Here is a 57,671-nt window from a genome sequence, read left to right as displayed (position 1 = left end):
ACCACAATTGCATTAGGTCAAGGACGTTCACCTCTCTCTTTCTCGTTAAAAGATCGTGTAGCTGACGTAATCCCCACAAAAACACTTCCTCCAATACCTCAAAAAGCACCTACGGCTATGCAAGCCGAAAGCAAATCGCCACGCTACTTAAAGCGGCTGGAATTTGGATCGGCGCTGGCAACCAGCATCAGCATAAACAAGGAAGCTAGAGCTGATACCGTAGGGGCTACGGTCATCCACCGCATAATGGTAAGGTCGGAAGGGGCAAAATGCCTAACGCTTAAGCTCGCCATCGAAAATGGAAAGAACTTCGATAGCCAAAACATATTCGTGTACAACCCAAGCCGCACCTACGTTGCCTACACGCTCTCCAAGCTCTCCGATCAAGGCACGCTTGTTCTTCCCCTTATTCCTGGCGACTGTGCGGTTGTTGAAATCGAAAAGCCGATAGCCAATAAGGCCAGCGTTTCCATCAGCCAGGTGGTGCACGGCGATAGGCTTCCCCTTAAGGAGTACAGCTCGGCTGCCGAGCTGTCGCAAAGCTGCAACGTAGACCTAGCCTGCCCCGCCGGAAAAGATTGGCAGGTAGAGAAGAACAGCATTGTGAAAATTATTACGAATACCTCTTCGGGGGTACGCCTATGCTCGGGAGTACTCGTAAACAACACCGCCAACAACAAGCGCCCCTACCTGCTAACAGCCCATCACTGTATACTATCCAAGGAGGATGCACAGAACTCGGTATTCTACTTTGGCTACGAGAAGATGGAGTGCGGAGCCAACTCCGTTATCCAAGGAAAATCGATTTCGGGAGCCACCCTTTTGGCAAACGGGTACAACGGGAAAATCGACTTCTCGCTGCTGGAGCTTTCGGAGGCACCACCTGCCGAATTTCTGCCCTACTATGCCGGATGGGACATCCGCAAGAATCCGTTTACCCAGCCTAGCGCAACCTGCCTGCATCATCCCAATGGCGATGCCAAGAAAATAACCGTCGATTACGACACCCCTACGCAGGGCGACTACTCGGAGGTAGACCCCTTTGCCGGATTTGAGCCCAACACCCACTGGCGCATCGAGCGCTGGGAGGTTGGCGCAACCGAGGCCGGATCGTCGGGTTCGGCGCTCTTCAACAGTAACCATCGGGTGGTGGGCAACCTCTCGGGGGGTATTGCCTCGTGCGACGACCCGGTGGACGACTTCTTTTCGGCCATTAGGGCAGGATGGGATGCCAACCCCGATCCAAAGTACCAGCTCAAGCACTGGCTCGACCCAATTATGATGGGCGACTCCACCATCGCGGGCCTGAGCAGCCACGTGACCTACGTGGAGGGCATCGACCCAAAATCGGTTAGCGTTTACCCCAACCCGGTTGGCGATGGCCTTATCCACATCCGCATTCTACCCGAATCGGACGGCTTTAAGGTTCTGGACGGCACCCTAGTGGTGAGCCTCTTCGACATCAGCGGGCGTAAAATCGGCACGAACACCTACGTTAAGCCCGCCGAAACCTTCGACTACTCCCTGCCTACCAACCATGCTGGTGTTTACCTGCTCGAAATCGTGGCTAGCGGTAGGCGCGTCGTAAAGAAGGTGGTGGTGGCGGGAATGTAGCGACAGCACGCCCCAGTAATCCTTTTTGGAGTCTTAGCGACACTTCTTACCTTACCTTACCTTACCTTGCTAAGCGTTGGCTTTTATCATTACGGCCTCCAGCCTATGTTGCATCAGGCTTGTGGCCTTGGATACTCGAGCAGAGCAAGGACGTTCCGCTCAGCGGGTTAATATGCATTGGGCTACGACAGGCTGACTCCTTTACGCCTATCTCTTTTGTGGATAATGTTTTTTAAAAAGCGAAATCCCTGCCGCTACACATTTACAACAGCACTTCTGCCAACCCATTTGTACCGTTGTACAATTACAACAGCACTTCCGCCTACCCGTTTGCACCGTTGTACAATTACAATAGCACTTCCGCATATCCGTTTGTACCGTTGTACAATTACAATAGTACTTCCGCATACCCGTTTGCATCGTTGTACAATTACAATAGCACTTCCGCATACATGCTTTTACCGTTGTAAGCAAGTATCTAGAATTATTCTAAATTTGCACCATCGAGCGGCAAACAATACATTTGCGCAAGTAAACCAAAACGGGTTGTAGGTGTTTCTACACCAGTTATAGTAAAAGAGAAGAGATGAACATCGATAATCAAGTTGTAGAAAAGGTACTATCGCAGGTAATACACCCCGACAGCGGTCAGAGCATCGTTGCCCTAGGCATGGTGGAGAACATCCGAATCGAAGACCACGACATCAAGTTTACGCTAGCCTTTAAGAAAGCCCGCGATCCTTTTGCGGCCTCCATAAAACGAGCCTGCGAAACCGCCATTGAGCAAGCGTTCCCCAGCTTTACGATAAAAGGCAACATTCTTGAGCTCGTAAAGGAGACCGAGCCTAAGAAAAAGGCCGAGAAGAAGGTGCTGGATACCCTAAGCGGCATTAAGCACCGTATAGCCATAGCCTCGGGCAAAGGGGGCGTGGGCAAGTCAACCGTTACCTCGAACCTAGCCGTAACCCTAGCCAAGATGGGCTACAAGGTGGGGCTTATTGATGCCGACATCTACGGCCCTTCTATGCCCAAGATGTTTGGCCTCGAGGGGGCCATGCCCATTATGGTAGAGGTAGATGGACAGGAGCTCATCGAGCCGGTAGAAAAGTTTGGCGTAAAGGTAATCTCGGTAGGCTTCTTCGTTAAGCTCGAGGATGCGCTCGTATGGCGAGGCCCAATGGCCACCAACGCGCTCCGCCAGATCATCCAGCAGGTAAACTGGGGCGAACTCGACTTTCTGCTCTTCGACCTACCCCCCGGAACCGGCGACGTGCACATCACCCTCTCCACCGAATTCCGCCCCGACGGCGTTATCGTGGTGGGCACCCCTCAGGAGGTTGCCCTTGCCGATGTGGTTAAGGGGATCAAGATGTTCACCGGAGCAAACCTCAACATACCGATCCTCGGGATCGTGGAGAACATGGCCTGGTTTACCCCTGCCGAGCTGCCCGAAAATAAGTACTACATCTTTGGCAAGGATGGCTGCAAGAACCTCGCCCAAAAGTACGACCTTCCCCTTTTAGGACAGATTCCAATCGTACAAAGCGTTTGCGAAGGCGGCGACAGCGGTACCCCATCATCGCTCTCGAATCCGATCGTCTCCGATACCTTCGAGCAAATTGCGCATGGAGTAGTCGCCGAGCTAAGCAAGATTTCTTCGTAAAACAACTTAGACACCCAACAATATGGAAGCCAACGATAGCTTGGTAGAAAGAATTGAAAAAGCGCTGGATACCATCCGCCCATTCCTGAAAAACGATGGCGGCGATGTACAGCTTGCCGAAATTACCCCCGATATGGTAGTTAAGGTAGTGCTGCTAGGCGCTTGCGGCAGCTGCCCCTTCAGCCTAATGACCCTCAAGAATGGTATTGAGCTAGCTATAAAACGAGATGTACCAGAAGTAAAAGAGGTCATATCCATACAAGACAACGAGGTAATCATATAACCTGCGTACAGCACAACTAAATGCCCCACTTGGTACGAATTTCGTTCAACCAATTGGGGCATCTTTCGTTTTTAAGCATCTTTTTTGCTATAATTGTCACTCCAAAAAGGCTTTGCTTGTAAGCTTTAAGGTAATTACAACTAGGTAACAATTGAAAAAGGCATTACTTATCCTGCTCTCCGGACTTCTTCTGGGATGTTCAACGCAAAAGAACACCCTAGTATCGCGCACCTACCACAACGTTACCGCAAGGTATAACTACCTCTTTAACGCCAAGGAGAGCTACAACGAAAGCATCAGCAAGTACAGCAAAGAGTACCCATTCGCCTATACATCGCTGCTTCCAGTTTTCCTTTTTTCCGATAAGCAAGCTCCATCCAAAACGGCAGAGGGAATGGATAGGGCAATCCTCAAAAGCGGTATGCTCATAAAGTACCACTCCATTACGGCAAAGCCCCGAAATGCAAAGCAAAACACGCCCGCACAGCGAGCGTTCTACAACCAGCGCGAGTTCTGCAAGTACGTTGACGACGCCTACCTCTACATCGCAAAGGCAAATGCGTTCCAGCACGAATACGGCAAAGCACAACAAGCTATCGACCAAATTCTGCTCAACTATCCAAATACCGAAACTAAAGCCGATGCCCAAATCTGGCAGGGTATCATTGCCGGAGCCGAAGGTGATTTAATCCAGTATGGCAGCGCACTAGGTACGGCCAGCCAGCTCAAAGGGCTCAGCAAGAAGCAAGCTGCCCTACTAAGGGCCGCCTGGGCCGACTACCACATTAAGAAAAACGACTACTCCAAAGCCATCGAAAATCTGGAGCAAGCCGTTTTCTTCGAAACCAGCAAAGTTGACCGAAACCGTTATCGATACATCTTGGGGCAGCTATACCTGCAAACCAACAAAAAGCAGCAAGCAGCTGCAACATTCCACAAGGTAGCCCGAAGCACCTCCTCGTACGAAATGGCCTTCAACGCTCAGCTCGACGAAGCAAGGTCGTACACCACAGGTAGTACCTCCGACCTAAAGAATATTTTGCTAAAGATGGCCAAAAGCGAACGAAACGCGCCCTACCGCGATCAGATCTACTATACCATTGGTAAAATATACCAGCAAGATAAGAACGAAAAGGAAGCACGAAACTTCTACGCCAAATCGATCAGCAGTTCTGCGCCAACCAGCAGCCAACGAGGGGTTACCTACGTAGCGCTTGCCGATATGGCCTACGATAAGAAGGACTTTGTCCAAGCCCAATCGTACTACGATAGTGCAACCCTAAATCTTGACAGTGGCCATCCAATGTACAACGAGGCTCAGCTCCGATCCAATAAGCTAGGACGACTAGCCGAAAACATGCGCGAGTATCAGCGATTAGACAGCCTTTTAAAGATGTCTGAATTAAGCGAAACAGACCTCAACAAGGTTATCGATAGTAAAATTGCTTTTCTGACCGAGCAGCAAAACAAGGCTCAAGAAGAAGCAAATACCCAGCGCCAGTACCTGATGAATCAGAATAGTCTTTCGCTAAACACCAACCAATCGGGTAGCTGGTACTTCTACAACCAATCAACCCTAGCATTTGGAGCCGCCGAGTTTAAAATGCGATGGGGACAGCGCAAACTCGAGGATAACTGGCGACGAAGAAATAAAGGAACCCTAGAACAGCTAGCCGAAGAGCAAAAAGAGGAGGAAAAGATGAAGGAGGATAATCTATCCCCTCTTTCCAGAGAATTCTATCTAAAGGATATTCCGAAATCTGCAGCAGAACGACAAAAGTATGTCGACCAAAAACAAACCGCACTCATCAATGTTGCCGAGGCTTACCGCGCAGATGCCGAAGAGCCCCACCAAGCCATTGAAACCCTCAATGGGCTAATGTCCGAAAAAATATCAGATGCAAACGAGCTCAAAGCGTACTCTACATACTACCAATCGTACCTTGCAGTTAACAACTTAAGCGAGGCTCAACGCTACAAGGAGCTCATATTGAATAAACACCCTAAAAGCGGGTTGGCGCAGTCATTTAGCAATAGCCAGCATAGCACAGATAGCCAATCGCCAGTAGTTAGCGAAGCGCTGGCAAAATGTGTTGAGCTGCTTAACGCATCGAAGTATAATGAATGTCTTTCTCTTGCCAACCAACATTCAACAACTGCAGGTGCACTCGCGCCTCAATTTGCACTTGTTAGGGCAATGGCTACAGGAGGTTTGCTCGGTAAGGATGCCTACCGTAAAGAACTCTCAGCCATAATAAGCCAATATCCTAATAGCGAGGCTGCAAAAACGGCATTAGAATACCTCAACCAACTCGACAAGCAAACGCTTAAGCTGATAAATAGCACTGATTCTGCTGAAAAGTCCAACCAAACGCCAACAAAGTCAGCAAGCATTACCAGCTACAGGGTATCGGAAGCGTGCCATATTACCATTCTTGTCATTCCAAACACAGCCAACTTCAACCAGCTTAAGTTTAATCTGGTATCGCTAAACCTTGAACTATCTCCAGAACAAGAGTTGAACATCAGCAAGCAGCAGTTCGACAGTGAAAATGATATACTAGTAATAAGCCCCTTTAACAGCAAGAAAAAAGCAATGGACTACTACTATAATCTCATTCAAAAGCAGAGCATTATCACTCAAGCAGGAATAGACAAGTTTGCCACATTTGCCATCTCCTGCGAAAACTTAGAAATCTTGCTTAAGGAAAAAAACTTGGAAGGATATGCTGGCTTCTTCTTTAATAGCTACCTTAAGTAGTACAAAAATGTCCGAGAAATACTATAACATATGCAAAAAGACTACGTATAAAAATGGTAGAATTTTAATGCTATGTACGAATAAATAGACTCCAAACATCAATTTCAGATTTATACACGTCACTTTTTTAAGCTTATAATGATCATTACGGTAAACAAGCTAGCCGACCTTGATGCAGCTGCAGAGCAAGTTATAAAGGCTATTGGAGATAGAAAGATTGTTGCCATTTATGGGCAAATGGGCGCCGGTAAAACCACGCTAATTAAGCATGTTTGCAAAGCTTTAGGGGTGCATGACGTCGTAAACAGCCCCAGCTTTTCGCTGGTAAATGAATATCAAAACCCCAACGGCGAGCCCATTTACCATTTCGACTTTTACCGTATTAACAAAATTGAGGAGGCTTACGACTTTGGTTACGAGGAATACTTCTTTAGCAACAACCTGTGCCTTGTAGAATGGCCCGAGGTAATAGAAGATTTAATTCCCAATGATGCAGCAAAGCTAACCATTCAGGTATTAGCCGATGGAAGAAGAGCAATACAAATAGTTTAACTATCTGCTTTATGGTGGAGGAAAATAGCAAAATAAGGACAAGTTTCCCTTTTGCATGGGGGTTTAACCCTCAAGAAGAGATGTTGGAGGTGAGCAGGAAAACCAAAAAGCTCACCATAGGTATTCCCAAGGAAACCACTTGTGGCGAAACTCGAATGCCGCTTACTCCCGAAGCGGTTAAAATCCTCACCCAAAGAGGACATGATGTCATTATCGAAGCAGATGCTGGCTTAAACGCCAACTTCTCTAACCTCTACTATTCGGAGAATGGTGCAACCATAGTTCAAACCCCACAGGAGGTATTTACCTCAGACATCGTTATTAAGGTTTCTCCATTTAGCCTCGATGAAGTAGCCCTAATGAATGTCAACCAAACCATCATTTCCTCGCTCCACCTCAACAAGTACACCTCCGACTTTATACGGGCAATAATGCAAAAGAAGGTCACAGCAATAGCCTCCGATGCCATAAAAGATGCAGACGGATGCTATCCAATTGTCCGTTCAATGAGCTCCATTGCTGGCTCTACTGCAATTCTTGTTGCAGCCGAACTCATGAGCACTACCAACAAAGGGAAAGGAGTCCTTTTAGGAAGCATACCTGGTATTACCCCCACCGAGGTTGTTATTCTTGGCGCAAGCACAGCTGGCGAGTACGCCGCACGAGCAGCAATTGGGCTAGGAGCCGAAGTAAAAATCGTTGACCACTCCATAAAGCGGCTAACCGAAATTCAGCAGCTATTGGGACAACGCGTTTTTACCAGCAACTATCATCCACAAATCATCGAGAAAATTCTACGAACTGCCGATGTTGTAATTGCAACAATCATCCCTGAAGATTCTCAAAACAGAATTCAGATAGATGATGATCTTGTTAAAGGGATGAAGAGTGGTGCTGTCATCATCGATCTTACCGTAGACAAAGGCGGTTCTTTTGCGTCATCGGAGTACAAAACCAACAACGATCCTCCATTTATAAAGCATAACGTTATCCACTACTGCATTCCCAATATAACCTCACGCGTAGCGCGTACAGCTTCTATCGCGCTTAGCAACGTATACATGCCGCTACTCGAAAGCATCGCAGATTCTCCTAGCATTAAAGCCTATCTAAAAGAAAATATGGGTATTCGTAATGGAGTTTACGTTTTTAACGGAATGCTAACGAACAGCTATCTAGGCGAGGTATACAATATTGCATCGAGAGATATTGACCTGCTAATGGCTGCCTTTTAGCTACTGAGCTACAAAACGATAGATAATAGAACCTTTTTGTGTGGCAGATGCCTTTTCGTCCATGGTAAAGCGCGATCGCTTTGCAGCTTTTAGCGCTTCAGCAAATAGGCATTCGCTTGCGGTGGTTCGTGCTGATATTGAGGCATCAATCACAGCCCCCCTCTGATTGACCACAATATTAACAACCACATCTCCGCCCCCCTCGCAAAGATATGCAGGCACAGGTAGGTAAACTCCTTGACGACCTTCAACAGAGTACGATAGTACCGAAGCTCCCTTATATGCTTTCTCGGAACTCGAACGTGCACTTCCACTTCCAGCCCCTTGCTGAGAAGATGGCGTTTTATCGACCTCTAAAGACTTCTTGTAGAGCTGCTGGTTAGCCCTCATACGCTCTGCCAGTTGCCGAGCCTCCTCGTAAACAGGATTCGATTTACCAAACTTATCATCGACTAACTTATCGGTTAACTTGTCGAGATTATTGTTTACAGCAACATTTCTAACAGTAGTTGCCCGATTCTCTTTTCCTTGAATTGCTAACTTTGGATCAGCGTTTTTTAAAAGTTCCTGCGCCAACTTTGCAGGATCTTCTTCTAGAGTAGCAGGGGGCTCTTGAAATTCTAAATAAACCGTATTACCTTCTTCTTTTACGGGGCTAAGCTTTAAAACTAGTACGATAACCAATATCACCAAGTGAAAAACGATTGTGCCCAACAACCCTACTTGATGCTCAACTATCCACTGTTTAAAGCCTTTCGCTTTATTCTCGTTGAAAATATCCTCCATCTAACCTGTAAAAGTTTAGACAAAAGTAATCATTAGAACAAAACGCCCACTAATCTTTATGACTTGCTAACGAAAATAGGTGTATTTGCTTTAAACAGAGCGACAAAACCCTGTCCTGATAAGAGTGTTATCGGGATCTACCTGTAGAAAGCGATCTACAGCAACGTACTAGCTCAGAAAGAACTCCTTATCGTCTACTATTATACGTTTAATAGAACTGTACTTTAATATTTTAAATTCGCCTCCATTGCTCTGATCGTTTGCCAAAAAATGCCTAGAAGAGGCTGTCAGATTGTAGTTTAATGGCAAAGAATAAGAGCCTTTCTCGTCAAAAACTAAAAAACGGTAGGTTGCTTCAATTAATAGTTTTTTGAGCACATCCTCGTCAAAAATAAAAACTCGCATAGCTCCCTTAATTTATGTTTATACTCAGACCAATAAAATCAATGAACTACGACGAACTGTCGTTATTTAGCTGTTTGTTAAAAAAAGGAATATTTATACAGATTTCAAAGAAACAAGAGTGAAAGTTTTAAACTTTATCAAAATAGTTATCAACAGGTCAACATTTATTTTGATAATTATTCTTTAGCGGTTGCTATCTTTGCTGCAAAATTGAGAAATGCACAAACAATACCTTCAATCAAACGCTTTTCGGTGGACTCTAGAACTAGCCGGATCCCCCAAAAGGTTGCTCGTAAACATTGTCATCTTTATTCTAATGGGTATTGGAAGTATTTCGAGCAACAACAATACCACCTTTTTTATCCTTTCCTTTACAGGAATCGTATCTTGTATACTAAATTATTGCTTGTATAGTTTAGCACGTGTTTCTATTGATAAAGCCTCGGAAAAAGGATTGGCTCCCGTTTTAAGAGCACAACGCATAAAGCTATTTTTTTGGATTGATACCGTTCTCATACTTACCTTATCGGCACTTATAGTAACAAACGTTCTTACTTCTTCAGTATTTAAAGCTGTAGCCTGCCCGCTGCTACCAACTATTCAGCTACTAGGCATACGAGGATTACTTATATTCTACTTAACTTAAGTAAAGAGGCTATCTCGAAGATAATTTAGAAGAAAGAGATACACAAATTGTGTAAAATTCATTTTTTTTTTGTTTGTTTATATTGACTATTAGGACGTAGAAAACTGGCAAACTAATTAAAGTTTTCGAGAGGACTTTTTTTAATAATTTTGTAAATAAAATTTCCTGTGAATATAAGCCACTACATCCAAGAACTTCTCTTCACCAAACAAAAGGTGGTGTTGCCCTACATTGGCTCCTTTGAAATGGTGAGCAAGCCTGCGCACATAGATGGGGCAACGGGAACAATTACACCTCCATCTAAAACCATAAAGTTTAGCCATAACGAAGGGACCGATTATTCGACACTTGTAAACCACGTTGCAAAAAGAAACGGCATTTCTCCTGCAAAAGCCCTCAAGCAGATCTGCATTTTTGCTGAAGAGTTGAACAACCGTATGCATAATGGAGAAGAAGCAGAAATAGAAGGAGTTGGAATACTTAGAATAATTGGGAGTGGTACAGTCATTTTTCTGCCATTCTCAAGCTACAGCAATTTAGGGGAGTCTTTTGGACTACCAACTATAAGCATCGCAAAAAAGGGTAAAATAGAGCAAGTAGAGGATTCTGATGCCATAGAAGAGCAAGCCTTAGAAAATCAACCAGAACAAGAAAAGATCTCTGAAACGTTGGAAAGGCTTGAAAGCAAAAAAGAAGTTTTAGAAGAAGAACCCTTTGAACTTATTGATGATTTTGTAGAGGAATCCTCTACAGATCAAACAATTTCTCAACCAGCGACAGCCACAGAACAGAAGCAAGAAACCAAGGAAGCAGAAGAGGTAAAAGTTGAAAAACAGGAACCTGCGACTCCAGAAGTAAAAGAACAACCAATTCTGGAAGAGAAGAAAGAAGAGCCAATTGCAGCAGCAATCCCAATAAAGGAGGAACAACTAGCAGAAAAGACACACCCCGAAGACATAAAAGCGGAACAACACCCCCTTTTTCTTAAGAAAGAAAGCCTACAAGAAAAAGTAAATTTATCGAGTATAGAGAATAACGAAACAAAAAAGGAAGTTCCTTTACGTAGAAACAGTGCCGGTTGGATATGGCCAACTCTTGTTATTGTCTGCATACTAGCAATAGGACTTGTAGCCCTGTACCACTATAATCCAAAATTATTTGGATTTATACTACCAGACAGCAATAACGAAATGGTTATTGAGCCAACAGTTCCTTCTGATGTTGATTCTTCGTACTACAAAACACTCACTAGTGCGGCTGCCGATACGTCTTCGGCCATTGACGATAGTACTAGAATTGATAGTGCAAGAGCAAACTTGCAAAAGATAGATAGCACATTGAAAAAGCCATCTGCAACTAAAACTACAGCAAAAGCACCTAATCTTTCGGCAAAAAAGCCAATGACGAAAGAAGAGATGGAAAACCTAATCAACGAAAAGTTGAAATTAGGTAGTGCCGCGGCTAAAACTAACGATACCCAACAAAGGGTTATAGCCAACAAGCAAATACCAGAAGCCAAGACTCAGGTTAAACCAACAACAGGAGCCTACCATGTAATTGCAGCAAGCGTTGCAAACATGGAAGAGGCTAAAAAGGTTTCTGAATCACTAAAATCAAAAGGTTACGCTCCCCTTATTATGGAGAACGGGAAAGGACGAATTCGAATAAGTATTGGAAGCTATCCTACATCTAGGCAAGCCGTAAATGCAGCCAATGCTGCAAAAAGAAAGGTTGGCATAAATGCATGGATACTTAATCCTTAACAATCCCAAACAATAAGATATAAAGTAGCCCCATTGAGCAATTGGAATGGGGCTACTTTCTTTTATTAAAACTACAAAGTACCATCTTCGTTACTCAGAAAGAGGTTGGGTACCGAAAGGTAGCGTTCGCCAGTATCGTAGTTAAATGTTAGTATTCTTGCTCCCTTGGGGATTTCATAAAGCTTTTGGTTTATTGCAGAAAGAGATGCTCCACTAGAAATGCCTACAAATAGCCCTTCTTGCGATGCTGCCCTACGTACAAAGTCGAAGGCATCATTACCATCAACCTTAATAACGCCATCTAGCAAAGAGGTATCCAAATTCTTTGGAATGAAGCCAGCACCTATTCCCTGCAGAGGATGAGGGGATGGCTGTCCTCCACTTATCACTGGAGAATTAACGGGCTCAACAGCGAGCACCTTCAGGGCTGGCCACTTCTTCTTCAGCACCCTAGCTACACCCGTAATGTGCCCTCCTGTTCCTACTCCTGTAATTATGTAATCGATACCCTCAGGAAAATCAGCAATAATTTCAAGAGCAGTAGCCTCCTCGTGTGCACGAATATTCGCAGGATTATCAAACTGCATTGGAATCCATACCTTGGAATTTTGAGCAGCCATCTCGTTAGCTCGCTCTATAGCTCCCTTCATGCCCTTTTCGCGAGGAGTAAGAACAAATTCGGCACCGTAAGCGCTCATTATCGCCCGACGCTCAACCGACATCGATTCGGGCATAACCAGCACCACCTTATACCCAAGTGCAGCGCCAACCAACGCTAATCCTATGCCGGTATTCCCCGATGTTGGCTCAACAATTATAGAATCCTTGGTGAGAATTCCTTCCGCTTCGGCATCTCGAATCATTGACAGCGCAACGCGATCCTTAATGCTACCACCTGGGTTCTGTTTTTCCAACTTAATCCAAATTTCATAGTCATTGCCAAAAAGTCGGTTAATTCGTATGTGAGGCGTGTTGCCAATCACATCAACAATAGAGTTTGCTCTCATTTGCAGATATTTTTACAGTAAACAATTTTTGATTCCATGTTATTGAAGATCTTAGTTCGCGGAGGTACACTCTCGGTAAGCCAAACGTTACCTCCAACAATGCTCTCGCGCCCCACAACCGTATCGCCACCAAGAATGGTAGCCCCTGCATAAATAGTAACATCATCTTCAATTGTTGGATGACGCTTAACCTCGGCATCAGCCTTATGAACAGAAAGAGCACCAAGGGTTACCCCTTGATAAATCTTCACGTTATTCCCAATAATGGTGGTTTCTCCAATCACAATTCCAGTTCCATGATCAATAAAGAAACCTTGGCCTATATGTGCCCCTGGATTAATGTCGATTCCAGTTTTGCTATGAGCCAGCTCCGAAAATATTCGAGGAATAAGAGGAACGCCTGCAACGTAAAGCAAATGGGCAATCCGGTAGGTGGCAATGGCAAAAAAGCCTGGGTACACCATGGCTACCTCCTCGGCCGATGAGGCTGCAGGATCATTTTCTGCAATAAACCGCGCATCTTCCATAAGCAGCTCGCGCACTTTTCCTAAGTGCCCAAAAAACTGATCAACCGTGTAGGTTATGCTGGAATGATTCTCGTCGAGCAGCAGTAGAATCTTCTTTAGCTCCACCTTAAGCTCCTCTTCCGAATAAACTTTCTCCGGATAGCACAACGTTTCGCAAAGCACATGAGGATGCACAAACGATATTAGTCCACTATGATAGTTTTTTGCACGTACCACCACTTCTAGCTGGCGGATTTTTTGGTCTAATTCTGCTTGATTACCTTCTTTCATCTTAGTAATAAAAAAAGCCCCCTACCACTAAGGTAGAGGGCCTACATATCTTACAATATAGCATATAATCTACCCGTGCTGGTGCAAAACGCAACAACAGCAACAGGTAAACATATATGACATTCCTTTGTTCATCCTTTTACATTACAATAGCTTGACGCACGTAAAGCACTGTTAACGCTATTTTTTCAAACTGCTCTTTTGTGATATTCTCGCCAACAACAGGTTCGTACGCCTTCTTTATTGGTAGGAGCATTCTTAACGTTTCCTCCACATTTTTGCTCTCCTTGTTCTGCTCCAGCAACTCCAACACCTTATCGAGTGTTTGCTTTTGGTTTGCCACAACTCTCAGAAAAACCTCGTTTTTAGGTGTCGACTTGGCAATCTCTATAGTAGTGTAGAGGCCTTCTACCCAGCTTCCCGTCATAACAAGAATCGAAAGATAGTCTTTTCCGTTATTCTGCAAAAACGCATAGGTATCCAAGTACGAGTCGGAGATAATCCGAGTCAATGAGTCTTTATTGTCAACATTTTGCTCAACTCGCTCTGCAAAAGAGGCATTAAACTCGGTCGAAATCTGAAGCTCGTCGATTAGCTTTTTGCAAACCTTCAAATAGTTTAAGGTTTCCTGCTTCATCCCGTAGGTGCTGGAATAGCTCATATTGGCACCGTAAACGCCTAGATTTAGAGCCTTATCCTTATCGGTAATGTACTTATCTACCTTTTCCACTGGATTGCATAGCGAAAAGATGTAGGTAGCCTTTGCATCGTTAAGCGCCTTTGTAATCTTATCGGGAGTTGGAATGGGGTACTTCATAACCTCGCGAACCACCTGTTCCTTGTTTAGCGTCAGGTCGTTGTTTTCCTTTTTTGATTGGCTACACGATACGGCTAAAACAGCAACAACCAGAATAGCGACCTTAAAAAAATACCTAATCATAATCTCAACCAACAAAGTTTCCGTAATGTTAGCAATAAAGTTGTTAAAACCTATTTCGATAAGCTTTTTGAAGCTGTTATATGGAGGGTATTTTGCTCAATTTTGATAATGAGTAACCCTAAGGTCGATTTCGTTAGCAGAGCACCGGCCTATCAAGTTGCTTGGAAATCTCGGTTCGAACCATATTAAGCGCCGTTATGCGCCGCGTCATCTCTTCGAAGTTTTCCTCTGTGATATTCTTCAGCTCCTCCATCAGGTTTTTAATGGCCAGCGCAATAACCTTAGCCTTGTAGCTGGTTATCGCTTTGGGTACTGCTTCAGAAAGAAACTCAATTCCCTCACTCTCCGATTGCCCGAACTTCTTCCAGATGTTGCTCAGCACGTACTCTTCCGATTGGAGGTTAATTACCAGCTCGCTTATCTTTAGGTTCTCGTGATGGATAAAGTGCGTAATGTTGGGTTCTTGGTTGTTGGCTATAAGCTCGGCAAAGTCGTCGAATATTTGGCGGTACTCCAGGTTTAGGAACTCGAGCTCGTCGTTGGCAATTTCGGAGATGATGTACTGTCCAACGTTTATCTCGTGCTCATAGCCATCGTCGTCGGTATAGGTAAAGAGCTTTACGTTGGCATACTTTAGGAGGAAGTAGATGATCTCCTTCTCCTGCTCTTCGCAAAAGACGTTGTTAACGAACGACGGAATGGCTGGGGTATGCAGCTCGGGTTTGGACTGCTGCAGAATGGTGGTGTTCTGCGTAACGGCAGCCCCAATCTTCTTGCTGCGCAGCGACGACATCTCCTGGATGAGCGTCTCCTCGGCCACCTCGAACATCTTGGAGCACTCGCGGATGTACACCGAGCGGATGATGGTATCGGGGATAACCGAGATGGAGTGCATCACATCGGTAATTAGCCCGGCGCGCTTTATGGGGTCGTTATCGGCATCCTTTAAAAGGAGCTTGGTCTTGAAGCTGATGAAGTCGGCCTCGTTGTCGGCAATGTACTGCTTAAGCTCGGTTACGGAGTGCGACTTGGCAAACGAATCGGGGTCTTCGCCATCGGGCAGCAGCACCACCTTTACGTTGAGCCCCTCCTCCAGAATCATATCGATACCGCGTAGCGAAGCCTTGATGCCGGCCGCATCGCCGTCGTAGAGCACGGTGACGTTGGTGGTGAAGCGCTTGATGAGCCTAATCTGCTCGGTGGTGAGCGAGGTACCCGACGAGGCCACCACGTTCTCTATGCCCGCCTGGTGCATCGAGAGCACATCGGTGTACCCCTCCACAAGGTAGCAGCGGTTCTCCTGGGTGATGCTCTTCTTGGCAAAGAAGATGCCGTACAGGGTAAAGCTCTTGTGGTAGATCTCCGACTCGGGCGAGTTCAGGTACTTGGCCACCTTCTTATCGGTCTTCAGCGTACGGCCTCCGAAGCCAATTACACGTCCGCTGATGGAGTGGATGGGAAACATCACGCGCCCATGGAAGCGGTCGAACAGCGCCTCGTTATGCTCTACCGAGAGCCCCGTCTTTATCAGAAAATCCTTCTTGTACCCCTGCTTGCCCGCATACTGCGAGAAGGCGCTGCGGGTGTCGAGGCAGTAGCCCAGCTGGAACTTCTTGATGATGTCGTCGCGGAAGCCGCGCTCGCGGAAGTAGCTCATGCCGATCGTCTTTCCATCGACATGGTTGAAGAGCGTATCGGTGAAGTACTTTTGGGCAAAGGCCGAGAGCACCATCATGCTCTCGCGGTCGTTGTTCTGCTGCACCTCCTGCTGCGAGAGCTCGCGCTCCTTGATCTCGATGCCGTACTTCTTGGCTAGGAAGCGCAGCGCATCCACATACTCGAGCTTCTCGTGCTCCATGACAAACGTCACGGCGTTGCCCGCCTTGCCGCAGCCAAAGCACTTGAAGATGCCCTTGGCGCCCGATACGGTAAACGACGGCGTCTTCTCGTTATGGAACGGGCAACAGCCAAGGTAGTTCACCCCCCGCTTCTTCAGGGATACGAACTCGCCTACAACCTCAACGATGTTGGCCGCATCAATAATTCTATCAACCGTTGTTTTATCTATCATTGCCCTGAGCTATCTTTATAAGGTGGATTGGGACTGGCAAAGATACCTGTAATCCCCCATAAAAATAGTAAAAGTATGGCAACAAAACGGAAAAAGCTGGTGGTGCTCACCGGGGCCGGCATCAGCGCAGAGAGCGGACTACGAACATTTAGGGATATGAACGGGCTTTGGGAGGAGTACAACGTGGAGGATGTGGCCAGCCCCGAGGGATGGCGCCGCGACCCCGACCTGGTGCTCCGCTTCTACAACGAGCGCCGTAGGCAGCTAAAGGGGGCACTGCCAAACCAGGGGCACATCGGGCTGGCCGAACTCGAAGAGCACTTTGATACGGTAATCATCACCCAAAACGTGGATAACCTGCACGAGCGGGCGGGCAGCACCCAGGTTATCCACCTGCACGGCAAGCTCACCGAGGTGCGCAGCACAGCCAACCCCAACCTAATCTATACGGTTGATGGCGATGTAAACCTGGGCGATCGGTGCGAGCTCGGATCGCAGCTGCGCCCCAACATCGTGTGGTTTGGCGAGGCGGTTCCGGCCATGGACATCGCCATCGACATCGCCTCGGAGGCCGACATCTTTGCCGTGGTGGGCACCTCGCTCAACGTGTACCCGGCGGCCAGCCTCTACCGCTACGCCCCTCGCGAGGCCCCTATCTTCCTAATCGACCCCAACGACGACGTCACCGTTTCGGCCATGAGCAACCGGGTGGAGTACATCCACGAGAAGGCCTCCACCGGCGTGGCTAGGATGAAGGAGATGCTGGTGGAGCGGTACCTGTAGGATGAAAACGTTAGATGCAGCACCAGCCAACGAAGCAGCTCTCCTACCAAGAAGAGGAGCTGTCCCTCAAAAATTGGATCCGTCCCACTTGGAGGAGGATCTGTCCCGTAAAAAACTGACCCGTCCCAGTTGGAAACAGAGCTGTCCCAGTTGGAAACAGACTCGTCCCACAAAAAAATGACTTGTCCCAGTTGGAAGAGAATCCGTCCCGTAAAAAAATGACTCGTCCCAAGAAGATAACCCCTCATTTTGGCGACGAACAATAATGCTCGTCAATGGGGAGGCATATAAAAGGGGCAGCGCTGCTGCCCCCTACTTTCCTTCAATATCCTTTCGGTACTGGCAGATATCCTCAATGGAAACCACCGTCATCCCATGCTTCTCGGAGAATGCGGCGATCTCGGGCAAGCGCGCCATGGTACCGTCCTCGTTGGTGAGCTCGCAGAGCACGGCGGTATCGCCCAAACCGGCCAGCTTGGCGAGGTCGATCGACCCCTCGGTGTGGCCGCGGCGCTCGAACACGCCACCGGGCTTTGCCACCAGCGGGAACACGTGCCCTGGGTGCGCTAGGTCGGATGGCTTAGCATCGTCGGCAATGGCGGTACGGATGGTGGTAATGCGGTCGGCCGCCGAAACGCCCGTGGTTACCCCCTTCTTAGCCTCTATGGTGATGGTAAACGCGGTTTGGTTCTTGCTGCTGTTGTCGGTAACCATGGGGCGCAGCTCCAGCGCCTTGGCCCGCTCGGGCGTGATGCAGAGGCACACAATGCCGCTGCACTCGCGGATCATCAGCGCCATATCGGCCACGCTCATGTTCTGCGCAGCGTAGATGATGTCGCCCTCGTTCTCGCGGTCGTCATCGTCAACCAGTAGTATCCCCTTACCCTGCTGCAGCAGGGCGATGGCCTTCTCGACCCTTTCCTTGTAGTCTGCGCCAAAATCGGCTAGTCCATTCATATCATTCTCTTTTGTAGATCATAAAAAAGCCCCGAACGAGGCAATCTCATTCGGGGCATATATGTAAAGTACGTACGTCTTACTCACGTAGCAGCAGCTTCTTCTTCCATCCAGACTGTAACTGTCGGTTTTGGAGTTTCACCAAATCAGTCCTCTATAGAGGAGTCGCGGACTGTAACCGCCGGTAGGGATTTACGCCCTGCCCCGAAGAAATCTGGTGCAAATGTATAAATAGTTTGGGCACCTCCTACTAAAAAAACAACAAAACACCTCAGCACAACCTAAACCTGAATTGGAGAACCTACAAGTTTAGCAGCCTCCTGATATCATCACCCGAAACTCCCGTTTTTTCGGATACCTCCTCTACTGTAAGCCCTTGCCCGTATAGGCGCTGCAAAAAGGTGGGCATTGCCTCGCCAATCTCTATCAGATGGCTATCGGGATCGAAAAAACGGATGGTGCGCTGCCCCCACTCCTCTTCGTGCACCTCGTGCAGGAAGGCAACACCGGCCTCGCTCAACGTCCGGTAAACCTCCTTCAGGTTCTCCGTTTCGAAGTAGAGCTCGAAGCGGTTGCTAGAACGGTTAAGGGTATTCTCAACTCCCAACTTTTGGGGTATCGGATGATCCTCCTTAACCTGCCAAAGCGCAACGCCACCCTTTAGGGCTACGTTTGTTCCAAAATCGTACTCAACCTGTAAGCCAAGTAGGTTAATGTAGAAATCCTTCGCCTTATGGATATCCCGTACAAAAAGGGCCGTACTGCAGCTTCCTAGATTCATAAACGTATGGGTTAATATTTCCGACAAGATCAATAAAAAAGACCTGAGTTTTTCTCAGGTCTAAAGTATCGTAGTAAACAGCGCCTACCTCTTATCGTTCAGGATGTAGCTTTCGATCGCAAGACCAATGCGTACAACCCGCTTGCGAAGCCCCTTAACCATGATTGGGTTATCGCGATGATCTACCTCAATGGTATCCTCGTACTGATCGATAAACCTCTTAAGCCTATTGGTTGGCCTAAAGAATAGCGATGTTTCGGTTTCGTAGGTTTGCTCGTAGCCGTACTGGGCCATGATATCAACAATGGCGCTTTTCTCCTGCTCAAACGACTTATTTAGGTAAATCTTGCGCTTGCCGAAGCCGATAAAAGGGTAGGTTACCCCAAAAGCACATCCAATAATCAACATACGGTAAAGGCCAATCTGCTCTATGAATACCTTTAACGATATGTTTCGCCCACCTCCAAAAAGGTAGAATAAAATCATAATTAAGCTCATTACCACGCAAAAGTACACAGCAAACTTGAGGGCCCTGATGGCATATCTTTCCATATAGAATCAATTTTGACGGTAAATATAAATTTTTTGTTAAATACTTGCACGATAAGCTTTAAATTTATGGACAACTTCATCCTTTAACCAATAGCCTATGAGCTGGTTTTCGAACTTTATTGCGCTCTTCTACCCGAACACCTGTCGGATGTGCGGCACTCCGCTGCTAAAAGGCGAAACAACCCTTTGTACAAAATGCATTGCGAGCCTGCCCTATACCCGCTACTGGGAGTACGAAGACAACCCGGTTGCCCAAAAGTTTTGGGGGCAAATTAATGCCACCGCCGGGTGCTCGCTTCTCCATTTCCGCAAAGGAGCCAAGGTTCGCAAGCTCATCCATAAGCTGAAGTATAAAGGAAATACGGAAATAGGCTATAAGCTGGGATATATTCTTGGACTCCACCTCAAGACCAGCCCAACCTATGCCGATATCGACTACGTTGTGCCCGTACCGCTTCATCCCAAGAAGCAGCAAAAACGAGGCTACAACCAAAGCGACTACATTGCCAACGGCGTTGCCGATGCAATAGGCGCAAAATGGACAACAACAATAGTACGACGCAATACGCACACCTCCACCCAAACCCAAAAGAATAGGATAGAGCGCTACCAAAACGTGCGCTCCATTTTTGAGGTTGCCCATCCCGATACAATTAGAGGTAAGCATATCCTTGTGGTAGACGATGTGATTACCACTGGAGCCACCATCGAATCGTGCGCAGCCGAGCTGCTCAATGCAGCACCATGCAGGGTAAGCATTGCCTCTATTGGAACGGTGTAGCCTCGACTCCGCTCGGCTACCGATCTTCGTTTTTTCACGGCTACCGAACGTTGGATTTGCTCAGTAACAAAACGTCGTCTCCACTCGGAAACCAAGTTTTGCCTTCAATCGGCAACCAAACATTAATAGAACCCAGGAGCCGAACGAAGCCAAGGCTCGCCTATCTTTGCTTTCCGTTAATCATCACATACCATGAAAAGCGATCTTTCTAAGCTACCCAACATCGGTAAAGACACCGAGACAAAGCTCATAAGAGTTGGCATTACCTCTGCTGCCGAACTTAAGGAGGTTGGAGTAGAGCAGGCCTTTCTTCGCCTACAGGCCATCGACCCGGGTGCTTGCCTTAGCCTTCTGTACGGGTTGGCAGGAGCCATAGAGAACGTTAAGTGGAACCAGCACCCGCCACAACGGAAGCACGAACTTCAAACATTCTACCAGCAGGCCAAAGCGCTGCTCGATGAAGGCTCTTTAGCCCACGAGTAGCTTGGGCATTGTATAAAATAGCTATGAAGTACTTCTTAAACACCCCACATTCCCATATTGAGGGTATATTTGCCATTCAAAATTAAGGGAATATGGGAATGAGATTGAGGCTTTTAGCTGCGCTAGCAGGAGCCATGCTGCTTTTAGGCTGTAGCAGCACCCGAAACATGCGAGTTCTTACGGCTCGCCCTGCCAACATAACCATAGATAGATCGATTAAGCGGATTGCCATTGTAAATAGAGCAATTCCGCTGCAAAAATCGGTGGTGGAAGGAGTTCTAACCGGTGAGCTTCCGGGTACAGATGCCAAGCTATCGCGCGAATGCATCAGCGGGATTAACCAAGAGCTAAGCAGCAGCAACCGCTTTGAGGTTTCCCTTTACAACCACGAGCTGCTAAGCGGAAGCCTATCCAGCACCGAGTTTGGCCCATGCCTTAGCTGGAACACCATTGGGGACATCTGCAAAAAAACGGGTGCCGATGCCGTTCTTTCGCTCGAATACTTCGATGCGGCATACACCCTCGAAAACCTAAGCAAAGCGAGTAAGACCTTAGACAAGGTTCTTGTAAACAATACGGGCGAGGCCATATTCAGCGCAGGAGGAACTGCAAGCGCCCGCGCTGGATTTAGGATCTACAACAACACCAACCGCACCATCAGCTACGAAAACTCCTACAAGCATAGCAAAGTATGGAGGCAAAGCGCCCGAACCTACCTCGAAGCAGCATCGAAGCTCCTCAAAAGGAACGAGGCAATTGTATACGTTAGCCGCGACCTAGGGGCCAACTTTTCTAGGCAGCTTATCCCGATGAGCTACTGGGAGCAACGGTTAATGTTCAAGGGGAAGAACCCAGAGTCGGTAAAGGCAGAACGATTGGCGCTCACCAACAACTGGGAGGCCGCCGCCGATGCTTGGCTAAGAGCCTTTAACGGTGCAACGAAGCCTAAGGAACGAGCGGCTATTGCCTACAACCTAGCGCTGGCCAACGAGGTACTAGGCAGCTACGATAATGCCAAGAAGTGGATTGTAACCTCGTACACCGAAGGCGGTGACAAAAGGGCGCTTCAGTACTCTAGAATTATAGATGGCCTTATAGCCGACCACCAGCGCCTGCAACAGTAGGGCTTATAACGGCAGCATAGTACACAAAATAAAAGGGAGGTAGCCTTGCGCTGGCCTCCCTTTTTGTGCTAACACATACAACATCTAAACAGGCAACCCTGCCGTTCGCATAGCGAAAACGGCTTTCTATCATGCCGCAATAAAGGTTTAAAGAGCGTTAAGCTTTTCTCTTCACATTTTGTTCCATCTTTGGTAGGAACATAAAGATGAACAGCATGAAGCTAAGAATACTTACCCTGATGCTTATAGCCCTTTTTCTTGCAAGCTGCTCGAAAAAGGACGACAACGTAACGCCTACACCTCCTGGCTCTGGAACAGAGGTTGGCTTTATGCAGCGCTCGTGGGATGGGCAAAAGCGCGGTGACGTGTTTTACGAGATTTTTGTACGCTCGTTTGCCGATGGAAACGGCGATGGAATTGGCGATTTTAAGGGAATAACCGATAAGCTCGACTACCTCCACTCACTAGGCGTATCGGGCATCTGGCTAACGCCAATGAACCCTTCGCCATCGTACCACGGCTACGATGTTACCGACTATAAGCTAACCAACCCGCAGTTTGGAACAATGGCCGATTTTGAGGCTTTACTATCTAAAGCCAAATCGCTAAACATAAAGGTGATTATCGACTTTGTCATCAACCACACCTCTAGCCAGCACCCCTGGTTCCAGAGCGCCAAGAGCTCGGCTACAAGCCCCTACCGTAGCTGGTATCTTTTTGCCCCTACCGGCTCCATTCAGGAGTGGATTAGCTCGGGAAAGGTACCAACGGTAACCACCTACAACTCGAGAGAGTGGTATAATAATGGCGATGGCTACAGCTACTATAACGCATTTTGGGATCAAATGCCCGACCTCAACCTAGCTAATCCCGATGTGGTAAATGCAATAAACGATGCGGCCAAGTTCTGGCTCGATAAGGGCGTTGCAGGTTTTCGACTTGATGCCGTAAAGCATGCCTGGCAAGACCCTAATGCAACCGAAGGCTACGCATTCTGGAGGAACTTCTACAACGCAATGAAGGCCTATAAGCCCGATGTGTACATGGTTGGCGAAGTGCTCGACGATGCCCCTGTTGTGGCTCCCTACTTCACCTCCATCCCAGCCCTATTCAACTTTAAGGCATACTGGAAGCTAACCGAGTTCCTCAACAATGCCACCTACGCCAAGTGGTATCCCAAAGATTTTCAGGATGTGCTCAACATCTACAACAGCAGCTCCTCGAGCTATACCAACGCGACAAAGCTGTCGAACCACGACGAGGACAGAACCCTCAGCACGCTAGGCTCCATACCCGGTAGAGCAAAGGTTGCAGCAGCGGTGCTGCTTACCATGCCCGGTCAGCCCTACCTTTACTATGGCGAAGAAATCGGGATGAAGGGAATAAAGGCCACCGGCGACGAGAATGTTCGCGAACCCTTCCTTTGGACCACCGGGACCGACAGCTACCGCACAACCTGGCGTACGCCCAGCTACTCCAACAACTCTACGGTAACGCCGCTTGCGCAGCAAAAGGACGATGCAGCATCGATATTTGCCGTGTACAAAAAGTTCCTAGAGCTGCGCAACACCTACCCCGCGCTTGCTTCTGGTTCGCTAGCGTACGGCGACATCAACAGCCAACCCGACAACGAGCTGGTTTACTATACCCGCCAAAAGGATTCGGAGAAGCTAATGGTGATGCACAACTTTGGATCGTCAACCAAAACGGTAAGCCTTGCCCCAATCGTGAAAGCGCTAAACCTTTCGGGTGTTAAGCAGCCCGTTGCCGAACAGGGTGGGGCAAAGGTAACCCTCAGCGGCAGCACCTACACGGTTACGCTACCCGGATACTCGTCGATTGTGGTTGAGATGAACTAACGAAAAGAAAAAAGCTGACGGATATATCAATCCTTTAGGGCTTGCTGAGGAAACTCGGTAAGCCTTTTTCTATTTTGGGCTCGCTGACGGGTGTCAGAAGCTTCAAATCTTACTTTTGAGCTCTCTGTAAAGTTACAGAAGGCTCAAATCCTACTTTTGGGCTCTCTGTAAGATTACAGAAGGCTCAAATCCTACTTTTGGGCTCTCTGTAAGATTACAGAAGGCTCAAATCCTACTTTTGGGCTCTCTGTAAAGTTACAGAAGGCTCAAATCCTACTTTTGGGCTCTCTGTAAGATTACAGAAGGCTCAAATCCTACTTTTGGGCTCTCTGTAAGATTACAGAAGGTTCAAATCCTACCTAGCTTTACCCACCCCAACCATCGCTATTTCGATGTTGGTATAGGTAACCATAAAGCCCTTCTCCGATTTTTCGAGCATGGGAAGGAGTAGATCGGCAAAGAGGTTAATCTTATCCGATTGGTCGATAATTTCGACTACGATGGGTAGCTTCTCGGTAACCTCCCACATGCTGGCAGAGATAATGTGGCTGCTTGCCCCAAACCCCATCACCCCCTTAAGCACGGTAGCGCCCTGTAGCCCATTTTGCTTTGCAAAGAAGACGATGGCCTCGTAAAGGGGCTTGTGGTCAATCTTGTCGGTACTGCTAATGTAGATGCGCATTAGCACGGCTGGAACTTGCTTCATCCTAGAAAAGTTTTGTGGCCAAATTGCCAAGGTAAACTGCAGCTAACCCCAAAAATACGCTCAGCGAGGTGTAAAGCGCAAAGTAGAAAAAGGCGCCATCCCGCAAAAAGGTAAGATTTTCGTTGGCGAATGTAGAGAAGGTGGTAAAGCCTCCGCAGAAGCCCACGGTAAGAAACAGGCGCAGCTCGTCGGACATAAAGCCACCTCGATCCGAAAGCCCGTAGAATAGGCCAATAAGGAAGCATCCAACAATGTTCACCCAAAAAGTTCCATAAGGAAATGGTGAAAGCACGCTCTGCTGCACGTAACGGGCAACCAGAAAGCGAGCCACGCTTCCCAAAAAACCACCCGCACCAATAATCAGAAGAATTCGAAGCATTACACTCGCTTTTTAAACGTAAAAAGGGTGGCTACCCACCCTTTCTGTTACTTATAGCACGCTTACTCTATCGACGTTTTAGAGATTATCCGTCCCATAACCTTAGCGTACGCCCAAGGCAGGTATACGCCTACGGTAACAATGGTAAGCAGCAGCTGCCCCCAGATAAACAGGAAGTCACCACCCTTATCCATGTCGTAGTCTAACGCAACACGCTCACCAGCTTCGTTGACACAAGCAACATGAGCCATGACGTACTTGTAAATGTTAAGGTAAAATAGAGGGAAGTATATTCCAAGCGTTAAAACCGTAAACAGGAGATGAAGAAAGATAAAGCCCATCATGTTGAAGAGCTTAACATCGAGCGATATTCTGTAGCCATTGTAGCTGCCGCTTACCATCCACTTAAGCAGTAAGGTGTAAAGTGGGGCTAGGGCAATCAGCTGGTAAATGTTGGCAAGCATACCTTCTTCGGCGCTACCGATACCAAAAAGAGCAACCGAGATCATCGAAAGCGCTATTATTGGAAGCACCAGCAAAAGGGTTAGAATTCCGAAAAGGGTTAGCCCATCGCCATCAAACCTATAGCTAGTTCCCTTGTAGCTCGATCCTTCGATAAAAAAAGTGTATAAGCGCTGTATAAACCAGGGAAGGTATATCCCAAGAGTAACGATAGACAGCAGAAGGCCAACCACTAGTATTCCTAGAAACTGAGAAATGGTATACGATGTTACCAACCTTTCGCCTTGATACTCGATGCCATCGGTCGTATACTTAATAACATAGTAGTAGTAGATGTAGACTACGCCTACAAGCAGCAAAAATGAGAGCAGCAGCATCAGCGATGTTCCAAACGACATATCGCCGCTTAGGATAGCCTTCGAGCGTAAAACGTATATTACAACAAGAACAATTCCTAAAAGATAGGTCGAAATCCAGTAAGGGAAAAGCTGCTTACCGTTTAAATGAAAAGAAAGGTAGGTCTTCATATGGTTTTTGAGTTATGGATCTAAAAATCATCTAAAATCTCCGCCTAAATTAAGCGAAACCAACAAATAAGCAAAATATCGAGCTTTTTTGCTAGCGATTGGTCTTGACCTCTCTTGCTTTTATCTCCATGGGGAGTATGCAGCTGTACACAAATGTGTTTATCGGAGTTGGTACGCCCAGCTGTTTGCCCAGCCGCACCACGGTTCCGTTTTGGTACTCAATCTCCGATGGCTTCCCATCCAGCACGTCTCGGGTAAGCGACGAGGTGGTGTCGTAATCAAAAGTATCAACCATCGCCATTGTCTTTTCTACAATTTCGGGCTTTAGCGCAACGCCCTTTGCCCTAGCCACACTGTATATCTCGGTAAAAAGCGCATGTAGCATCTGTCGGGTTTCCGGAAGTTCCCTTACAGCTCCATAGGACGAACGGCATACGGCCAAAAGTCCGCTACTGCAAATAAATAAGAACTTTTTCCAAGCCTCAGCCTCAATATCCGTTGGTACTATAGCCGTAACGCCGGCGTTGTCAAAAGCAGCCTTTATCCGAAGAATTCTATCGGTTTGCTCGTTGCTATTCTCTCCAAAAATAACGGTTGGGTTGACCCCAAAATGGTTTATAACACCGTTCGACTCTACCTTGCTGAAAATTCGGCAGAGCCCCCGTACAACAGGCCGTTCTCCCAAAACATCTTTGAGCTCATCGGTAGCCATTACCCCATTCTGAAGAGGTATAACCACCGTCGTACTGCCAACCATTGGGCGTAGCTGAGCGGCCATATCGCGAACCTGCCAAGCCTTTAGGCAAACCAAAACCACATCAACAATACCTACTTCCGAAGTACTGCTGGTTGCCTTAGCTGGCTTTACGGTAAAATCTCCATTAACACTTTTAACCGTTAGCCCATTGGCAAGAATCGCTTTCAGATGCTCACCTCTAGCAACAAACGTCACATCGTATCCTGCTGCGGCAAGCTTACCTCCAAAATAGCCACCAACACCTCCGGCTCCGACAATGGCAAATTTCATTCGAATAATTTTTAAGGCGTTTGGATAAAACATCCGTATGTCCGTTTTTCACTAGTGCTTACGCAAAAGAAACGTGGGTGTTCCATAAACGTTCTGACTGCAATCAGATAAGCATACTAAGCAAACTCTTCCCAACTTTTTGCAAGTCCGCCTATGCCTGTTTCGCGATAGGCAACCTGAATGTCGTTTCCGGTCTCTGCCATTGTTTTTACCACTTGATCAAACGGTATCTTATGGCCACCATCTGAGAATAGCGCATAGGAGGCACATTCATACGCCTTACCAGCAGCAATAGCATTACGCTCTATACAAGGAATTTGAACATACCCCATAACAGGATCGCAGGTGAGCCCTAGGTTGTGTTCAAACCCCATCTCAGCAGCATACTCTATTTGAGTTGTTGTACCTCCAAGAATTTGAGCCATTGCAGCAGCAGCCATCGCACAGGCCGTACCAACTTCACCCTGACAGCCTACCTCGGCACCCGATATTGAGGCATTATGCTTTACGATATTTCCTATAAGACCAGCAGTTGCCAATCCCCTTAGTATTTTTTGTTCTGTAAGATTTTCGTCTCTATTTAGGTAGAATAGAACCCCAGGAAGTACACCTGCAGCACCACAGGTTGGCCCGGTAACAACTTTTGCTCCAGCCGCATTTTCTTCCGATACCGCTAGCGCAAATGCAAATAACAAGCCCATGCTCTTCATTGTTCCCGTTGACTTTGTAGCTCGTATAAACTGAGAGGACGCTTTTCGTTGTAGCTTAATAGGGCCCGGTAACACACCTTCGTTATCTATCCCTCTACGAACGGTATCCTTCATCACCTCCCATATCTCCGATAGGTAGCTCCAAATTTCAGGACCTTCGTGGTCTTCTACATACTCCCAAAAGGTTTTACCCTCTGCCCGGCACCATTCCATAATCTCCGAAAGTAGGTGGTGAGGGTAAATTTCCTTATCATTGAGCAAGCCTTTGTCATCCATTAAATCGCCACCTCCCACACTGAATACTCGCCAAGAGTCAAGCTCCTGATCGTTTTTGTCGTAAGCTTTAATCTCCATTCCGTTAGAGTGCTCGTCTAAAAAAACATCTGGCTTCCATACAAACTGAACCTCTTTCGGCATTAGCTCTTTAAGAATAGCCTTATCGGTATGGTGACCAACACCTGTTGCCGCTAGGCTTCCATAGAGCGTCACCTTAAACTTTTTTGCATCAGGATTTTTACTGCTAAAAATGGTTGCTGCTCTTCCTGGCGCAATCGTATGGCTGCTCGATGGGCCATATCCTATCTTGTATATTTCCCGAATTGACTGCATGCTGATGGCTTTACATTATTTGTAGGGCAAAGTTAACCCAAAACTATCACGAATACTAAGGCTGTTCATTCTTTACAGGTTGAGTAACGGTAGCTCCTTCGGAAGGAGCCACGGAAGCCGAAACCTCATTTGTTTTTTCTCCCGACACAGGAGGATCGGCTACTTTCTCTTGCTTAGGCTCGTTTATTGGTATTGGCTTCAGAAAATCTGGTCGTTTTTCCGAAATGTATTGCAAATTCTCCTCTATAGCCACAATATAGATCTGCAGCTTACTGTTTAGCTCATTTATAACGTCCAATGATTTTTCAGCAACGTTTACTTTGGCAAAATCGCTCAAGTTGCCCATGTCGCGCTTCACTTCCAGCAGCTTGGTATGAAGGAACGATACGCTGGCTGGAAGCGAATCGCCATACTGCTGCTTTACATTCTTTTCTATCAGCTCAACTTTTTCGATATAGCCGTAAAGCTTATTCTCTACTACCAATGCCAAGCTATCGCGCTTACGAAGTGCAACCGTCTTATAGTACTGGTTAAGGCCATCGTAAAAATCTTTTACCGCAGCCAACGCCTGCTCACGACAGATGACGCAAACCGTATTATTAGCTTTCTCCTTAAGCTTCTCGGGAGCCGAGATATTTTGGGGTAGAGAATTTGTCTTTCTCAGCTTGGCAATATCAGTCGTAAAATTCCTATCCAGAAGAAATTTCTCGAGTTGAGCAATTTGGTTCAGAATAATTTGTCCTTCTAAGGTCTGTTCAAGGCTGGAGCGCTTAAAGATATCAGAAAAACGAAGGCTTCTAAGGCTATTCTCGCAAACGTACGGATCAACAAGCTTCATATCCTTTTCTAAGGATACCATGGTTTTAACCATACTCTTTGTTTGCTTCAAGTTCTGATCGTCTTCGAGGTATAGGCTCGCAAAACCCAAAATGGAGGTGTACTCCGACTTAAACACAGCAAGGAAAGTGCTATTCGTTCTATACTTGTACTCAACCTCATCGTAAAGCTTCAGCAGCTGACGGTAGCCCTGCATCACCTTAATTAACCCATTGGTTATGGCATCGGGATTGCCCATACGGAAGTTAAGACTATATACCTCCATCATGTTTTTCAGATTAGCAAATACGGTCAGGAAGCTGATAAAGTCTTTCTCCTGACGGTAGGTTTCAGCATTAATGAGCCCCGACTTAAAGTCATTCTCGATACGCAGCTTCCTTTTATCGATATTAGATTGGTTTACCTCATCACCTCTAATCTGCTCCATCTTGTAAAGCGACTTATAGTTTGCCACCACAATAAGAGGGTACTGCTTATAGCCTAACATCTGAACAAGGCTTTCACGGGTAATATCGGGATTCGCCGAGGTGTCAATGAATGCTTTTAACACCTCCGTGTTAAGAAGAATTGGACGGCTATTCTCCGTGTTAAGCGCGTAAATCTTTATGGAATGAAGACGGGTATCAAAATTTTTCTGCTCAAAAAGACGGATGGTTGTGCTAAAGCGATACTCCTTGCGCTTTGAGTTTGCCTCAAGAAAGTTGCCAAACTCCCTCAAAAGCGAGAAAACCGCAGCCGTTGGGGTAGGAATTTTAGATATGTTCTGCAACTGGGTAGCCACCAGTGAAACCATTTGATCGCGCTGGTTGGTTGTGATAGCACGAACCTTTATGTCTGCATCAATCTTATCGGAAGCGGAGTAGAGCGGAAGGTTATCGATAATTCGGATCTTATCGATCTTATCGCTCACAAACGTTTGATACTTGTTGTCCTTATCCCTGTTAATTTGAAAATTATAGATTGGATATGCAATATCCTTATCGCCAAAAAACTTTACATCTTTAAGCTGAGCCGTAATAAATAGGTACTCCAACTTCTCCTCGTCAATACCCCGCTTAAACCAACCTTTACTCTTAGGGTTCTCGAAGTTGATCTCGTTAATAAGCTTGCTAAACCGATCTCCGTTTAAAAGGTAGATATCTGTAGACAGGTATTGCCATTCGCTGCTAAAAGGATACTTCACCGAATCGGCGAAGCACAACTTAGTAATAATGTCGCGCTGGGCATAGCCGCTCGATGCGGCAAAGATAAGTAGTGCTGCAACTAGTAACTTCTTCATTACGATTAAACTATTAGGCCTAAACCCAAGCGGTTTTGGCGGTCATCGACAAAGCAGGAAGGCAGCCTGCGGCCTATTCCTGCGCTTTTTTCCCTCTTCCAAACTTAGGGCAACGCTCAAAAGGCTTACTAGGATCGAACCACATACGGTAGGTAATATGCCGTTTGCGAACAGTACATCCAATTTGAGTCATCAGCCTCATCATTACCGGATTGAAATCGCCAACCCAGTTAAACTCAAGATCGTTGTATTTAAACCCTTTTGATGTGGCAACACGAGCAAATTCCCGAATCATACCAGCATCCACCCCTTTCCCTTGGAACTCGGGAACCACACCAAAAATGATGCCAACCGCACGACGCGCTAGTTTCCGAACCTTAAGGTAGTACATGAACTTCAGCTTCCCCCACCAATCAAAACGACCATTCAGCTGCCGTGCAGCTTGGTTTAAATCGGGGATCATTAGGAAGAAACCGATAGGCTCTCCCTCGTGAAAGGCAAAGTAAAGCAACTTTTCGTCTAGGATTGGCTTCATTGCCTTTATCAGCAGCTTGGTATTGGCAAGAGTCATATCCCCAGCACCAACAAACTTTCCCCAAGCTTTATTGAATACTATGTTGAAATCTTGCGCAAGCTTATCTAGGTTGCTCAAATCAGCATTCTTAAACTTATACGAAGAATTTGCCTCTAAGCGCATTCCTCGCTCAAGCAGGGCGTCAGCTATACCCTCGGTGCTAATAGGACGAGTATAGGTATACTGATTGAAGTAGTTCTGAAATCCATACCCTTCAAAAAGATCGTTGTAGTAAGGAGGATTGTAGTTCATGCAGTAGGTTGGTTCTATAAAACCATCCTTTAGGCATCCCCACCAGCGATCGCGGTCGCCAAAGTTAACTGGTCCATCCATACCCTCCATCCCTTTAGCCTGCAGCCAATGCTTGGCGGCATCTAAAAGCATATTGGCTGCCTCTTGGCTATTGATGCACTCAAAAAAGCCAACTCCCCCAACAGGTGGTTCACCTTTCTTGAATGTTACCGGATCAACGAACGCAGCAACACGCCCTACAACCTCACCCTTGTCGTTCTCAAGAATCCAACGTATAACTTCACCCTTTCTAAATCGCTTATTCCTTTTCGGATCGAAAACCTCCTCAATGTCGCTATCAAGTGGTTGAACCCAAACCTTATCGTCCTTATAAATAGAAAGAGGCATACGCAAAAATGCCCGTTCAAGCATCTTTCCACTCACCTCTTTGAGCGTGTACTGATTCATATTCGTAATTCTATTGCTGTAAAAATAGAAATTATTGCGTGGAGTACAACCTCAAGAAGCAAGGTACGGCTAGCAGAAAAAATGGGAAGAATGAAAAATAGAAAAGCCGATCGGAACTAATATCTTTCTATTGGCAGGGATAGACAAGCGCGCCAAGTCGAGTCGTTTTTAATCTTTTTCCAATCGGCTTTTATGCTACAAAAATAATCTTGATTTTCTAGAATCCTAGGTTTCAGCAAAAATTCCTAAAAGTTTTAGGATTCGATACCCAACTCGTTTCGAACCTTCTTGGGAAGCTTAAGGGCAACCTCAAGGTACGATTCATCAATCCACCTATAAATGATGCTATCGGGTATAGTACCATCAACCAGCACCGTTACCCAGTAGGTTTTGTTCATATGATAACCAGGGAGCACCGACGAATGCTCCTCCTTCATTTCTATTACTTTTTCGGACGTATTCTTTATGTTGATGCTAAAATCTCCATCAAGATTGGTAAGTAGGAACATCTTGCCAGCAACTTTAAATACCAGCGTAACCTCATCGAATGGGAGGCATTCGGTAACTCCAGACTTGGATAGGCAGTATTCGCGTAGCTCTTCTATGTTCATCAATGTAGGTAATGGTTATGCAGCAAATATACCATTTCCTTACCATCAAAAGTTGGGCTCAAAGGCATTCTCAATGAACTCCAATTCATGATGATTTTTGTAAAAAACAATGCTGACGATATCAAAGCTGGCCTCGCGACCATCATTTCGCTGCTGCATAAAAGCATCGGCAGCAATGATGATGTTGTTCTGCTTTTTTCGGACAACTGCCAACTTAGGTTCATCCAGATAGAATTGGCTACGCGCCTTTACCTCAACAAAGTGCAGCACATTATTCTTTTCGGCAATAATATCAACCTCCTTGTGACCGTAGCGCCAGTTCGTAAAAAGAACTTTAAAGCCATTAGTGCGAAGATACAGGATTGCAAGTTCCTCGCCCTTTGCCCCTAACTCATTCATACTTCTACGTTAACTATAGTTTTCAATGCTATTTGCGATGTAAGATAATAACTTTACGTAATACTTTCATAAAGTACTATCCATCAATATCTGTACTGCCTAAAAAGGGCTATAGTCGTTAATATTTTGTTAATGGTCGAGAAATTTTAGGAAAGCAAAGAATCAATAATTAGAATTTTTCTAAATTGCTGCCGAAAGAAAAAAGAGTTCCAACTACAAAATGTAACAATATGAAGAAAATTGCTATTCTAGCTATGTCTCTTTTAATTGCTGGTGCAGTATTTGCTCAAACACCTCAAGCACCTGTTAAGAAAGAAGCTGTTAAGACAGAAAAGAAGTGCTGCGACAAGAAGAACGATAAGAAAGAGTGCACTGGCGATCATAAAGATTGTAAGAAAGCTTGCAACGAAAAGAAAGGCGAGAAGAAAGCTTGCTGCGCTGAGAAAAAGGCTGAGAAAAAAGCTTGCTGCGCTGAAAAGAAAGCTGAGAAGAAGTCATAACCTCGGCTACTACAAAATAGAAAATCCCAGATTCAGGTCTGGGATTTTTTTGTTTATCTAACAAGCTCTTCGATTGCGGAACTCACCTTATCGAAGCTAAACTGCGCCAGCTTCATTTCCATTAACTGGGCTATTTGATCGTTGGCAAGATTTCCGATGCTACCCAGATGCTGGTAGTTTAGCTGCTCTGGTCGCTTAAACTTACCCTCGGCAATATCGCCCCCTACAATCTTATAGGCATCGCGGAACGGTTTACCCTCTACTACAAGGTTATTTACGGCATCGACGCTAAAGAGCACGTCGTACTTTTCGTCGTCGAGTAAGCCTTCTTTTACCTGAACCTGCGAGAGCATGTAGGTGGTTATGTTGATGCAGTCAACAATCTTGTTGAAGGCTGGGAAGATGACGTCCTTGGTAAGCTGCAGGTCGCGGTGGTAGCCCGATGGCAGGTTGCTGGTGAGCAGCATCAGCTCGTTGGGAAGCGACTGTAGGACGTTGCACTTGCCCCTCACCAGTTCGAATACATCGGGGTTCTTCTTATGCGGCATGATGCTCGATCCTGTGGTCAGCTCGTCGGGGAAGGAGATGAAGCCGAAGTTCTGGTTCATATACAGCACCACGTCGTAGGCTAGCTTGGAGAGCGTACCGGCAACAGCAGCAATGGCAAAGGCCACGTTGCGCTCGGTTTTGCCACGGCTCATTTGGGCAAATACGGCGTTGTAGTTTAGCGTTTCGAAACCTAAGAGGTCTGTTGTCAGCTGCCTGTCCAGCGGAAATGTTGATCCGTAGCCAGCTGCCGAGCCAAGTGGATTCTTGTTTGCCGAATTGTACGCAGCCAACAGCACCTCCATATCGTCGGTGATAGCTTCGGCATAGGCGCCAAACCACATCCCAAACGACGATGGCATAGCCAGCTGAAGGTGGGTGTAACCGGGCAGCAGCTTATCCTTATGCTCGTTGCTTAGCTCCTGCAAAAGGTCGAACAGCTCCTTGTAGCTGTACACTACTCGCATTACCTCGCTGCGGAGGAACATCTTAATATCGACCAAAACCTGATCGTTGCGCGAGCGTCCGCTGTGAATCTTCTTGCCCACATCACCCAATCGACGGGTGAGCAGCAGCTCTACCTGCGAGTGGATATCCTCAACATCGGGTTCGATGGTAAAGTTCCCCTCCTCTATTTCGTTGTAGATCTCCTTCAACCCTTTTTGCACCTGTTCTAGGTCGGATGCCGAGAGCAAGCCTACCTTTTCGAGCATGTGGGTGTGCGCCAACGAGCCTAGCACGTCGTATTTTGCTAGGTAGAGGTCTAGCTCGCGGTCGTCGCCCACCGTAAAGGTGTCAATGGACTGGTCTACCTGATAGCTCTTTTGCCAAAGTTTCATAGTCTTGATTTATGATATGTGATTTGAGATATGAGATAAAAGAATCAATCCCCCACCCCCTTATCCAAGGGGGACTAGCGCTAATTAAGCATCAGGACTATTCTTTAACTTCTCTAACGTCAATCTTCTTTAACTTCTTCCGTCAAACTTCAGTATAAATTCCGCTTAACTCCCGAATAATCCCGCGATGGCGGGATGTCGCTTCGCTCCACTTCTTCTAACTCCTCTAAAGAATAACCTTCTCCAGCATCTTGATGTACAGCTCCACGCCTTCGTGGATTTCGGAGAGGTACACAAACTCGTCGGCGGTGTGCGAACGGGCGCTGTCGCCGGGACCGAGCTTGAGCGATGGCGAGTCGACCAGCGCCTGATCGGAGGTGGTTGGCGATCCGTAGGTGGTGCGCCCCAGTGCCAATCCGGCCTGTACGATGGGGTGCGAAATATCAATCTTCGACGGACGTAGGCGCATAGAGCGGCAGGTGACATCGCTCTTGATGTTCTGCTTGATGAACTCGAACACCTCCTCCAACGTGTAGGCGTCGGTAAGGCGAACATCCACCACAAACGAGCAGCGGTCGGGCACCACGTTGTGCTGCGTTCCGGCGTTTATCATGGTTACGCTCATCTTTACCTCGCCCAGATAGTCGGACACTACAGGGAAGCGGTAGGTGTTGAGCCAGCTGATATCCTCTATCGCTTTGAAGATGGCGTTGACCCCTTCGTTGCGGGCAGCGTGCCCCGACTTGCCGTGCGCCACGCAGTCGAGCACCATCAGCCCCTTTTCGGCAACGGCTAGGTGCATCTGCGTGGGCTCGCCCACAATGGCAAAGTCGATGGGGGGCAGCAGCGGTAGCACGCACTCTAGGCCGTTCTTGCCCGAGTTCTCCTCCTCGGCCGTTGCGGCAAAAGCGATGTTGTACTTCATCCCCTTTTGATGGTAGAAGTGGGTGAAGGTTGCTGCCAGCGACACCAAGCATCCACCGGCATCGTTGCTGCCCAAACCGAAGAGCTTATCGCCCTCCACCGTTGGCTCGAACGGGTTGCGGGTGTAGCCCGTGTTGGGGCGCACCGTGTCGAGGTGCGAGTTGAGCAGCACGGTGGGCTTCTTGGGATCGAAATCCTCGTTAACCGCCCAAACATTATTCAGGTAACGCTGCGTTTTTATGCCGCGCGAGGTGAGGTAGTGGTTCATCAAATCGGCTACCGTTCCCTCCTCGCCGCTGAACGACTGGGTAGAGATGAGCAGCTTCAGCAGCTCGATGGCACCGTTTGAGAGATTTTTGTAGTCCATGCTACTTTTTGTTTTTTTCAGACCTGACAGGTTTTAAAAACCTGTCAGGTCTTTTCTTGATTGCTATTAAAGGTTACATCCTACATGAGCATCGCTTAGCGTTCAATCAGTGCGACTCCCCTCCTTTTTAAGGAGGACGAAGATCCCGTTTACGGGAGGTGCCCGCAGGGCGGGGTGGTTGGATATCTTGAGATGATGTGTAGTAGGAAAACCTACTTAACCACCCCCGGCTTCGCCGACCCCTCCTTGTAAAGGAGGGAAATACGCTTTGTGCAGCCTCCAAGAAGATCTTTAAATCCAATCTATCGAGCTGGTAGAGACGCGATGCTCGCGTCTCGATGCAGGTCTTTGTCCTATTAACCCACCCCTACCTCCCGCCTAAGCGGGGGGATAAGGCAGACCTAACTAGCCTCGTTGCTTATTCTTTGACTTCTCTGACTTCAAAATTCTTCCGTTTAACTCCTGTATAACTTCCGAATCTTTCCGTTTAATCCCGCTAAGGCGGGATGTCGCTTCGCTCCACTTCCGTTTATTCTAGGTTAACTTCTGGCTATTCGGAAGGCTACAGGCTCAGCGTTGTTCCGCAGGCGAGTGGCGCACCAGAGGCGGTAAGCACATCCTCGGCTTGGGTGATAACCACCGAGCCTACGCCCTTGGCAAGCGCATCGAACGAGTTTTGCAGCTTGGGGAGCATACCTTTAGCAACAACACCCGTGCTGACAAGCTCACCGAATTCATCCTTTTTAATTAGGCTGATAACCGAGCTATCGTCGTTGATGTCCTTCAGCACGCCCTTCTTCTCGAAGCAGTACACCAGCTTGGTGTCGCCCTTCTTCGATAGCGCCACGGCGATGGCCGAGGCGATGGTGTCGGCATTGCAGTTGAGCAGGTTGCCCTTGCCATCGTGCACGATTGCCGAGAATACGGGGGTGAACCCGTCGTAGAGCAGCTGCTTGAGGTGGTCGTCGTGCACGCTATTCTCGTTCAGATCTGCTACGAAGCCAAAGTCGACTGGCTCCTTTGGGCGCTGAACGCCGCAGATGATGTTGGCATCGGCCCCCGAAAGACCGATGGCGTTACACCCGCGAGCCTGAAGCGCAGCCACCATCTTCTTGTTCACCAATCCGGCGTACACCATGGTTACGATGTCGATGGTTTCGGCATTGGTGATGCGGCGGCCATCCACCAGCTGGGGCTCTACGCCCAGCCTTAGCGATAGCTCTGTGGCAATCTTGCCTCCGCCGTGGATAAGCACCTTAGGGCCATCAATCTGGGCAAACTTGTCGAGGAAATCGGATAGCAGCGCCGGATTGTCGATCACGTTGCCGCCTATTTTTACTATTGTGATCATCTTGTTTGAAGATGTTAGATGTTAGACTTTAGATTTTAGAGCTACGCCTACGCTTAATTCAAGGTTCAAACCTGACAGGTTTTAAAAAACTATCAGGTTTAGCTGCCATGCGGCGACAGAACTTTACAATTCGTAAAAACTCTATTGCCGAGTGGCGACAGAGCTTTACACTACGTAAAAGCTCTACTGCCATGTGGCGATGAAGCTTTACACTATGTAAAAGCTCTACTGCCGAGTGGCGATAAAGCTTTACACTATGTAAATGTTCTACTGCCATGCGGCGATAAAGCTTTACACTATGTAAATGCTCTACTGCCATGCGGCGATGAAGCTTTACACTTCGTAAATGCTCTACCGCCGCTAACTGATGCTACTTCGTTGCCTCAATAGCCTTTTTGAAGGCATCGATAAACTCGTCGGCCTCCTTCTGGGTGATATTTAGCGCGGGCAGCAGGCGCACGGTGTGCGCTCCGGCGGCTCCGGTAAACACCTTGTGGTCGAACACCAGGGCATTACGCAGCGGTCCTGCCGGCTTCTCCATATCCACCCCAATCATCAGCCCTAGCGCCCTTATCTCCTTGATGCCCGAAATACCCTGCAGCTTAGACAGGATATAGTCGCCCATCTTCTGCGCGTTGGCCATCAGGTTCTCCTGCTCCATCACATCCAAAACGGCAATAGAGGCAGCGCAGGCAAGGTAGGCTCCGCCAAAGGTGGTTCCGAGCATGCCGTAGGTTGGCTTGATGTCGGGTGCGATGAGCACGCCTGCCACCGGGAACCCGTTGCCCATACCCTTTGCGGTGGTGATGATGTCGGGCTTTACGTTGAAGTGCTGGTGGGCAAAGAACCTGCCCGTACGGCCGTAGCCCGATTGCACCTCGTCGAGGATGAGCTTTGCGCCAAACTCCTTGCAATTAGCCTGAATGGTTTCAAGGAAATCGGCGGAAGGTATCTGTATTCCGCCAACTCCTTGGATTCCCTCTACAATCACAGCAGCCACCTCGGCATCCATCACATTTAGGAATGCCGTAGTATCATTAAACGGAACAAATACGATGTTCTCGGTAGCGTTTACCGGGGCCACAATCTTGGGATTGTCGGTAGCGGCAACGGCCAGCGATGTGCGCCCATGGAAGGCCCCCGTAAAGGAAATCACCTTCTTGCGTCCGGTAACAAACGAGGCGAGCTTCAGCGCATTCTCGTTGGCCTCGGCGCCCGAGTTGCACAGGAAGAGCTGGTAGTCGGTGTAGCCGCTAAGCTTCCCCAGCTTTTCGGCCAGCTCATTCTGCATAGGAATCTTCACCGAGTTGGAGTAGAAGCCAATCTGCGAAAGCTGCTCGCTAATCTTTTTCACATAGTACGGATGGCTATGGCCGATGGAGATCACGGCATGCCCACCGTAGAAGTCTAAATATTTTGTACCCTTATCGTCCCACAGGTAAGAGCCCTCGGCCTTTACCGGGTTAATATCAAAAACGGGATATACGTCGAATGGAATCATTGCTTTTTTAAGATTTTAGATATTAGATTTTAGATATTAGACCTATCTAAAGTCTAACGTCTATCATCTAAAGTCTTTTTTAAAACGCCACCGGCTTCAGCTTCAGCCCTGCAGTTTCGGGGATGCCGAACATCAGGTTCATGTTCTGAACCGCCTGTCCCGATGCCCCCTTAAGCAGGTTGTCGATGATGCTCATCACTAAAAGGTACTCGCCATGCTTCTCCACGTGCACCAGGCACTTGTTGGTGTTTACCACTTGCTTTAGGTCGATGTTTTGGGTGGATACATGCGTAAAGGGCTGACCCGCGTAGAACTTCTGGTAGAGCTCCACCGCCTCCTCCTCCGTACCGCTAAACTTGGTGTGGATGTTGGCGATGATACCACGGGCAAAGTCACCACGGTAGGGGATAAAGTTGATGGAGTGCTTGTAGTCGGGTTGCAGCTGCACCACGCTCTGGGTTATCTCCTTCAGGTGCTGATGCTCGAACGCCTTGTACACCGACAGGTTGTTCGATCGCCAGCTGAAGTGGGTTGAGGTGGTGGGCTTTTGTCCTGCCCCCGTGCTGCCAGTCACTCCGGTAATGTGGAGCTCATCGGTAAGCAAACCGTTTGCAGCAAGGGGAAGTAACCCCAGCTGCAGGCAGGTTGCAAAGCAACCCGGGTTTGCAATTTGTGTAGCAGTTTGTATAGCTTGTTTGTTAATCTCTGGTAGTCCGTACACGAAGCCAGTACCCTCGGGCGATGTTCCCTTAATCCTAAAATCTTGGCTAAGGTCAACGATCTTAACGCTCGAAGGCATCGGATTCGCCGCCAAAAACTTCTTGGCATCGCCGTGGGCAACGCACAGGAAAATGACATCGATATCGGTAGATACCTCGCTGGTAAAGCGAAGGTCGGTATCACCAAAGAGGTCGGTATGCACCTCGTACACGTAGTTTCCCGCGTTGGAGCTGCTGTTTACGTAGGCAATCTCCACATCGGGATGGTTAATCAGAAGGCGAATCAGCTCGCCCCCCGTATAACCTGCTCCGCCAATAATTCCGGCTTTAATCATAATTCAGATATTAGATTTTAGATGTTAGACTTTAGACTTTAGACTTTAGATCTTGCTGTTTGTTGCATTTATCTAATGTCTAGTGTCTAAAATCTAATATCTAACGTCTGCATTTTAGAACTCCACCCCATTAACCTTTTGGAAGATCGAGAGCTGGTTGCCGAGGATCTTGGCAAAGCCTCTCACATCATCGCCGCTCCACGACTTGTTCTCCTCGCCGTAAGCGCCAAACTTGCTCGACATCAAATCGTGCTCCGACTCGATACCGTTAAGCTGGAAGTAGTGCGGGTGAAGCGTAATGAACACCTTGCCGCTAACGTACTTTTGAGAGCTCTCGAAGAACGCCTCGATATTACGTAGGGTTGGATCGAGGTATTGGCCTTCGTGAAGAAGGGTGCCGTACCAGTCGGCGAGCTGCGTTTTGATGAACTGCTGCCACTTGGTTAGCGTATGCTTTTCTAGCAGATGGTGCGCCTTAATAATAAGGTATGGAGCAGCCGCCTCGAATCCTACGCGACCCTTAATACCGATGATGGTATCGCCAACGTGGATGTCGCGACCAATGCCGTAAGGACCTGCAATGGCGTTAAGTGCATGGATAGCCTCAACTGGGTTGGCGTAAGCTTTTCCGTCGATAGCCTTCAACTCGCCCTTCTCGAAGGTAAGCTCCACATCAAGCGGCTGGGTTGCGGTACATGGAGTTGGATAGGCTTCTTCGGGTAGCTGACCATGCGACGAAAGCGTCTCCTTTCCACCAACCGATGTTCCCCAAATACCCACGTTAAGCGAGTAGGTAACCTTCTTTGCCTCGAAATCTACGCCATGCTTCTTAAGGAAGTCAATCTCGTACTCGCGGGCAAACTTAAAGTCGCGAATAGGGGTGATGATGCGGGCATTCGGAGCGATGGTATTAAACACCAAGTCGAAACGTACCTGATCGTTTCCGGCTCCAGTGCTACCGTGAGCGATGGCATCAGCCTGCATCTCTTTTGCGTACTGAGCAATGGCAATAGCCTGGAACACGCGCTCGGCGCTAACGCTTAGCGGGTAGGTGTTATTCTTAAGCACGTTCCCCATGATAAGGTACTTGATGCACTTGTCGTAGAACTCATCGGTAATGTGGATGCACTTGTACGAGGCAATACCTAGGCTCAGCGCCTTATTCTTGATAGCCTCCAGTTCCTCGGCGGTATATCCACCGGTATCAACCATTACGGCATGTACTTCGTGACCAAGCTCCTTGCTGAGGAAGAGAGCGCAGAAGGTGGTATCCAATCCACCGCTATATGCTAAAACAACTTTTTCTTTTGACATTTTGATTCGATTTTATAATTAGACTTTAGATTTTAGACCGTTGATTTTAGATTTTGAGACTTCGCTATTATTGCATTCGTCTAACATCTATCGTCTAATGTCTAACATCTTATATCTATCAAGCAAACAACGCCGCCTTAATAAACTTGCCCCTGAGCATGATAAACTCCTTGAGCCTCATGAAGCGCTCGTATAGCCTCGACTTTTTCTTGAAATTTTCCAGTGGAGTTTCATCGCCACCCTTTTGCTTAGCAGGATCAAATATCATGGCCGTACAGAGGCAGTTCTTGCGCTCCTTGCTCATGAGGATCGGGAAGTTGACGCAGCTCTCGCAGCCCTTCCAGAAGGACTCATCGTCGGTTAGCTCCGAGTAGGTAACAGGCACATAGCCCAGCTCCGAGTTGATCTTCATCACCGCCAATCCGGTGGTAAGACCAAACAGTTTTGCGTTAGGATACTTTTCGCGCGAGAGCTCGAAAGCCTTCTCCTTAATCTTCTTTGCCAAACCCACCTTACGGAACTTTGGCGATACGATCAGACCCGAGTTGGCGACGTACTCCTTGCCCCCCCACGTTTCGATGTAGCAGAACCCGGCCCACTCCACACCCTTGTAAAGGGCGATGATGGCCTTTCCCTCCTCTATCTTTTGGGCTACGTACGATGGGGTACGCTTTGCAATACCAGTACCGCGCTGCTTAGCCGATTCGGCCATCTCGTCAACGATCTCCTGGCTGTACTTGATGTGGTCGGTAGTTGCCACCGTTACCACAAAATCATCAATATGCATGATGCCTCTAAAATTGTACTGTGATGAATTAATTGCGTTGATTTCGCTCAGGGCGACTTATTGGTTACTTGCAGAAAAGTTCAATATACGATGCCAGAAGAGGCAATTGCCAATTTAGCTAGCTGCAAATAATGATTGATTGTGAGAGTATGCCCTAGTGGGGCAAGATATGATTACCGCCGGCTTTCCCGTCGGTTAAGGCTTGTAGAGGTAAAAGCAGATGAAATAGCAAGCGAACGTTGAGCGGAGATGCCCATCGAAACGGTTGTGCTTACTACATTAAGGTTGTTGTCCATCGCTTTTACTGCCTTATTAGGTTTGGCAAATGTATATATTAATTTTTCCGATGATTATTCGTCGATTCTCTTTTCTTTTTATTTAACAGATACAGGGATATGCTAAGCTACCGTCTTTGCCCTTTATAGTATCCTATTCGCTCTTGGGAGCAGGGCCTCGACTCCGCTCGATGGCCAAATTACCCCCCTATTTAATTAGGGACATACCAATATTCCGCTACATTTGTAAAGCTAAATTAATTAACGAAACAGGTTCGACGGATTGAACTAATACCATCAACCTAAACATACCACCTATGAAACGTATTCTATTCCTAACCCTACTTTTTGGCTTCCTTTTCCAGCAAGGGATAGCCTGCACCACCGCAATCATCTCCGGTAAGTACACCAAAGATGGACGCCCAATGATGTGGAAGGTCCGCGATTCGGACTACGCCAAAAACAGCCTGATGTACTTCAACGATGGCAAGTACAGCTACGTTGGTCTAATCAACTCCGAGGATACCGAGGGTAAGCAGGTATGGGGTGGTTCCAACTCTGCAGGATTCTCCATCATGAACAGCGCCTCGTTTAACGTAAACCAAGGCGATACTACATCGAAAAAAGATCTTGAAGGATACTTCATGCATAAGGCTCTTCAAACATGCGCTACGCTGGAAGATTTCGAGGAATTGCTAAAAAGTAATCCTAAGCCAATGGGGTTGGCCGCACACTTTGGTGTTATTGATGCTAAGGGTGGTGCTGCCTTCTACGAGGTAAACAACTACACCTTCACCAAATTCGATGCTAACGATCCTGCCGTAGCGCCCAACGGCTACGTGCTGCGCACCAACTTTTCCTTTACCGGTAAAAAGGATGTTGGCTACGGGTTCGTTCGCTACCAAACCGCCCAGGAGCTGCTGTTCGATGCCGATGGCAAGGGATCGCTCGACTACCAAACGCTAATCCAGAAGCTCTCGCGCTGCTTTAGGAATCCAATTATCAACCGCAACTACCGCACCGAGTACGAGAAGATCCCAGCAGGCGACTACTTCGTTAGCTCCGACGACCTAATCACCCGCAACGGAACCACCTCGGCCATCATCGTACACGGCGTTAAGCCCAACGAATCGCCCGAGCTTACTACCATATGGACCATGGTTGGCTTCCCCAACACCTGCATCGCACTACCTACATGGGTAAAAGGGGGACAAAATCTACCTAAAATGCTGACTAGGGATAACAGCATCGGCAACTCCCCGCTCAACCAAATGGCGCTGCAGCTAATGGAGCAGTGCTACCCCATCAAGCGTTCGGGGGGCGACCGCTACCTTCAAATCTCCAAGCTCATCAACCTCGAGAAAACGGGGTACGTGCAGAAGATTGAAAAGGTTGAGCAGGATATCTTCAGAAGAACCGAGGAAAACCTTACGGCTTGGAGAACGAAAAAGGTAGATGAAAAGGAGATGGTTCTTTTCTACCAGTGGCTGGATAACCTTGTTCAGAAAACCTATACAACAGAGTTTGGAGTAACCGAAAAGTAGAATGTTGATCATGAAAAAACTAGTATACCTATTTGCAATTGCAGCTATTTTATTTGGCTGTAAAAACAATACCAGCAGCAATACAGATAGTAAAGAAAATATTATCCACGTTGGCGTATTCGACAAAAACGGCGATAGCCCCGACTGCATAACCGATGCCCTAGAGGCGCTCCGCATCGACAGCGGCATCGAGGCGCGCACCATCTCGGCGGCCGACATCATGAGCGGCGCTGCCGATGATATCGACGTTTTCCTCTTCCCCGGCGGAAGCGGTAGAAGCGAAACCGGAAGCCTTGGATTGCTCGGTCAGCAGAAAATAATCGACAAGGTAAAGAAGGAAGGGAAAGGGGTAGTTGGCATCTGCGCCGGCGCCTACATTCTTTCCGAAACGCCCGGATATCCCTCGCTTGGACTAAGCGCAGCGCAAGCCATCGACATCGAGCACGACCACCGCGGGCATGGGCTGGTGAAGTTCTCGCTCACCGAAGAGGGCAAGAAGATATTCCCCGAACTAAAGGATAGCGCCATCTACTACTCGCTCTACTACGAAGGTCCTGTGCTGACTCCTGCAAAAGGCTCCAAGTATAGCTATACCCAGTTGGCCACCATGCAAAGCGACGTTCATACCGTGGCTGGCACACCCGCCAACATGACCAACAATCGACCTTTTGTGATTATCACCAACGTGGAAAAGGGAAAGACTGCCTCCGTTGTGGGTCATCCCGAGGCAACGCAAGGCATGCGCTGGATGATCCCTCGCTTGGTGCGTGTTGTTGCCAACAGGGAGCTCGTAAGTTACAAGAGCAACGTTGTTCGCCCCCACATCCACACAAAGGAAATACTTTTTACCGATGATCTTCTTACCAAGCAGGACGAAGCCTTTGGGAAGCTCATCAAGAGTAAGGACGAGAAGCTAACGGCCATGCAGCAGATTGTGGATATGCGGGCATGGTCGGCCAAGAAGTACATCCCCCAAATGGTTCGCGACACCAGCTTCGAGGTTCGCCTCCTTGCCGCCAAGCTAATGGTAGAGCTCGAGCGCCCTGATGCCATTCCCGATCTGCAAGCAGCAATCAAGGTTGAAAAGGATATAGAGAAGAAAAAGCAGCTCCAAAGAGAGCTAATTCTCCTAAAGGAAATGGTTGGTGCAGTGATGTAGATTTAACCAACAACCGCAGTAAAAGCAGTAAAGATAGGGAATGTAAAAAGCCTACTCTTTACTGCTTTTTTATTTGGTTTGCAAAGAGATTTATTTCACTATTTTTGGCGGCGAGTAAAATTACACCACGCTTTATGTTTAAATCGATTTTGCGCACCCGCTTTAAGGGGGTGTTAAGCCTAGCAGGAATCTACATGTCCATAGCTATGGCAACCCGAACCTACCTTCTTTTCTTTTCCCGTGCCGATGTTTCGTGGAACATCTGGAATCTGATAAAGGTATACGCAATGGGCGCCTTCTACGATATCGTCTCGGTAAGCTACATGCTCATCCCGTTTGCCCTTCTGGTAACGCTGCTCACCGATAACGCCTTCTACAAGCGCTGGAGGATGACCTCAGCAATCGTATTCTACACCATACTGATTGCTGCAGCCATATTTGGTGCTTTTGCCGAGTACTTTTTCTGGGAGGAGTTCAGCACCCGCTTCAACTTTATCGCCATAGACTACCTGGTGTACACCTCGGAGGTTACCAACAACATATTCGAGTCGTACAACATACCGCTGGTAGTATCGCTTTGGACCCTTTTCACATCGGCTGTTGCCTCATTGGCCATCCGCAAGAAGCTGTTTACCCCAAGCGAGCGCATCAGCACCACCATTTGGCAACGCCTCAAGGTTGGTAGCGCCTTTATCATCTTTCCATTTATCGCCTTCTTTGCCTTCGGGCAAAATACGGAGAGGTACTTCGACAACCAGTACAACAGCGAGCTGGCTAAGGATGGCGTTTACTCGCTGGGGTCAGCCTACATCAACAACGAGCTCGACTACCACAAGTTTTACGTCAACAACGATGATAAGGCTACCCTTACCGAGCTCCGCAAGCTGTTAGCCACCGACGGTAGCCAGTACACCAGCAGCAACCCCGATGATATCACCCGAAAAATCACCAGCTCGGAAGAGGCAAAGAGCTACAACGTCATCCTGATCTGTAACGAAAGCCTTAGCGCATCGTTCCTTGGAGCGTTTGGCAATACCGAAAAGCTAACGCCCAACCTCGATAGCATCGCCAAGCAGTCAATGCTGTTCACCAACCTGTATGCCACCGGAACCCGCACGGTACGTGGAATGGAGGCTATCACCTTGTCTATTCCTCCAACACCCGGCTCAAGCATTGTACGCCGTCCGGGCAACGAGAGCCTCTTTACGCTGGGCTCTGTCTTTAGCCAAAAGGGGTACGACACCAAGTTCGTTTATGGTGGCTACGGCTACTTCGACAACATGAACTACTTCTTCGGCAATAACGGATTTAAAGTGGTAGACCGTAACTTCTTCACCAAAGAGGAAACCCGCTTTGCCAACGCTTGGGGCGTATGCGATGGCGATCTCTTCAAGAAGGCCATCCAGGAGGCCGACAGCTCGTACGCAGCGGGTAAGCCCTTCTTCCAGTACGTAATGACCACCTCCAACCACCGCCCCTACACCTATCCCGAAAACTGCGTGGATATTCCATCGGGCTCGGGACGCGAGGGAGCCGTTAAGTACACCGACTACGCCATGGGGCAGCTCATCCGCGATGCAAGGAGCAAACCTTGGTTCAAGAATACGCTCATCATCATCGTGGCCGACCACTGCAACAACAGCGCCGGCAAATCGAGCATTAACATAGAGAAGTATCACATTCCATTCATCGTTTATAACCCCAACCTAGTGAAGCCTACTAAGGTGGAAACCCAATGCAGCCAAATAGACGTTGCCCCCACCATCCTTGGCCTAATGGGATGGAGCTACGAGTCCAAGTTCTTTGGTAAGAATATCCTTACCATGAAGCCCGAAGAGCAGCGCGCGTTTGTTGGCACCTACCAAAAGCTCGGCTACATTAAGGGTAATAAGGTGGTAGTGCTGGATGTACAGCGTAGGAGCGAGTTTTTTACCTACGACAAAAACACCAACGACCTAACACCTTCTACCAAAAACAACGCCTTGCTCAACGAAGCAGTAGCTTACTACCAAGGTGCGTATTACCTTTACAAGAATGGGCTAACCAAAAAGCCTATATAAGAATATCCAATAGGAACTTACAATCGTTCGCAAAAAGGAAAAGCGTAGCCAATATTAGCTACGCTTTTCCTTTAACAATGTTTACGTATAATAAAATGCTTTATGAAAGATATTCTTCGAGCTTTTTAAAAGCATAGGTTGTTTAGAAGTAGAAAGTGCTCTACAACCAAAACCGAGAGCCAAGATGAAAAAGGGGATCTTTCTTCTGTTAATTACCTTCTTATCGCTAAGCCTTTCTGCTGAGAATCGAAAGGCTCCGCTTCTACTTTCATCCACCAACCACTTTATACTGATATCACAAATCAGCAATAGCACAGCACAAGTTATTAACGAACAATCCAAACCCACTCTAGCCAACGAAAATTCCTCGAATTGGAATCAAGTAGCCAAAAATGCCATATTACTACTAGCGCTTTTGCTTAGTGGTTCCCTGATTTTAGTACTTCTAAGAACTCGAAGAGAGGGAAAGAAAACTAAAAAAGACCTTTTAGCACAAATAGAACAGCTCAAAGGAGAGGTTGAAAGCTTAAGGAAAAGCAACAAGTCAAAAGAGCGCATGTTCTCAATTGTTGCACACGACCTACGAGGTCCCTTAGCAACCCTAAAAAACATCCTCGACCTTCGAGAATCAAGAGATCTCTCAAAGGATGAATTCGATGAAATACTTCCACTAATGAGCAAGGAAGTAAGCCGATCACTTGAGCTTACCGAAGAAATACTCTCTTGGGCAAAAAGCCAAATGAGCAACAACCACATCTGCTTGACAAAGGTTAACCTATACCAGATTCTCGAAGATCAGGTAAGCCAATTCGAGTCAGCCGCCAAATCGAAAGGCATCGCGCTAATGGTTCAAAAAGTTGATGGCGAATGTGTCGCCATTGCAGATATAAATATGCTCAAAACAATAGTACGAAACCTACTTGCCAATGCAATCAAGTTCTGCCGAAATAACGATCGCATTACCCTAAGCGCTCAAAAAAACGGTAAGGCAACCCTCATAAAAGTTTCGGATACCGGCATCGGAATGTCTCCCGAAAACCTGTCCAAGCTATTCGGCACTGCTTCGATAACTACAAAAGGAACCGCCAACGAGAAAGGATCTGGACTGGGCCTCACCCTCTGCAAAGACTTTGTCGAAAAAAATAACGGTAAAATATGGGCAGAGAGCGAACTTGGCAAAGGCAGTACCTTCTACTTTACGCTACCCCAACTGTAGCTTCGTAGCACTTTTAACTTTTCTGACATAAAAAAGCAAATCCTTTTACATATATTTATCGCTCGAATCTAGTCATATAGAGCGAGCTATCGCATGAGATTCTACCTACATTAACAAAAACGGATACTATGAAAGCTCTACTAATTATTGATATGCAGGTTGGGCTATTTACCCCATCTACTCCCCGATACGATGCCATAGGTGTAATTAGCCGGATAAATGCCCTATCTGAAAAGTTTAGAAAATCCGGATACCCCGTTGTCTTTATTCAACATGATGGAAGCAACCAAGACTACCTTTACCCTAGCACTCCCGATTGGGAAATTCTTCCATCCATAATTCAGAAGCCCAAAGACATTGTTGTTGAAAAAACAGCCAACGATGCCTTCTACAATACTACCCTGCAAAACGTTTTAGAAGCAAAAGGCATAACCGAACTCGTAATAACCGGTTTTGCTACCGATTTTTGTGTCGACACTACTATCCGATCTGCTTTGGGTAAAAACTACAAAATAACGGTCGTTGAAGATGGTCATACAACCGGCAACCGTCCACATCTTGATGCCCAAACCGTTATCATGCATCACAACTGGATTTGGAGCGAGCTATCACCCACCACTCATAAGCTACACGTCAAACCTTTTGATGAGGTAGTTGTAGAAATATAGCCTTAAGGTAATCGGGTTAACTCTAATACTATCTTTTCATGCTCAGGGTATGCTTTTATAAGCTTTGACCTATCTGCCAGCTCAAAATCAGCAAAGTCAAAACCAGGAGCCACAGTACAGCCTACTAGGGCAAAACCTTCGTCTACAACACGCGAAGCAAACCAGCACCCTTCAGGAACAACCTGTAAAGGACGCTCTCCCTTTTCGAAATCTGTTCCTAGCTTAAGGATCTCCAATGTTCCTTTAGGGTGAATTACGACTATTTCGAGGCTAACTCCTTTGTAGTGATGCCAAAGTTCATCCGACTTAATACGATGGAAAGCCGAAAAGTTTCCCGTCTCCATCAGAAAGTAAATAGCGGTGCTCACCGAACGGCTTCCACCACAAAAACGATGGTGAAGGCATTCTTCCTCAATTTTGTCTGTCGATCGGTACACTTCCCGGTAGTAACCTCCTTCGGGATGAGGTGTCAGCTGTAGCTGTCGTATAAAGTCGTCTGCGATTGCCATAATTTCATGTTTTATCGTTAACTAAAAACGACGATGTTATCCCTAACGCAAATTTAAAAAGGAGGTTACCAATCCGGCAACCTCCTCTTCCTTTATTTACTTATAAAATCTTCTTAACAGAACCTTTTGCAGCTCACGCTCAATAATCTTATGCGCCAGCTCTTCCTCTAGGCTACCTTCTACCTTTTGCCTTAAAACTCCTGCCACATTAATATCAACCTGGTACAGCAGATTCTTAAGCCGACTGGTATCGCCAACCCCAAGCGCTACAATATGGTTGTACACTTGTACATAGAGTTCTTCGTAAGCACGAGGAATATCGTTGCTAAAAGAGATGGACATACCCCACATCCCAAAATCTTTTTCGAGCTGCTTAGCAACATCTACTACAATCTCTTCGCGAAGCAGCGCATCCTCCATTTGCTCCTTCGTTATTATCCCAAAAGTACCACTCCTTTTAGGATTCTTTTCCATCTAGGTTCACGTTGAAAATGAGCGCCTCTGTCTGCAACAGCGTTTTGCGCTTATCTTTCTTAGGCGAATATACATACGCCTTGATGGTGAGCACCATGTCCCTTTCCTTCCAGTAGGTAGAGTAGCTAATAAACGGACCTCCCATGAAGTCGTTCTTCACATCCCAGAAGCCGCGCGTGCGGTACCAAGTGCGTCCCTTATAGGTAAGCTTTTCTACTTTAGGAGCAACGGTTTTACCAACTACCATAAAGCTTCCATCGCTTGGTCCTGGTACAAACTGCTTTGTGAAGCCATCGGAAATCTTGCTCAGATTTTCCTCGGTGAAATCCGATTCGCCGCTATACTTGCTGGTATAAATTAGTAAGCCTTGGCTCGAGAGGTTAGTCTCCAGCGATATCCACATAAAGTCGGGCTTGCTAGTGCGAAGCTGATATCCGCTAGGAAAGAAGATGTCAAACCCAAACTTTTCCTTAACAGCAGCAGTAATGGAGGCTTCTGCCTTCGATTTGGCCAACTCGGCATAGCGATCCTTTTCGGTTTGATCCAGAATCTCCCTTAACCGATCAGCATTTTCCTTTATGTAAATTGCAGCGGCTTCGGCAGTAGGAGCCGCAACGTTTACTACAACCTGCGACGAAGCATAAACGTCGGTTTGAATGACAAACTGAGGCTTGGTAAACTTTGGGTCTACTTTCGTAATAATAAGATTCCGAAATTTTTGAGCCGTTGATGCAAAAACATCCTTGGTTACATGGGATAGGTTAAAGTAAGGCTCTATTTGTGGAAGGTATGGATAAGGACCTGTGAGTACCTCACGGTATACATTTCCCAGCTCTCCCTTCCAGCTCTCTTCGTTAATCACAACCAATACATCACAAATAGCCCCTGCTGGACTCGGAAGCATTGTTTTTCCCTTCTTGGTTTCCTTACATCCTGTAAATAGGGCTAGGATGGTAAAGACAATCAGTATGCATTTTTGTAATCTCATAGCGGTAGGTTTAATTATTGCTTGAAATTAACGAAATAATTTTATTATATCGTTCCCATTTGCATAAATAAGTAATGCTAAAAGGATTACCATTCCTACAATCTGGGCATACTCCATAAACTTCTCGCTGGGCTTACGACGGGTAACCATCTCGTAGAGCAAGAACATAACATGTCCTCCATCCAGTGCTGGAATAGGCAGAATATTCATTATAGCAAGAATAATAGAAAGGAATGCCGTCATTTCCCAAAAGGCTCCCCAATCCCACGATCCTGGAAATATTTTACCAATGGCAATAAAACCACCTAACGACTCGTATGCCTTTGTTTCAGGTTTTACAATCAGCTTTAGCTGCTGAACGTACTTAACAGCCTTGTCTATACCATGGTCTATTCCGGCAGGAATAGACTCCCAAAAACCGTACTCAATTTTGCTAATCTTAAACTGCTCGTAAGTTGTAAACATCGTTCCTATTAAACCTTGGCTATTTGGAACAATGCTAAAGCTAACGGTATCGTTACCGCGCAAAGCCGCTACTGTAATTTTTTTGTTCTTATGAGCAGCAAAGTAGCTCTTAAACTCATCGACATACTCAAACGTGGATGTATCTGCTTTTATAAACCTATCGCCAGCCTTTACCCCAGCAGCCTTTGCGGGCATACCATCAGCAACATCGGCAACGATGTACTTTACACGAGGACCGAACATCCCTTTTGCTTTAAGGATTTCGGGAACAAACTTTGGGCTAATGGCAACATTAACCTGCTTTCCATCACGTTCAACCAGTACATTCTTCACCTCATTGAGGACGATGTCCCCCTGAAGCGTTGCTATATTTTCGAGAGGTTTTCCATCCAACGAAATAATCTTATCGCCATTGCGGAATCCTATGCGCTGAGCCAAGCTGTCGGCCTGAATACCATAGGTTACATCTTTATTGGCAACGTACTCTTCGCCCCATGTGTAAAGAACTGCGATGTAGATAACCAGCGCTAGTAGAAAGTTTACCAGAACTCCACCAATCATAACCAGCAAGCGCTGCCACGATGGCTTTGCACGAAATTCCCATGGCTGAACAGGCTCTTTCATCTGCTCCTTATCCATGCTCTCGTCAATCATACCGGCAATCTTAACGTAGCCCCCCAATGGAAGCCAACCAACACCGTACTCAGTATCCCCCTTTTTAAACTTAAACAGCGAAAACCAAGGATTGAAGAATAGGTAGAACTTCTCTACACGGATTTTGAAAAGCTTAGAAAAGAAAAAGTGGCCTGCCTCGTGGAGCAGCACTAGGATCGAAAGGCTTAATAGTAGCTGTGCTACCCTTACAAGTATTTCCATTTTTTATCGAATTAGCGATGTTGTTAGCGTCCTCACTGCGGTATCGGTTTCGCAGTAGTCGGCCAGTGTTGGTTTTTGGACAAAAGATGCCCTGCACATAACCTTCTCGATGATGTCCGACATCTCTAGGAACCCGATCTTCCCCTTTAAAAAGGCTTCGACCACCACCTCGTTAGCGGCATTTAGGATACAGGGCATATTTCCCCCTTGTCGCATGGACTCGTAGGCAAAAGCAAGATTTCGGAACTTGCCGGTATCGGGTTCTAAGAACGTTAACGTACTGTAGTCTTTAAAATTTAGGCGCTTAAAGTCTGTTTTTACCCTATCAGGAAAGGTAAAGGCATACTGAATGGGAAGCTTCATGTCGGGTAACCCCATCTGCGCCTTTATGGACGAATCTTCGAACTGTACCATCGAGTGGATGATCGACTGTGGGTGTATCACCACGTCAATCTGGTCGGGGGTCACCCCAAAGAGCCATTTGGCCTCTATCACCTCAAACCCCTTGTTCATCATCGATGCCGAATCGATGGTAATTTTCGCCCCCATGCTCCAGTTCGGATGCTTTAAGGCATCAGCACGGGTGACGGTTTTCAGCGTATCAATGTCGGTATGAAGGAATGGACCACCCGACGCGGTAAGTATAACCTTATCTATAGGGCTCAGCTCGCCAACCAAGCATTGGAAAATGGCAGAGTGCTCCGAATCGACCGGAATTATGGGCACCCTATTCTCCTGCGATAGAGCGGTTATCAGCTCGCCTGCAACAACTAGGGTTTCCTTGTTGGCAAGAGCAATTACCTTTTTCGATTTAATGGCATTGATGGTGGGCATTAAACCCGAGTAGCCAACCATAGCCGTTAGCACCACATCAATGGTCTCCATTTCTACGATCTGCTCTATAGCCTTAGATCCGGCATACACCTTAATCGGATAGCGGCTAAGCGCATCAGCCACCATCTGGTACTTTGCCTCATTACCGATAACAACTGCGTTTGGCTGGTATCTTACGGCTTGCTCTATAAGCAGCTCTATACTATTATTGGCCGTTAAAACTTCTACCTCAAATAGGTCAGGATTTGCCTCAATAACCTCAAGGGCTTGCGTACCTATCGAGCCGGTTGAGCCAAGTATTGCAATTCTCTTCTTAATCATCACCTAAAAAATAACGTAGTGCTGTGGGTTAATCGGTACTCCGTTAAACCAAAGCTCAAATAGGAGCTGAGCCGTATTTTTCTGCTCGCTTCTTGTTCCCACCACGGCTATAGCCTCACCAGCACGAACTTTCTCACCAACCTTCTTCATAACCTGCGAGTTGTACTTATAGGCTGATATCAGGTTGTTGCTATGCTGTATAACGATGCTATACCCAAACTCCATGCTCCATCCGGCGCTAACCACCGTTCCCTCTAGGGTTGCCAGCACCAGCTCGTTAGGCGCCACCGAAAGCACTACGCCCAGCTGCCCTGCTTGGCTGTTAAACGGCTTTAGCACTTTCCCCTTCACGGGTGTATAGAAGCGAATGCCCGAAATACCTTGCGTCTTCTTGGCCTTATCAAAAACGGCCAGCTTATACTTTTCGGCAGCTTCCACCTCGGCTCTGAACTTCGAATCCTCCTCCGATCGGCCCAAATCCAGGTTTTTATACTTCTTTGTCGTATCGGGTTTGCTCTCGATAACCTCGGTAGGCTTCCCCGAAAGAACCCTATTGATGTTATCAAGATGGCGCTGCCACATGGTTAGCTCACGCTCGAGCGAATCAACCTTTAGCGCATTGGCAACAATAGTCCTACGGGTATTTTTGTCGGGATAGCCGGGTATAAACTCGCGCAGCGGAGTGAACGAAATAAGAATGGTTACACCAAATATTATCAGGATTATCAGCGAGCCAAAAACAAGCAGCACATTCATTCGCGATAGACGAAGGAACCAAACCTCTTCAAGATTGGAATCGTTATAGATGCTTAAACGGTACTTATGGTGCAGCTTGGTGATCAGCTTCTTCTTTTTGCTCTCGGCCATTGTAGGGTTATGTTGAAGACCACAAATATATAAGATTTAAGCGTACTATGCGCAAAAAGCCGAAAGGCGAACATTACGTTTCCAATCGGCTACCCAGAAGCTCATTCGCAGCTTAATCCACAACGGCTACATCAACGGTCTCGCTCTCCCACAAGCCATGCTTGGTGCAAACGGCCATTGCAGTAAGGTTCATGGTCATCTTAGGAACAACATAAAAATCAACCTCTACATGGCCTGGCTGATTTCCCATTGCACCGGGCATAAAGTGCACCTGCGCAAGTAGCGTCTCCCTATTCCAAAGCTGGATAGTGCTAATGTAGTGGTCGTAGTCGTCGGGATGTACGTACTGATCGCCCAAGGTTACCTTTACCTTTAGCTTCTCGTTGCGCTTAGCTTGGCGCTCGCATATTACATAGGGCGTATGGCGGTCAAAGTAGTCCTTACGGCACTCCTTCTCTTCCGTACTGATGTCAACAGGTTTAAATACTAATGGCATAGGACAATTCTGTTTTATTCCACGAAGTTACAGCTTAGTTTCCAAATAGAACAAGAGCCATTCACAATTATAGCAAACATATTTTTTAGAAAACCCTTGCAGAATCGAAAAAAGGAATTACCTTTGCAGAGCAATTGAGAAACACGAAAGCAATACAACTTAAGATATTATATTGCGGGATGGAGCAGTTGGCAGCTCGTTGGGCTCATAACCCAAAGGTCACAGGTTCGAGTCCTGTTCCCGCTACTAGAAAGCCTTCAGAGAAATCTGAAGGCTTTTTCTTTTCCCATTCGCCCGATAAGCATAGGCCATATGCGGCATCGATATTCGACCCTTATATCCATACCTTATTCGCGACGACCCACCAACTCACAAGGCCGCATCTCCTTTGTTCCTACGAGAAACAGGCCCAACCATTCAGGTACTCGCAAAAAATATTCAGGTACTCACGAATTTCTTTCACTTACTCACGACTACGTTGTACACACTCACAACTTTATTTTACATACTCACGACTGCGTTGTACATACTCAGAACTTTATTTTACCTACTCGCGACTACACTGTTCGTACTCGCAACTTATTTTCACATGCTCACTACTACGTTGCGCACTTCTGCTATGCTTCCTCTAGAATCCATTACTACGACAAACCTATACACCTCTAGCCCCCACAAACTGGCCTCTACGCCTACAAAACCGCCATCCAAAGCTGCTGCAAGAGCACCTTTCTGCCCCAATAGCTCCCTTGCACAAGCACATTTAGCAGCCCAACTACGAACATTAGCGCTACAACGAACAACGAACCAAATAATCTTATACATTTACGCAGGCGGGTCTCTGCCAAGCACACCGATCGGCCCACGTTTTAACCCTTCGTAGCGATCCATATGAAGAAGCTCCTACTTCCTGCTCTGCTCGTTGCCATGGCCTACAGCAGCAGCGCACAAGCCTTCCTTCAAGGTCTTAAAGCATCCCCCGATAGCTTAAGGAAGCACATATACGTTTTGGCTTCCGATAGCCTAAAAGGACGTAAAACCGGCAGCATCGAACAACGAATTGCGGCAACCTACATTGCCGATAAGTTTAGGGAGGCCGGACTTAGCCCCATCAACCCAGGTAGCGCAGAGCCGTTCTTTCAATCCTTCGAACTATACTCATCCCCTTTCGACTTTAGGAATGCTTCAGTAAAGATTAAGGATTCTTCAAGAAAGATCTACTTTTTTAGCGACATAATGCCGCTATCGGGAGATGGCATTGGCAACACCTCTATAATTCCCTACTTCGGTTCTGTAGAAAATAGGGAATCGGACAGCGCTTGCTATGCCCCTGTAGTGGCAGCCAAATCGATCGACGAAGGGTTGAACAGGATAATCCAAACCTGTAATGCAAGGCAAGAAGAGGTTAAGGGCACCTTTCTCCTCGTTCTCCCAACAAATGAGGTCACAGAGCTCAATCGTAGCCGATTTGCCTTTGCTTCTCCGCTCATGCAAAAAATAAGTAGGTCAGGAGATACGCTATTCTACACGTCCACTTCAAATCCCATATTGCCCAACCAAAATAGCTACTACAGCAAGGTATTGCCCTTCCTTGCAAGGCATCCAAAGGTTGACATTCTTTTAACCGACGAAATCTTACTTAAAAAACTTTTTGCCAAAGAAGCGCTTAAGGAATACCCCCATGTAAAAGGAACTCTAGTTGGAAAGGCATTAGAGATTAGCGGCAGCCTACCAGCCGACAGGCTCACAAAGGTTCAAACCGAAAATGTTGTTGGGGTATTTGGTGGCGCTAATAAGAAGGACGAAGCCGTAGTCGTATGCGCGCATTACGACCATATTGGCACAGCAATTTCTCATACCAAATTCGCGGATAACATGGCCGATAGTATTTTTAACGGTGCAGACGATAATGCATCGGGAACAGCAGCAGTGCTAGAAATCGCTCGCCTACTACAGTTGGCCAAAAGCACCGGTCATGTACCTAACCGAAGCATAATTTTGGTGGCATTTACCGGCGAAGAGATCGGACTATACGGATCGTACTACATGATCAACAACCCCATCATCCCGCTTAAAAAAACAGCAGCGGTTGTAAACATCGACATGATCGGACGGTCTAACCAGAGCCATTTCGATTCCGATATGTATGTATATCCCATTATTCTAGGAAATTTTGATGGTAGCCCAGAGCAACACCTTAAACAAAGCGCCCAAATGGCAAAAATTGGTATATCAGATCCTATTTCTGAAAGAGAACTGGACTTATGGACGCATGGCTCCGACCATGACATGTTTGTAAAAGCAGGAATACCCTCTATCGTTATCACGACTGGCGAACATGCCGACTACCATACTCCTGCCGACGAAGCCAGCATAATTAACTACCCCCGAATGGAACGTATTACTAACTTCATCTTTTATAGCCTTTGGAAGCTCGCCAATCAGTAACCTTTTCTCGTATAGTTACAAAATCATCATCAAAAAGGGGTTTGAGCACTGGGATAAATAGGCATTTTCAGCATAACACAAATTAAGATCTTCCCATAAACACTACGCAATACGGCCTGTTCTAACTCTTATAAAAATAGAGCCATGAATAAGCTTTCCAGCCTTTACGATGAAATAAGAAACTACGAGAAAAACCTTGTAAAGCCATGTCTTATTACAAAAGACACAGACTCTTCCTTTGAGGTTTGGATATCTAAAGGGAACTCGAGCATTTTCTTTAGCAGCATTGTTCTACTTCCCGATCGGCTAACAATAAAGTTCAACCCCAACATCATCAAGGATACATTCGACTACATCCCCAACAGCAGCACAAAGTACGAATATCAGGTTACCGAAACTGATATCGAAAGGAACATTGACAGCCGTATAAAGCGCACCATCCTCGACGTGCTCCTTTTTGCCCGCAACAAAAGCTAACCCCGCATCAGAACCGCTTCAAACAAGGCATAAAAAAAGCCCCCGATCTAATGATCGGGGGCTCTATAGGTTTGGCGGCCACCTACTCTCCCGCTTGGTGTAGCAGTACCATCGGCGCTGGCGGGCTTAACGGCCCTGTTCGGAATGGGAAG

53 protein-coding genes, 1 tRNA gene, 1 rRNA gene and 1 riboswitch (1 of these 56 running past the window's edge) are annotated in these 57,671 nt (G+C 47.0%); of the genes, 21 read left to right on the top strand and 34 right to left on the bottom strand.

Features of this window, described 5'->3' with window-relative positions:
* The 6 genes from CLV25_RS06755 to CLV25_RS06730 all read left to right on the top strand — a co-directional run.
* Positions 1–1,614 carry the 3' portion of a trypsin-like peptidase domain-containing protein gene (locus CLV25_RS06755; protein WP_131838877.1) on the top strand. The gene continues 48 nt to the left of window position 1, outside the view, so 1,614 of the gene's 1,662 nt are visible here — the last part of the coding sequence; its start codon lies off the left edge, out of view; its stop codon occupies positions 1,612–1,614.
* 586 nt (positions 1,615–2,200) lie between these two features.
* Complete coding sequence (locus CLV25_RS06750) at positions 2,201–3,277, top strand: Mrp/NBP35 family ATP-binding protein (protein WP_131838876.1); 1,077 nt, start codon at positions 2,201–2,203, stop codon at positions 3,275–3,277.
* Between the two features lie 22 nt (positions 3,278–3,299).
* On the top strand, positions 3,300–3,560 hold the full coding sequence (locus tag CLV25_RS06745; RefSeq protein WP_207895598.1) for a NifU family protein: 261 nt from the start codon (positions 3,300–3,302) through the stop codon (positions 3,558–3,560).
* Positions 3,561–3,711: 151 nt separating this feature from the next.
* Positions 3,712–6,321 carry a type IX secretion system periplasmic lipoprotein PorW/SprE gene (porW, locus tag CLV25_RS06740; RefSeq protein ID WP_131838875.1) on the top strand — a complete coding sequence of 870 codons (2,610 nt, stop codon included), beginning with the start codon at positions 3,712–3,714 and terminating at the stop codon, positions 6,319–6,321.
* A gap of 138 nt (positions 6,322–6,459) precedes the next feature.
* Positions 6,460–6,873: a tRNA (adenosine(37)-N6)-threonylcarbamoyltransferase complex ATPase subunit type 1 TsaE gene (tsaE, locus tag CLV25_RS06735; protein ID WP_131838874.1), complete on the top strand. Its 414-nt coding sequence runs from the start codon at positions 6,460–6,462 to the stop codon at positions 6,871–6,873.
* 11 nt (positions 6,874–6,884) lie between these two features.
* Positions 6,885–8,108: an alanine dehydrogenase gene (locus CLV25_RS06730; protein WP_131838873.1), complete on the top strand. Its 1,224-nt coding sequence runs from the start codon at positions 6,885–6,887 to the stop codon at positions 8,106–8,108.
* On the opposite strand, the gene CLV25_RS06725 is transcribed toward CLV25_RS06730, so the two are convergent.
* Both CLV25_RS06725 and CLV25_RS06720 read right to left on the bottom strand, forming a co-directional pair.
* Positions 8,109–8,894, bottom strand: a complete 786-nt coding sequence (locus CLV25_RS06725; RefSeq protein WP_131838872.1) for an energy transducer TonB — start codon at positions 8,892–8,894, stop codon at positions 8,109–8,111.
* Positions 8,895–9,062: 168 nt separating this feature from the next.
* Positions 9,063–9,299 (bottom strand): phospholipase D-like domain-containing protein, encoded by a 237-nt coding sequence (locus CLV25_RS06720; RefSeq protein WP_131838871.1) that lies wholly within the window; start codon positions 9,297–9,299, stop codon positions 9,063–9,065.
* An 813-nt stretch (positions 9,300–10,112) separates the two neighbouring features.
* Between CLV25_RS06720 and CLV25_RS06715 the strand changes: the two genes are divergently transcribed.
* On the top strand, positions 10,113–11,708 hold the full coding sequence (locus tag CLV25_RS06715; RefSeq protein ID WP_131838870.1) for an SPOR domain-containing protein: 1,596 nt from the start codon (positions 10,113–10,115) through the stop codon (positions 11,706–11,708).
* A 71-nt stretch (positions 11,709–11,779) separates the two neighbouring features.
* On the opposite strand, the gene cysK is transcribed toward CLV25_RS06715, so the two are convergent.
* From cysK to dnaG, 4 genes are all read right to left on the bottom strand, one after another.
* The gene (cysK, locus tag CLV25_RS06710) at positions 11,780–12,721 is read right to left on the bottom strand and encodes a cysteine synthase A (protein ID WP_394345236.1); all 942 of its coding nucleotides are present in this window, start codon (positions 12,719–12,721) and stop codon (positions 11,780–11,782) included.
* Complete coding sequence (gene epsC, locus CLV25_RS06705; protein WP_131838868.1) at positions 12,712–13,512, bottom strand: serine O-acetyltransferase EpsC; 801 nt, start codon at positions 13,510–13,512, stop codon at positions 12,712–12,714. The genes cysK and epsC overlap by 10 nt, the downstream gene beginning before the upstream one ends.
* Positions 13,513–13,651: 139 nt before the next feature.
* Positions 13,652–14,452, bottom strand: a complete 801-nt coding sequence (locus tag CLV25_RS06700; protein WP_131838867.1) for a hypothetical protein — start codon at positions 14,450–14,452, stop codon at positions 13,652–13,654.
* A 133-nt stretch (positions 14,453–14,585) separates the two neighbouring features.
* Positions 14,586–16,523, bottom strand: coding sequence for a DNA primase (dnaG, locus tag CLV25_RS06695; protein WP_131838866.1), 1,938 nt, complete (start codon positions 16,521–16,523; stop codon positions 14,586–14,588).
* 75 nt (positions 16,524–16,598) lie between these two features.
* On the opposite strand from dnaG, the gene CLV25_RS06690 reads away from it, so the two are divergent.
* A complete protein-coding gene (locus CLV25_RS06690; protein ID WP_131838865.1) occupies positions 16,599–17,306 on the top strand; it encodes an SIR2 family NAD-dependent protein deacylase in 708 nt (235 codons plus the stop codon).
* 312 nt (positions 17,307–17,618) lie between these two features.
* Here CLV25_RS06690 and ribB read toward each other — a convergent pair whose 3' ends face one another.
* From ribB to CLV25_RS06675, 3 genes are all read right to left on the bottom strand, one after another.
* Positions 17,619–18,263 carry a 3,4-dihydroxy-2-butanone-4-phosphate synthase gene (ribB, locus tag CLV25_RS06685; RefSeq protein WP_131838864.1) on the bottom strand — a complete coding sequence of 215 codons (645 nt, stop codon included), beginning with the start codon at positions 18,261–18,263 and terminating at the stop codon, positions 17,619–17,621.
* A 94-nt stretch (positions 18,264–18,357) separates the two neighbouring features.
* Positions 18,358–18,479: riboswitch (FMN riboswitch) on the bottom strand.
* Positions 18,480–18,564: 85 nt separating this feature from the next.
* On the bottom strand, positions 18,565–19,044 hold the full coding sequence (locus CLV25_RS06680) for a VOC family protein (RefSeq protein WP_131838863.1): 480 nt from the start codon (positions 19,042–19,044) through the stop codon (positions 18,565–18,567).
* An 84-nt stretch (positions 19,045–19,128) separates the two neighbouring features.
* Positions 19,129–19,596 (bottom strand): hypothetical protein, encoded by a 468-nt coding sequence (locus CLV25_RS06675; protein WP_131838862.1) that lies wholly within the window; start codon positions 19,594–19,596, stop codon positions 19,129–19,131.
* 97 nt (positions 19,597–19,693) lie between these two features.
* Between CLV25_RS06675 and CLV25_RS06670 the strand changes: the two genes are divergently transcribed.
* The 4 genes from CLV25_RS06670 (at position 19,694) to CLV25_RS06655 (ending at position 23,843) form a co-directional block, all read left to right on the top strand.
* Entirely contained in the window at positions 19,694–20,377 is a 684-nt protein-coding gene (locus CLV25_RS06670; protein ID WP_131838861.1) for a ComF family protein, read from the top strand.
* Between the two features lie 192 nt (positions 20,378–20,569).
* On the top strand, positions 20,570–20,860 hold the full coding sequence (locus tag CLV25_RS06665; protein ID WP_131838860.1) for a TfoX/Sxy family protein: 291 nt from the start codon (positions 20,570–20,572) through the stop codon (positions 20,858–20,860).
* 92 nt (positions 20,861–20,952) lie between these two features.
* Positions 20,953–21,984, top strand: a complete 1,032-nt coding sequence (locus tag CLV25_RS06660) for a DUF6340 family protein (RefSeq protein ID WP_131838859.1) — start codon at positions 20,953–20,955, stop codon at positions 21,982–21,984.
* Positions 21,985–22,199: 215 nt separating this feature from the next.
* Positions 22,200–23,843 carry an alpha-amylase family glycosyl hydrolase gene (locus CLV25_RS06655; protein WP_165877014.1) on the top strand — a complete coding sequence of 548 codons (1,644 nt, stop codon included), beginning with the start codon at positions 22,200–22,202 and terminating at the stop codon, positions 23,841–23,843.
* Between the two features lie 355 nt (positions 23,844–24,198).
* On the opposite strand, the gene CLV25_RS06650 is transcribed toward CLV25_RS06655, so the two are convergent.
* The 9 genes from CLV25_RS06650 to CLV25_RS06610 form a co-directional block, all read right to left on the bottom strand.
* Positions 24,199–24,549 carry a DUF190 domain-containing protein gene (locus CLV25_RS06650; protein WP_131838857.1) on the bottom strand — a complete coding sequence of 117 codons (351 nt, stop codon included), beginning with the start codon at positions 24,547–24,549 and terminating at the stop codon, positions 24,199–24,201.
* 1 nt (position 24,550) lies between these two features.
* Entirely contained in the window at positions 24,551–24,928 is a 378-nt protein-coding gene (gene crcB / locus CLV25_RS06645; protein ID WP_131838856.1) for a fluoride efflux transporter CrcB, read from the bottom strand.
* Positions 24,929–24,990: 62 nt separating this feature from the next.
* On the bottom strand, positions 24,991–25,917 hold the full coding sequence (locus tag CLV25_RS06640) for a DUF898 family protein (protein ID WP_131838855.1): 927 nt from the start codon (positions 25,915–25,917) through the stop codon (positions 24,991–24,993).
* A gap of 91 nt (positions 25,918–26,008) precedes the next feature.
* Positions 26,009–26,944, bottom strand: a complete 936-nt coding sequence (locus tag CLV25_RS06635; RefSeq protein WP_131838854.1) for a 2-dehydropantoate 2-reductase — start codon at positions 26,942–26,944, stop codon at positions 26,009–26,011.
* Positions 26,945–27,060: 116 nt separating this feature from the next.
* Entirely contained in the window at positions 27,061–28,263 is a 1,203-nt protein-coding gene (locus CLV25_RS06630; RefSeq protein ID WP_131838853.1) for an L-serine ammonia-lyase, read from the bottom strand.
* 55 nt (positions 28,264–28,318) lie between these two features.
* Positions 28,319–30,379, bottom strand: coding sequence for a hypothetical protein (locus CLV25_RS06625; RefSeq protein ID WP_131838852.1), 2,061 nt, complete (start codon positions 30,377–30,379; stop codon positions 28,319–28,321).
* Between the two features lie 73 nt (positions 30,380–30,452).
* A complete protein-coding gene (locus tag CLV25_RS06620) occupies positions 30,453–31,652 on the bottom strand; it encodes a hypothetical protein (RefSeq protein ID WP_131838851.1) in 1,200 nt (399 codons plus the stop codon).
* Positions 31,653–31,906: 254 nt separating this feature from the next.
* A complete protein-coding gene (locus tag CLV25_RS06615) occupies positions 31,907–32,263 on the bottom strand; it encodes an MmcQ/YjbR family DNA-binding protein (protein WP_131838850.1) in 357 nt (118 codons plus the stop codon).
* A 45-nt stretch (positions 32,264–32,308) separates the two neighbouring features.
* Complete coding sequence (locus tag CLV25_RS06610) at positions 32,309–32,662, bottom strand: YraN family protein (RefSeq protein ID WP_131838849.1); 354 nt, start codon at positions 32,660–32,662, stop codon at positions 32,309–32,311.
* Positions 32,663–32,892: 230 nt separating this feature from the next.
* On the opposite strand from CLV25_RS06610, the gene CLV25_RS06605 reads away from it, so the two are divergent.
* Positions 32,893–33,162: a hypothetical protein gene (locus tag CLV25_RS06605; RefSeq protein ID WP_131838848.1), complete on the top strand. Its 270-nt coding sequence runs from the start codon at positions 32,893–32,895 to the stop codon at positions 33,160–33,162.
* A gap of 53 nt (positions 33,163–33,215) precedes the next feature.
* On the opposite strand, the gene argH is transcribed toward CLV25_RS06605, so the two are convergent.
* From argH to CLV25_RS06570, 7 genes are all read right to left on the bottom strand, one after another.
* Complete coding sequence (argH, locus tag CLV25_RS06600; RefSeq protein ID WP_131838847.1) at positions 33,216–34,547, bottom strand: argininosuccinate lyase; 1,332 nt, start codon at positions 34,545–34,547, stop codon at positions 33,216–33,218.
* A 226-nt stretch (positions 34,548–34,773) separates the two neighbouring features.
* Positions 34,774–35,838: a M20 family metallo-hydrolase gene (locus CLV25_RS06595; RefSeq protein WP_131838846.1), complete on the bottom strand. Its 1,065-nt coding sequence runs from the start codon at positions 35,836–35,838 to the stop codon at positions 34,774–34,776.
* A 562-nt stretch (positions 35,839–36,400) separates the two neighbouring features.
* The gene (argB, locus tag CLV25_RS06590; RefSeq protein ID WP_131838845.1) at positions 36,401–37,189 is read right to left on the bottom strand and encodes an acetylglutamate kinase; all 789 of its coding nucleotides are present in this window, start codon (positions 37,187–37,189) and stop codon (positions 36,401–36,403) included.
* Between the two features lie 370 nt (positions 37,190–37,559).
* Entirely contained in the window at positions 37,560–38,690 is a 1,131-nt protein-coding gene (locus CLV25_RS06585) for an aspartate aminotransferase family protein (protein ID WP_131838844.1), read from the bottom strand.
* Positions 38,691–38,769: 79 nt separating this feature from the next.
* A complete protein-coding gene (gene argC, locus CLV25_RS06580) occupies positions 38,770–39,744 on the bottom strand; it encodes an N-acetyl-gamma-glutamyl-phosphate reductase (protein WP_131838843.1) in 975 nt (324 codons plus the stop codon).
* A gap of 114 nt (positions 39,745–39,858) precedes the next feature.
* Positions 39,859–41,058: an argininosuccinate synthase gene (locus tag CLV25_RS06575; protein WP_131838842.1), complete on the bottom strand. Its 1,200-nt coding sequence runs from the start codon at positions 41,056–41,058 to the stop codon at positions 39,859–39,861.
* Positions 41,059–41,176: 118 nt separating this feature from the next.
* Positions 41,177–41,845 (bottom strand): GNAT family N-acetyltransferase, encoded by a 669-nt coding sequence (locus CLV25_RS06570; protein ID WP_131838841.1) that lies wholly within the window; start codon positions 41,843–41,845, stop codon positions 41,177–41,179.
* A gap of 592 nt (positions 41,846–42,437) precedes the next feature.
* Here CLV25_RS06570 and CLV25_RS06565 point away from each other — a divergent pair.
* From CLV25_RS06565 to CLV25_RS06545, 5 genes are all read left to right on the top strand, one after another.
* Positions 42,438–43,664, top strand: a complete 1,227-nt coding sequence (locus CLV25_RS06565; protein WP_131838840.1) for a C45 family peptidase — start codon at positions 42,438–42,440, stop codon at positions 43,662–43,664.
* A gap of 10 nt (positions 43,665–43,674) precedes the next feature.
* The gene (locus CLV25_RS06560; protein ID WP_131838839.1) at positions 43,675–44,823 is read left to right on the top strand and encodes a biofilm PGA synthesis protein PgaB; all 1,149 of its coding nucleotides are present in this window, start codon (positions 43,675–43,677) and stop codon (positions 44,821–44,823) included.
* Between the two features lie 134 nt (positions 44,824–44,957).
* Entirely contained in the window at positions 44,958–46,883 is a 1,926-nt protein-coding gene (locus CLV25_RS06555) for an LTA synthase family protein (protein ID WP_131838838.1), read from the top strand.
* Between the two features lie 184 nt (positions 46,884–47,067).
* Complete coding sequence (locus CLV25_RS06550) at positions 47,068–48,099, top strand: sensor histidine kinase (protein WP_131838837.1); 1,032 nt, start codon at positions 47,068–47,070, stop codon at positions 48,097–48,099.
* Positions 48,100–48,227: 128 nt separating this feature from the next.
* On the top strand, positions 48,228–48,767 hold the full coding sequence (locus tag CLV25_RS06545; RefSeq protein ID WP_131838836.1) for a cysteine hydrolase family protein: 540 nt from the start codon (positions 48,228–48,230) through the stop codon (positions 48,765–48,767).
* 2 nt (positions 48,768–48,769) lie between these two features.
* On the opposite strand, the gene CLV25_RS06540 is transcribed toward CLV25_RS06545, so the two are convergent.
* The 7 genes from CLV25_RS06540 to CLV25_RS06510 form a co-directional block, all read right to left on the bottom strand.
* Positions 48,770–49,276, bottom strand: a complete 507-nt coding sequence (locus tag CLV25_RS06540; RefSeq protein ID WP_131838835.1) for a cupin domain-containing protein — start codon at positions 49,274–49,276, stop codon at positions 48,770–48,772.
* A gap of 96 nt (positions 49,277–49,372) precedes the next feature.
* Entirely contained in the window at positions 49,373–49,750 is a 378-nt protein-coding gene (locus CLV25_RS06535) for a hypothetical protein (protein WP_131838834.1), read from the bottom strand.
* Positions 49,734–50,738: a DUF4837 family protein gene (locus CLV25_RS06530; RefSeq protein ID WP_131838833.1), complete on the bottom strand. Its 1,005-nt coding sequence runs from the start codon at positions 50,736–50,738 to the stop codon at positions 49,734–49,736. Before CLV25_RS06530 ends, CLV25_RS06535 begins: the two co-directional genes overlap by 17 nt.
* A 27-nt stretch (positions 50,739–50,765) precedes the next feature.
* The gene (gene rseP / locus CLV25_RS06525; protein ID WP_131838832.1) at positions 50,766–52,079 is read right to left on the bottom strand and encodes an RIP metalloprotease RseP; all 1,314 of its coding nucleotides are present in this window, start codon (positions 52,077–52,079) and stop codon (positions 50,766–50,768) included.
* A 3-nt stretch (positions 52,080–52,082) separates the two neighbouring features.
* Positions 52,083–53,234, bottom strand: coding sequence for a 1-deoxy-D-xylulose-5-phosphate reductoisomerase (locus CLV25_RS06520; protein WP_131838831.1), 1,152 nt, complete (start codon positions 53,232–53,234; stop codon positions 52,083–52,085).
* Positions 53,235–53,237: 3 nt separating this feature from the next.
* On the bottom strand, positions 53,238–54,101 hold the full coding sequence (locus CLV25_RS06515) for a murein hydrolase activator EnvC family protein (RefSeq protein WP_131838830.1): 864 nt from the start codon (positions 54,099–54,101) through the stop codon (positions 53,238–53,240).
* A 112-nt stretch (positions 54,102–54,213) separates the two neighbouring features.
* Positions 54,214–54,597, bottom strand: a complete 384-nt coding sequence (locus tag CLV25_RS06510; protein WP_131838829.1) for a desulfoferrodoxin family protein — start codon at positions 54,595–54,597, stop codon at positions 54,214–54,216.
* Positions 54,598–54,770: 173 nt separating this feature from the next.
* On the opposite strand from CLV25_RS06510, the gene CLV25_RS06505 reads away from it, so the two are divergent.
* A tRNA-Met gene (locus tag CLV25_RS06505) sits at positions 54,771–54,843 on the top strand.
* A gap of 339 nt (positions 54,844–55,182) precedes the next feature.
* Here CLV25_RS06505 and CLV25_RS06500 read toward each other — a convergent pair.
* Positions 55,183–55,419 carry a hypothetical protein gene (locus CLV25_RS06500; RefSeq protein ID WP_131838828.1) on the bottom strand — a complete coding sequence of 79 codons (237 nt, stop codon included), beginning with the start codon at positions 55,417–55,419 and terminating at the stop codon, positions 55,183–55,185.
* Positions 55,420–55,485: 66 nt separating this feature from the next.
* On the opposite strand from CLV25_RS06500, the gene CLV25_RS06495 reads away from it, so the two are divergent.
* Positions 55,486–57,042, top strand: coding sequence for a M28 family metallopeptidase (locus CLV25_RS06495; RefSeq protein WP_131838827.1), 1,557 nt, complete (start codon positions 55,486–55,488; stop codon positions 57,040–57,042).
* 144 nt (positions 57,043–57,186) lie between these two features.
* Positions 57,187–57,519 carry a hypothetical protein gene (locus tag CLV25_RS06490; protein ID WP_131838826.1) on the top strand — a complete coding sequence of 111 codons (333 nt, stop codon included), beginning with the start codon at positions 57,187–57,189 and terminating at the stop codon, positions 57,517–57,519.
* A 69-nt stretch (positions 57,520–57,588) separates the two neighbouring features.
* Here CLV25_RS06490 and rrf read toward each other — a convergent pair.
* Positions 57,589–57,671, bottom strand: a 5S ribosomal RNA gene (gene rrf, locus CLV25_RS16215); the annotation flags it as partial.

The organism is Acetobacteroides hydrogenigenes, from assembly GCF_004340205.1.
Lineage (GTDB): Bacteria > Bacteroidota > Bacteroidia > Bacteroidales > ZOR0009 > Acetobacteroides > Acetobacteroides hydrogenigenes.
The sequence above is the reverse complement of the archived record's forward strand: the minus strand, read 5'-3'. Positions and strand labels throughout refer to the sequence as shown.

Coding starts and splice junctions, on each gene's coding strand:
- CLV25_RS06495 (WP_131838827.1), top strand. CDS start 55,486: ATGAAGAAGCTCCTACTTCCTGCTCTGCTCGTTGCCATGGCCTACAGC.
- CLV25_RS06730 (WP_131838873.1), top strand. CDS start 6,885: ATGGTGGAGGAAAATAGCAAAATAAGGACAAGTTTCCCTTTTGCATGG.
- CLV25_RS06635 (WP_131838854.1), bottom strand. CDS start 26,944: ATGAAATTTGCCATTGTCGGAGCCGGAGGTGTTGGTGGCTATTTTGGA.
- CLV25_RS06575 (WP_131838842.1), bottom strand. CDS start 41,058: ATGTCAAAAGAAAAAGTTGTTTTAGCATATAGCGGTGGATTGGATACC.
- CLV25_RS06620 (WP_131838851.1), bottom strand. CDS start 31,652: ATGAATCAGTACACGCTCAAAGAGGTGAGTGGAAAGATGCTTGAACGG.
- CLV25_RS06540 (WP_131838835.1), bottom strand. CDS start 49,276: ATGGCAATCGCAGACGACTTTATACGACAGCTACAGCTGACACCTCAT.
- argH (WP_131838847.1), bottom strand. CDS start 34,547: ATGAAACTTTGGCAAAAGAGCTATCAGGTAGACCAGTCCATTGACACC.
- argB (WP_131838845.1), bottom strand. CDS start 37,189: ATGATCACAATAGTAAAAATAGGCGGCAACGTGATCGACAATCCGGCG.
- CLV25_RS06655 (WP_165877014.1), top strand. CDS start 22,200: ATGAAGCTAAGAATACTTACCCTGATGCTTATAGCCCTTTTTCTTGCA.
- CLV25_RS06520 (WP_131838831.1), bottom strand. CDS start 53,234: ATGATTAAGAAGAGAATTGCAATACTTGGCTCAACCGGCTCGATAGGT.
- CLV25_RS06555 (WP_131838838.1), top strand. CDS start 44,958: ATGTTTAAATCGATTTTGCGCACCCGCTTTAAGGGGGTGTTAAGCCTA.
- CLV25_RS06650 (WP_131838857.1), bottom strand. CDS start 24,549: ATGAAGCAAGTTCCAGCCGTGCTAATGCGCATCTACATTAGCAGTACC.
- CLV25_RS06675 (WP_131838862.1), bottom strand. CDS start 19,596: ATGGAAAGATATGCCATCAGGGCCCTCAAGTTTGCTGTGTACTTTTGC.
- CLV25_RS06690 (WP_131838865.1), top strand. CDS start 16,599: ATGGCAACAAAACGGAAAAAGCTGGTGGTGCTCACCGGGGCCGGCATC.
- CLV25_RS06625 (WP_131838852.1), bottom strand. CDS start 30,379: ATGAAGAAGTTACTAGTTGCAGCACTACTTATCTTTGCCGCATCGAGC.
- epsC (WP_131838868.1), bottom strand. CDS start 13,512: ATGAAAGAAGGTAATCAAGCAGAATTAGACCAAAAAATCCGCCAGCTA.
- CLV25_RS06530 (WP_131838833.1), bottom strand. CDS start 50,738: ATGAGATTACAAAAATGCATACTGATTGTCTTTACCATCCTAGCCCTA.
- tsaE (WP_131838874.1), top strand. CDS start 6,460: ATGATCATTACGGTAAACAAGCTAGCCGACCTTGATGCAGCTGCAGAG.
- CLV25_RS06510 (WP_131838829.1), bottom strand. CDS start 54,597: ATGCCATTAGTATTTAAACCTGTTGACATCAGTACGGAAGAGAAGGAG.
- argC (WP_131838843.1), bottom strand. CDS start 39,744: ATGATTAAAGCCGGAATTATTGGCGGAGCAGGTTATACGGGGGGCGAG.
- CLV25_RS06610 (WP_131838849.1), bottom strand. CDS start 32,662: ATGAATGAGTTAGGGGCAAAGGGCGAGGAACTTGCAATCCTGTATCTT.
- CLV25_RS06700 (WP_131838867.1), bottom strand. CDS start 14,452: ATGATTAGGTATTTTTTTAAGGTCGCTATTCTGGTTGTTGCTGTTTTA.
- CLV25_RS06560 (WP_131838839.1), top strand. CDS start 43,675: ATGAAAAAACTAGTATACCTATTTGCAATTGCAGCTATTTTATTTGGC.
- CLV25_RS06565 (WP_131838840.1), top strand. CDS start 42,438: ATGAAACGTATTCTATTCCTAACCCTACTTTTTGGCTTCCTTTTCCAG.
- rseP (WP_131838832.1), bottom strand. CDS start 52,079: ATGGAAATACTTGTAAGGGTAGCACAGCTACTATTAAGCCTTTCGATC.
- crcB (WP_131838856.1), bottom strand. CDS start 24,928: ATGCTTCGAATTCTTCTGATTATTGGTGCGGGTGGTTTTTTGGGAAGC.
- CLV25_RS06605 (WP_131838848.1), top strand. CDS start 32,893: ATGAAGAAAATTGCTATTCTAGCTATGTCTCTTTTAATTGCTGGTGCA.
- CLV25_RS06595 (WP_131838846.1), bottom strand. CDS start 35,838: ATGGACTACAAAAATCTCTCAAACGGTGCCATCGAGCTGCTGAAGCTG.
- CLV25_RS06515 (WP_131838830.1), bottom strand. CDS start 54,101: ATGGCCGAGAGCAAAAAGAAGAAGCTGATCACCAAGCTGCACCATAAG.
- ribB (WP_131838864.1), bottom strand. CDS start 18,263: ATGAATGGACTAGCCGATTTTGGCGCAGACTACAAGGAAAGGGTCGAG.
- CLV25_RS06680 (WP_131838863.1), bottom strand. CDS start 19,044: ATGAATCTAGGAAGCTGCAGTACGGCCCTTTTTGTACGGGATATCCAT.
- CLV25_RS06500 (WP_131838828.1), bottom strand. CDS start 55,419: ATGTATAAGATTATTTGGTTCGTTGTTCGTTGTAGCGCTAATGTTCGT.
- CLV25_RS06745 (WP_207895598.1), top strand. CDS start 3,300: ATGGAAGCCAACGATAGCTTGGTAGAAAGAATTGAAAAAGCGCTGGAT.
- CLV25_RS06640 (WP_131838855.1), bottom strand. CDS start 25,917: ATGAAGACCTACCTTTCTTTTCATTTAAACGGTAAGCAGCTTTTCCCT.
- CLV25_RS06585 (WP_131838844.1), bottom strand. CDS start 38,690: ATGATTCCATTCGACGTATATCCCGTTTTTGATATTAACCCGGTAAAG.
- dnaG (WP_131838866.1), bottom strand. CDS start 16,523: ATGATAGATAAAACAACGGTTGATAGAATTATTGATGCGGCCAACATC.
- CLV25_RS06615 (WP_131838850.1), bottom strand. CDS start 32,263: ATGAACATAGAAGAGCTACGCGAATACTGCCTATCCAAGTCTGGAGTT.
- CLV25_RS06665 (WP_131838860.1), top strand. CDS start 20,570: ATGAAAAGCGATCTTTCTAAGCTACCCAACATCGGTAAAGACACCGAG.
- CLV25_RS06630 (WP_131838853.1), bottom strand. CDS start 28,263: ATGCAGTCAATTCGGGAAATATACAAGATAGGATATGGCCCATCGAGC.
- CLV25_RS06670 (WP_131838861.1), top strand. CDS start 19,694: ATGAGCTGGTTTTCGAACTTTATTGCGCTCTTCTACCCGAACACCTGT.
- CLV25_RS06660 (WP_131838859.1), top strand. CDS start 20,953: ATGGGAATGAGATTGAGGCTTTTAGCTGCGCTAGCAGGAGCCATGCTG.
- CLV25_RS06535 (WP_131838834.1), bottom strand. CDS start 49,750: ATGGAAAAGAATCCTAAAAGGAGTGGTACTTTTGGGATAATAACGAAG.
- CLV25_RS06720 (WP_131838871.1), bottom strand. CDS start 9,299: ATGCGAGTTTTTATTTTTGACGAGGATGTGCTCAAAAAACTATTAATT.
- CLV25_RS06570 (WP_131838841.1), bottom strand. CDS start 41,845: ATGCATATTGATGATTTTGTGGTAACGGTGGCAACTACCGACCACATC.
- CLV25_RS06750 (WP_131838876.1), top strand. CDS start 2,201: ATGAACATCGATAATCAAGTTGTAGAAAAGGTACTATCGCAGGTAATA.
- CLV25_RS06545 (WP_131838836.1), top strand. CDS start 48,228: ATGAAAGCTCTACTAATTATTGATATGCAGGTTGGGCTATTTACCCCA.
- CLV25_RS06725 (WP_131838872.1), bottom strand. CDS start 8,894: ATGGAGGATATTTTCAACGAGAATAAAGCGAAAGGCTTTAAACAGTGG.
- CLV25_RS06550 (WP_131838837.1), top strand. CDS start 47,068: ATGAAAAAGGGGATCTTTCTTCTGTTAATTACCTTCTTATCGCTAAGC.
- CLV25_RS06490 (WP_131838826.1), top strand. CDS start 57,187: ATGAATAAGCTTTCCAGCCTTTACGATGAAATAAGAAACTACGAGAAA.